This is a genomic window from Erythrobacter sp. SDW2, assembly GCF_021431965.1.
Taxonomy (GTDB): Bacteria; Pseudomonadota; Alphaproteobacteria; order Sphingomonadales; family Sphingomonadaceae; genus Parerythrobacter.
In genome coordinates, this window is the sequence record NZ_CP090370.1 from 343,489 (window position 1) to 399,871 (window position 56,383).

At 65.1% G+C, this 56,383-nt stretch carries 54 protein-coding genes and 1 pseudogene (2 of these 55 running past the window's edge); 22 read left to right on the forward strand and 33 right to left on the reverse strand.

The features are described from left to right. From LY632_RS01675 to LY632_RS01725, 11 genes are all read left to right on the forward strand, one after another. On the forward strand, window positions 1-322 hold the 3' portion of the coding sequence (locus LY632_RS01675; RefSeq protein ID WP_234092084.1) for a phage major tail protein, TP901-1 family. It extends 86 nt beyond the left edge of the window; the window shows 322 of its 408 coding nt (coding positions 87-408); its start codon lies off the left edge, out of view; its stop codon occupies window positions 320-322. Next, entirely contained in the window at window positions 319-660 is a 342-nt protein-coding gene (locus LY632_RS01680; RefSeq protein WP_234092085.1) for a gene transfer agent family protein, read from the forward strand. The genes LY632_RS01675 and LY632_RS01680 overlap by 4 nt, the downstream gene beginning before the upstream one ends. Further along, window positions 657-845, forward strand: a complete 189-nt coding sequence (locus tag LY632_RS01685) for a phage tail assembly chaperone (protein WP_234092086.1) — start codon at window positions 657-659, stop codon at window positions 843-845. The genes LY632_RS01680 and LY632_RS01685 overlap by 4 nt, the downstream gene beginning before the upstream one ends. Beyond that, the gene (locus LY632_RS01690) at window positions 838-1,413 is read left to right on the forward strand and encodes a tail tape measure protein (RefSeq protein WP_234092087.1); all 576 of its coding nucleotides are present in this window, start codon (window positions 838-840) and stop codon (window positions 1,411-1,413) included. The genes LY632_RS01685 and LY632_RS01690 overlap by 8 nt, the downstream gene beginning before the upstream one ends. A gap of 140 nt (window positions 1,414-1,553) precedes the next feature. Beyond that, complete coding sequence (locus tag LY632_RS01695) at window positions 1,554-3,878, forward strand: DUF2460 domain-containing protein (RefSeq protein ID WP_234092088.1); 2,325 nt, start codon at window positions 1,554-1,556, stop codon at window positions 3,876-3,878. Next, complete coding sequence (locus tag LY632_RS01700) at window positions 3,875-4,690, forward strand: DUF2163 domain-containing protein (RefSeq protein ID WP_234092089.1); 816 nt, start codon at window positions 3,875-3,877, stop codon at window positions 4,688-4,690. The genes LY632_RS01695 and LY632_RS01700 overlap by 4 nt, the downstream gene beginning before the upstream one ends. A gap of 17 nt (window positions 4,691-4,707) precedes the next feature. Further along, the gene (locus LY632_RS01705) at window positions 4,708-5,091 is read left to right on the forward strand and encodes a peptidoglycan endopeptidase (RefSeq protein ID WP_234092090.1); all 384 of its coding nucleotides are present in this window, start codon (window positions 4,708-4,710) and stop codon (window positions 5,089-5,091) included. A 13-nt stretch (window positions 5,092-5,104) separates the two neighbouring features. Next, window positions 5,105-7,285 carry a phage tail protein gene (locus LY632_RS01710; protein ID WP_234092091.1) on the forward strand — a complete coding sequence of 727 codons (2,181 nt, stop codon included), beginning with the start codon at window positions 5,105-5,107 and terminating at the stop codon, window positions 7,283-7,285. A 20-nt stretch (window positions 7,286-7,305) separates the two neighbouring features. Beyond that, window positions 7,306-7,761: a DUF2793 domain-containing protein gene (locus LY632_RS01715; protein ID WP_234092092.1), complete on the forward strand. Its 456-nt coding sequence runs from the start codon at window positions 7,306-7,308 to the stop codon at window positions 7,759-7,761. Window positions 7,762-7,954: 193 nt separating this feature from the next. Then, a complete protein-coding gene (locus LY632_RS01720; protein ID WP_234092093.1) occupies window positions 7,955-9,085 on the forward strand; it encodes an OmpA family protein in 1,131 nt (376 codons plus the stop codon). 97 nt (window positions 9,086-9,182) lie between these two features. Next, window positions 9,183-9,707: a superoxide dismutase family protein gene (locus LY632_RS01725; RefSeq protein WP_234092094.1), complete on the forward strand. Its 525-nt coding sequence runs from the start codon at window positions 9,183-9,185 to the stop codon at window positions 9,705-9,707. A gap of 31 nt (window positions 9,708-9,738) precedes the next feature. On the opposite strand, the gene LY632_RS01730 is transcribed toward LY632_RS01725, so the two are convergent. From LY632_RS01730 to LY632_RS14335, 7 genes are all read right to left on the reverse strand, one after another. Then, window positions 9,739-11,343: an MFS transporter gene (locus LY632_RS01730; protein WP_234092095.1), complete on the reverse strand. Its 1,605-nt coding sequence runs from the start codon at window positions 11,341-11,343 to the stop codon at window positions 9,739-9,741. A gap of 22 nt (window positions 11,344-11,365) precedes the next feature. Further along, window positions 11,366-12,070, reverse strand: a complete 705-nt coding sequence (queC, locus tag LY632_RS01735) for a 7-cyano-7-deazaguanine synthase QueC (RefSeq protein WP_234092096.1) — start codon at window positions 12,068-12,070, stop codon at window positions 11,366-11,368. Between the two features lie 56 nt (window positions 12,071-12,126). Continuing rightward, window positions 12,127-12,537 carry a hypothetical protein gene (locus LY632_RS01740; RefSeq protein WP_234092097.1) on the reverse strand — a complete coding sequence of 137 codons (411 nt, stop codon included), beginning with the start codon at window positions 12,535-12,537 and terminating at the stop codon, window positions 12,127-12,129. 77 nt (window positions 12,538-12,614) lie between these two features. Then, window positions 12,615-13,520 carry an Hsp33 family molecular chaperone HslO gene (locus LY632_RS01745; RefSeq protein ID WP_234092098.1) on the reverse strand — a complete coding sequence of 302 codons (906 nt, stop codon included), beginning with the start codon at window positions 13,518-13,520 and terminating at the stop codon, window positions 12,615-12,617. A 49-nt stretch (window positions 13,521-13,569) separates the two neighbouring features. Next, complete coding sequence (gene argF / locus LY632_RS01750) at window positions 13,570-14,499, reverse strand: ornithine carbamoyltransferase (protein ID WP_234092099.1); 930 nt, start codon at window positions 14,497-14,499, stop codon at window positions 13,570-13,572. Next, entirely contained in the window at window positions 14,499-15,689 is a 1,191-nt protein-coding gene (locus LY632_RS01755) for an aspartate aminotransferase family protein (RefSeq protein ID WP_234092100.1), read from the reverse strand. Before LY632_RS01755 ends, argF begins: the two co-directional genes overlap by 1 nt. Before the next feature lie 126 nt (window positions 15,690-15,815). After that, window positions 15,816-16,604: a cold-shock protein gene (locus LY632_RS14335; protein WP_305040821.1), complete on the reverse strand. Its 789-nt coding sequence runs from the start codon at window positions 16,602-16,604 to the stop codon at window positions 15,816-15,818. 274 nt (window positions 16,605-16,878) lie between these two features. Here LY632_RS14335 and LY632_RS01770 point away from each other — a divergent pair, with 274 nt between their 5' ends. After that, a complete protein-coding gene (locus LY632_RS01770; RefSeq protein ID WP_234092101.1) occupies window positions 16,879-17,319 on the forward strand; it encodes a TIGR01244 family sulfur transferase in 441 nt (146 codons plus the stop codon). 3 nt (window positions 17,320-17,322) lie between these two features. On the opposite strand, the gene LY632_RS01775 is transcribed toward LY632_RS01770, so the two are convergent. Beyond that, complete coding sequence (locus LY632_RS01775; RefSeq protein WP_234092102.1) at window positions 17,323-18,741, reverse strand: amidohydrolase; 1,419 nt, start codon at window positions 18,739-18,741, stop codon at window positions 17,323-17,325. Window positions 18,742-18,836: 95 nt separating this feature from the next. Here LY632_RS01775 and LY632_RS01780 point away from each other — a divergent pair, with 95 nt between their 5' ends. The 4 genes and pseudogenes from LY632_RS01780 to LY632_RS14350 all read left to right on the forward strand — a co-directional run. Beyond that, window positions 18,837-19,241: a hypothetical protein gene (locus LY632_RS01780; RefSeq protein WP_234092103.1), complete on the forward strand. Its 405-nt coding sequence runs from the start codon at window positions 18,837-18,839 to the stop codon at window positions 19,239-19,241. Then, a complete protein-coding gene (locus LY632_RS01785) occupies window positions 19,234-20,166 on the forward strand; it encodes a sterol desaturase family protein (protein ID WP_234092104.1) in 933 nt (310 codons plus the stop codon). The genes LY632_RS01780 and LY632_RS01785 overlap by 8 nt, the downstream gene beginning before the upstream one ends. Window positions 20,167-20,191: 25 nt before the next feature. Next, window positions 20,192-21,790, forward strand: coding sequence for a GMC family oxidoreductase (locus LY632_RS01790; RefSeq protein WP_234092105.1), 1,599 nt, complete (start codon window positions 20,192-20,194; stop codon window positions 21,788-21,790). Between the two features lie 56 nt (window positions 21,791-21,846). Further along, window positions 21,847-22,000 (forward strand): annotated as a pseudogene (locus tag LY632_RS14350) (DUF1232 domain-containing protein); the annotation flags it as partial. 212 nt (window positions 22,001-22,212) lie between these two features. On the opposite strand, the gene LY632_RS01800 reads toward LY632_RS14350, so the two are convergent. From LY632_RS01800 to LY632_RS01870, 15 genes are all read right to left on the reverse strand, one after another. Beyond that, window positions 22,213-24,612 carry a TonB-dependent receptor gene (locus tag LY632_RS01800; protein ID WP_234092107.1) on the reverse strand — a complete coding sequence of 800 codons (2,400 nt, stop codon included), beginning with the start codon at window positions 24,610-24,612 and terminating at the stop codon, window positions 22,213-22,215. 255 nt (window positions 24,613-24,867) lie between these two features. Then, window positions 24,868-26,217: an ammonium transporter gene (locus LY632_RS01805; RefSeq protein WP_234092108.1), complete on the reverse strand. Its 1,350-nt coding sequence runs from the start codon at window positions 26,215-26,217 to the stop codon at window positions 24,868-24,870. A gap of 17 nt (window positions 26,218-26,234) precedes the next feature. Then, window positions 26,235-26,573, reverse strand: a complete 339-nt coding sequence (locus LY632_RS01810; protein WP_234092109.1) for a P-II family nitrogen regulator — start codon at window positions 26,571-26,573, stop codon at window positions 26,235-26,237. Window positions 26,574-26,713: 140 nt separating this feature from the next. Further along, a complete protein-coding gene (locus tag LY632_RS01815; protein WP_234092110.1) occupies window positions 26,714-27,421 on the reverse strand; it encodes an endonuclease/exonuclease/phosphatase family protein in 708 nt (235 codons plus the stop codon). Further along, the gene (locus LY632_RS01820) at window positions 27,418-27,993 is read right to left on the reverse strand and encodes a pyridoxamine 5'-phosphate oxidase family protein (RefSeq protein ID WP_234092111.1); all 576 of its coding nucleotides are present in this window, start codon (window positions 27,991-27,993) and stop codon (window positions 27,418-27,420) included. Before LY632_RS01820 ends, LY632_RS01815 begins: the two co-directional genes overlap by 4 nt. A 197-nt stretch (window positions 27,994-28,190) precedes the next feature. Continuing rightward, the gene (locus LY632_RS01825) at window positions 28,191-29,723 is read right to left on the reverse strand and encodes a peptide chain release factor 3 (protein ID WP_234092112.1); all 1,533 of its coding nucleotides are present in this window, start codon (window positions 29,721-29,723) and stop codon (window positions 28,191-28,193) included. A 21-nt stretch (window positions 29,724-29,744) separates the two neighbouring features. Next, on the reverse strand, window positions 29,745-32,243 hold the full coding sequence (gene pheT / locus LY632_RS01830) for a phenylalanine--tRNA ligase subunit beta (RefSeq protein ID WP_234092113.1): 2,499 nt from the start codon (window positions 32,241-32,243) through the stop codon (window positions 29,745-29,747). Next, complete coding sequence (pheS, locus tag LY632_RS01835) at window positions 32,240-33,376, reverse strand: phenylalanine--tRNA ligase subunit alpha (RefSeq protein ID WP_234092114.1); 1,137 nt, start codon at window positions 33,374-33,376, stop codon at window positions 32,240-32,242. Before pheS ends, pheT begins: the two co-directional genes overlap by 4 nt. Window positions 33,377-33,429: 53 nt before the next feature. Further along, complete coding sequence (locus LY632_RS01840) at window positions 33,430-34,359, reverse strand: AraC family transcriptional regulator (RefSeq protein ID WP_234092115.1); 930 nt, start codon at window positions 34,357-34,359, stop codon at window positions 33,430-33,432. 121 nt (window positions 34,360-34,480) lie between these two features. Continuing rightward, the gene (locus tag LY632_RS01845) at window positions 34,481-35,470 is read right to left on the reverse strand and encodes a glycosyltransferase family 2 protein (protein WP_234092116.1); all 990 of its coding nucleotides are present in this window, start codon (window positions 35,468-35,470) and stop codon (window positions 34,481-34,483) included. Window positions 35,471-35,502: 32 nt separating this feature from the next. Continuing rightward, entirely contained in the window at window positions 35,503-36,966 is a 1,464-nt protein-coding gene (locus LY632_RS01850; protein ID WP_234092117.1) for an SGNH/GDSL hydrolase family protein, read from the reverse strand. Further along, the gene (locus LY632_RS01855; RefSeq protein ID WP_234092118.1) at window positions 36,966-37,316 is read right to left on the reverse strand and encodes a hypothetical protein; all 351 of its coding nucleotides are present in this window, start codon (window positions 37,314-37,316) and stop codon (window positions 36,966-36,968) included. Before LY632_RS01855 ends, LY632_RS01850 begins: the two co-directional genes overlap by 1 nt. Window positions 37,317-37,372: 56 nt before the next feature. After that, window positions 37,373-38,536, reverse strand: a complete 1,164-nt coding sequence (locus LY632_RS01860; protein WP_234092119.1) for a glycosyltransferase — start codon at window positions 38,534-38,536, stop codon at window positions 37,373-37,375. Continuing rightward, window positions 38,533-39,822, reverse strand: a complete 1,290-nt coding sequence (locus LY632_RS01865; protein ID WP_234092120.1) for a hypothetical protein — start codon at window positions 39,820-39,822, stop codon at window positions 38,533-38,535. The genes LY632_RS01860 and LY632_RS01865 overlap by 4 nt, the downstream gene beginning before the upstream one ends. 86 nt (window positions 39,823-39,908) lie before the next feature. Beyond that, a complete protein-coding gene (locus LY632_RS01870; RefSeq protein ID WP_234092121.1) occupies window positions 39,909-41,138 on the reverse strand; it encodes a WcaI family glycosyltransferase in 1,230 nt (409 codons plus the stop codon). 157 nt (window positions 41,139-41,295) lie between these two features. Here LY632_RS01870 and LY632_RS01875 point away from each other — a divergent pair, with 157 nt between their 5' ends. Then, complete coding sequence (locus tag LY632_RS01875; protein WP_234092122.1) at window positions 41,296-41,529, forward strand: hypothetical protein; 234 nt, start codon at window positions 41,296-41,298, stop codon at window positions 41,527-41,529. 81 nt (window positions 41,530-41,610) lie between these two features. Here the strand turns inward: LY632_RS01875 and LY632_RS01880 are convergent, their stop codons facing one another. The 5 genes from LY632_RS01880 to LY632_RS01900 form a co-directional block, all read right to left on the reverse strand. Next, window positions 41,611-43,017, reverse strand: a complete 1,407-nt coding sequence (locus tag LY632_RS01880) for an exopolysaccharide biosynthesis polyprenyl glycosylphosphotransferase (protein WP_234092123.1) — start codon at window positions 43,015-43,017, stop codon at window positions 41,611-41,613. A gap of 92 nt (window positions 43,018-43,109) precedes the next feature. Then, window positions 43,110-44,147, reverse strand: a complete 1,038-nt coding sequence (locus tag LY632_RS01885; protein ID WP_234092124.1) for a DNA polymerase III subunit delta — start codon at window positions 44,145-44,147, stop codon at window positions 43,110-43,112. Continuing rightward, a complete protein-coding gene (gene lptE / locus LY632_RS01890; protein WP_234092125.1) occupies window positions 44,144-44,635 on the reverse strand; it encodes an LPS assembly lipoprotein LptE in 492 nt (163 codons plus the stop codon). The genes LY632_RS01885 and lptE overlap by 4 nt, the downstream gene beginning before the upstream one ends. Beyond that, window positions 44,635-47,166 carry a leucine--tRNA ligase gene (gene leuS, locus LY632_RS01895; protein WP_234092126.1) on the reverse strand — a complete coding sequence of 844 codons (2,532 nt, stop codon included), beginning with the start codon at window positions 47,164-47,166 and terminating at the stop codon, window positions 44,635-44,637. Before leuS ends, lptE begins: the two co-directional genes overlap by 1 nt. A gap of 64 nt (window positions 47,167-47,230) precedes the next feature. Then, on the reverse strand, window positions 47,231-47,683 hold the full coding sequence (locus LY632_RS01900; RefSeq protein WP_234092127.1) for a DUF3576 domain-containing protein: 453 nt from the start codon (window positions 47,681-47,683) through the stop codon (window positions 47,231-47,233). A 322-nt stretch (window positions 47,684-48,005) separates the two neighbouring features. Here LY632_RS01900 and LY632_RS01905 point away from each other — a divergent pair, with 322 nt between their 5' ends. From LY632_RS01905 to LY632_RS01915, 3 genes are all read left to right on the forward strand, one after another. Next, complete coding sequence (locus LY632_RS01905) at window positions 48,006-48,752, forward strand: hypothetical protein (RefSeq protein WP_234092128.1); 747 nt, start codon at window positions 48,006-48,008, stop codon at window positions 48,750-48,752. A gap of 287 nt (window positions 48,753-49,039) precedes the next feature. Continuing rightward, the gene (phbB, locus tag LY632_RS01910) at window positions 49,040-49,762 is read left to right on the forward strand and encodes an acetoacetyl-CoA reductase (protein ID WP_234092129.1); all 723 of its coding nucleotides are present in this window, start codon (window positions 49,040-49,042) and stop codon (window positions 49,760-49,762) included. Between the two features lie 89 nt (window positions 49,763-49,851). Then, on the forward strand, window positions 49,852-50,697 hold the full coding sequence (locus LY632_RS01915; protein ID WP_234092130.1) for a hypothetical protein: 846 nt from the start codon (window positions 49,852-49,854) through the stop codon (window positions 50,695-50,697). 25 nt (window positions 50,698-50,722) lie between these two features. Here LY632_RS01915 and LY632_RS01920 read toward each other — a convergent pair whose 3' ends face one another. Further along, window positions 50,723-51,487: a DUF4019 domain-containing protein gene (locus LY632_RS01920; RefSeq protein ID WP_234092131.1), complete on the reverse strand. Its 765-nt coding sequence runs from the start codon at window positions 51,485-51,487 to the stop codon at window positions 50,723-50,725. A gap of 83 nt (window positions 51,488-51,570) precedes the next feature. Between LY632_RS01920 and LY632_RS01925 the strand changes: the two genes are divergently transcribed. Next, entirely contained in the window at window positions 51,571-51,807 is a 237-nt protein-coding gene (locus LY632_RS01925) for a ribbon-helix-helix domain-containing protein (RefSeq protein ID WP_234092132.1), read from the forward strand. On the opposite strand, the gene LY632_RS01930 is transcribed toward LY632_RS01925, so the two are convergent. Together LY632_RS01930 and murA are read right to left on the reverse strand one after the other, a co-directional pair. After that, entirely contained in the window at window positions 51,801-52,028 is a 228-nt protein-coding gene (locus LY632_RS01930; protein ID WP_234092133.1) for a hypothetical protein, read from the reverse strand. The genes LY632_RS01925 and LY632_RS01930 overlap by 7 nt on opposite strands. Window positions 52,029-52,088: 60 nt before the next feature. Next, entirely contained in the window at window positions 52,089-53,372 is a 1,284-nt protein-coding gene (gene murA / locus LY632_RS01935) for a UDP-N-acetylglucosamine 1-carboxyvinyltransferase (protein ID WP_234092134.1), read from the reverse strand. A 258-nt stretch (window positions 53,373-53,630) separates the two neighbouring features. Here murA and LY632_RS01940 point away from each other — a divergent pair, with 258 nt between their 5' ends. Beyond that, on the forward strand, window positions 53,631-54,530 hold the full coding sequence (locus LY632_RS01940) for a UTP--glucose-1-phosphate uridylyltransferase (protein WP_234092135.1): 900 nt from the start codon (window positions 53,631-53,633) through the stop codon (window positions 54,528-54,530). 69 nt (window positions 54,531-54,599) lie between these two features. On the opposite strand, the gene LY632_RS01945 is transcribed toward LY632_RS01940, so the two are convergent. Together LY632_RS01945 and LY632_RS01950 are read right to left on the reverse strand one after the other, a co-directional pair. Next, the gene (locus tag LY632_RS01945) at window positions 54,600-55,547 is read right to left on the reverse strand and encodes a BsuBI/PstI family type II restriction endonuclease (protein WP_234092136.1); all 948 of its coding nucleotides are present in this window, start codon (window positions 55,545-55,547) and stop codon (window positions 54,600-54,602) included. Beyond that, window positions 55,544-56,383 carry the 3' portion of an Eco57I restriction-modification methylase domain-containing protein gene (locus LY632_RS01950; RefSeq protein ID WP_234092137.1) on the reverse strand. 810 nt of this gene lie beyond the right edge of the window, so only the last 840 of its 1,650 coding nucleotides appear in the window; the start codon falls outside the window, past its right edge; it ends in the stop codon at window positions 55,544-55,546. The genes LY632_RS01945 and LY632_RS01950 overlap by 4 nt, the downstream gene beginning before the upstream one ends.

Consider the following 56,383-nt stretch of genomic DNA (forward strand, 5'->3'; position numbering starts at 1 on the left):
CACCACGCAGCTGTCGATCAACGGCGATTCCGTGGTCGTCACACACAAGGACAGCGGCGGCTGGCGCGAGCTGCTCTCCGGCGCCGGCACCCGCTCGGTCAGCGTCAGCGCGGCGGGAATCTTTCTCGGCAGCACCGCCGAAGCGCGGGTGCAGGCCCATGCGCTGGCGGGAACCATCGACGACTACGAGTTGTCGTTCGAGGACGGCGCGAAGCTGCGCGGGCGGTTCCTGGTCCAGCGGCTCGACTATGCCGGCGATTTCAACGGCGAGCGCAATTACACCATGCAGCTGGAGAGTTCCGGCGCGGTGGTGCCGCAATGAACAGCCTCCACGCTCAAGCAGCCGAAGGCGGTAGCGCAAACAAGATGCGAGACGAAGCCGGGCTGTCGATAAGCGGCAAACACCATGTCCTGCGTCCGACCTTCGCCGCGCTGATCGCCGCCGAGGACGAGATCGGCCCGCTGTTCGCACTGGTCGACCGGGCCGGAGCAGGGCAATTGCGTCTGTCGGAGATCACCGCGCTGTTCTGGCATTGCCTGGTCAACCGCGACGGCCTGACCCGCGAGGAGGTCGGAGAGGCCATTGCCACCCAAGGTCTTGCCGCCTGTGCCGCGCCCTTGCGCGCGCTGCTCGGGGCGATCCTGAAAGGGAGCGGGTGACATTTGCCGAGGCGGTCCCCCGCCTTTTCGCCATCGCCGCCCAGCGGCTCGGCTGGACGCCCGAGACCTTCTGGCATGCCACCCCGGCCGACCTGCTGCTGGCACTCGGACCGACCGATACCGTTTCCGCCCCGCTGACCCGCAGCGATCTCGCCCGCATGATGGAGGATGACGCCCATGGATGACACCATCGACCGACTGCTGATCGACGTGCGCGCCAGCACGCAGGGTTTCAGCGAGGATATCGCGCAGATGCGCAGCCAGTTCGACGGCACGCTGCTCGACGGTTTCGCCAGGGCCGGCGACGTGCTGGAACGCGGGTTGCTGAGCGCGATCCGCAAGGGCTCGCTCGGCTTCGAAGACTTGCAGCGCCTCGCCGGGCGGGTGCTCGACCAGATCGCGGCGCAGGCGCTGCAATTGGGGCTCGACCGGATTTTCGGCGGTGCAGGGGGCGAGGGGGGACTCGGTAGCCTGTTCGGCGGGCTGCTCGGCACCGTCTTCGGCCTGCCCGGGCGCGCCACCGGCGGGCCTGTCGCGCCCGGACGCGGCTATCTCGTCGGCGAGCGCGGCCCCGAGTTGTTCGTGCCGACCAGTGCGGGCCGGGTCGAACCGTCAATGCAAGGCAGCGGTGGCCGCACCGTCAATGTCGCCATCCGCCTCGCCGCCCCGCGCGGCACCGACGCCCCCCGCGCCATGCAGCGCTCCAGCCGCCAGCTGGCGAGCGCTGTTCACCGAAGCCTGCTGCAAACCTAGCCTTCGTCGTCATCCCCGGCCCACGAGCCGGGGTCCCGCTGCACTTGAGCCTTGCCGCACAGCCCGAAGAACAGCGGGACCCCGGGTCGAGCCCGGAGTGACGGTTGCAGGGTGGCACATTGGCCGAAACGGAGAACCCCATGAGCTTCTGGCTGGCCCGCACCCGCAACGGGCAATTCCACGACTATATCCAGCGCTTCGATCCGTGCTTCTGGACCGTCAACTTTCCGCGACCGATGATGGCGAGCGTGGTGACGACCGGTCCGGATTCCCTGCGGGCCGAGTGCGAATTCCACCATGCGGGCGAGTTGGCCGGACTGATCTGGGACAGCGTCGACAGCCTCGACCATCCGCTCTGCGCCTATGTCACCGATCGCAATTACGAACACACCGTGCTGCGGTTTCGCTGGCGCTCGTCCGGTCTTGTCCCGCTCGATGCGGCGAATGGCCCGACGCTGACGATCGAAGGTTTCGACACATTGGACCAGCCGCGCAGCTGGTATGTGCGGCTGTGGAACTACGCCGAGGGCACGCCCGAGGATGCGCAGATCACCTTGCCGTTCTCGGTGCTCGAAAGCGGCTTCACCCTGCCGGGCGAGCCGGTCGCGGTGACGCGGATCGAGCGGATGTTCATTTCGCTGGTCCCGCCCGGCTATGCCCCGGGCAGCACCGCCCGCCTGCCGGCGCGCGCCAATGGCTGGGTCGAACTGAGCGGGATCGCCTGCGAGGGCGAGCGGGCCATGCTGGAGATCGGCGATGTCCTGCTGCCCCCGCATGGCGAGCAGATCGCCACCGCCTATGACGACAGCTTCAACCAGACCCCGGCCCGGCTGCTGCGGCAGGCGCGCGCGCTCGGCTATCGCGGGCGGGTGCTGCATTACCTGGGGATGAGTCACTTCTTCCGGCTGGAAGACGGCGGCGGCGAACTGGTGGCGAGCCCGGCTGGCACACTCTGCACGCCGGCCGAGGCGTGGCACGCCGCCTTCTTGGCTTCCGCCGAAGCGATGGGCTACGCAGTGATCGCGTCGCTTTCCTACGAGCTCTTCGCTGCCCATTGCCCAGAGCACTGGCAGCAGCGCGCCCACGATGGCACGCCGGCGCGCACCGGGTGGGAGCCGCCTTCGGCACTGCTCTCGCCCGCCCAACCGCAAGCGATGGCGTGGTTGCAGGCAGTCGCAGCACGCTTTGTCGCCTTGCAGGAAGCAGCGGGCTTGCCAGCTTTGTTCCAGATCGGCGAACCGTGGTGGTGGGTCATCCCTGCCAGCCGGGCGCCGTGCCTCTATGATGACGCTGCGCTGACCGTGCTGGGTGGATCAGCGCCAGCCATAACCGATCTGCGCGAAGCCATGACGGCATCGCAGCTCGACCTGCTCGATGCGGCGGGAGCCTTGCTTGCCCAATCGACCGCTGCCTTGACGCAGGCGGTCCGTGATGCGGCGAGTGGCCCGGCCGAAGTGCTGCTACTGGCCTTCACGCCGACAATCCTCGACCCGGAAATGCCGGAATTGAAGCGCGCCAACCTGCCGCTCGGCTGGGCGCATCCGGCCTTCGACCGGCTCCAGCTGGAGGACTACGACTGGCTGACATCGGGTGCGCAGGCGCTCAGGCGGGCAGCCTATGCCGAGGTCGATAGCCGGCTCGGCTATCCGCGCGAGCGGCAGGATTACCTCTCGGGCTTCGTGCTGCTGGCCGAGGATGCCGACGCGCGCTGGCCGCTGATCGATGCCGGGCTCGACGAGGCGGCAGCGCGCGGCGTGACCCAACGGTTCGTCTGGGCCCAGCCGCAGATCGCCCGCGATGGCTACACCCGCCTCGCCGCCCATCAGGAGACCGACGTGCAAGCTTTCGACGATGTGCTCTATCCGCTGGCACTGGGACGGGACACCGGGGTGAGCCCCGAATTCTCGACCACTGTCGCAGTGACCGCCTCCGGACATGAACGGCGCAATTCCCTGTGGTCCGATGCCCGGCTTCACTTCGACGTGGGGCCGGGGGTCCGCTCCGAGCATGAGCTCGGGACGCTGATCGCCTTCTTCCGTGCCCGGCGCGGGGCCGCGCGCGGGTTCCGCCTGGGCGATCCGTTCGATTTCAGTTCCAACGGGATGACCGGCACCCCGACCATGTCCGACCAGGCCATCGGGCGTGGCGACGGGCTGACCGCCGAATTCGCGCTGGTGAAGCGTTACGGCGCGGGCGACGAGGCCCAGCTTCGCCCGATCACCCGGCCGCGCGCCGGCTCGATCCTGGTGGCTGTCAATGACGAGCCCGCTTCCGATTGGACCCTCGCCGAGGGTGGTAAGGTCGTGTTCGAAACCGCTCCACCACAGGGCGCATGGGTGACCGCGGGCTTCCTGTTCGACGTTCCGGTCCGTTTTGCGGAGGACCGGCTCGACATCAGCGCCGCAACCTTTGCGGCGGGTGAGGCACCCTCCGTGCCGCTGATCGAAATCCGCGAGGCCGTATGACGCGGGTATTCTTTGCTTCCGAACTCGAAGGCGTCGCGACCTGGTGGCGGATCGAGCGCCGCGACGGCATCACCCTCGGCTTCACCAGCCATGACCGCGATATGATGTTCGATGGCGTGCTGCACCGCGCCGCGCCGGGCGTGCTGCCAAGCGCGATCCGCAAGACCTCGGCCCTCGATGGCGACAGCGCCGAGATGCAGGGGCCGCTGTCGCATGACAGCATTGCCGCCAGCGATCTCGCGCAGGGGCGGTTCGACGGGGCGCGGGTTCGGATCGGCGCGGTCGATTGGGAGACGCTCGAGCGGATCCAGCTTTACGCCGGGTCGATCGGCACGGTCAGCGAGGAAGCGGGCGGTTTCAGCGCCGACTTGCTGTCCGCCAAGGAGCAACTGGCCGCCGATCCGGTCCCCCGCACCAGCCCGACCTGCCGCGCCAGCTTCTGTGGGCCGGGCTGCACGCTGTCGGCAGCGCGCTTCACCAGCGAGGCGGCGGTCAGCGCGGTCGATCAGGACCGCAATGCCGTGACTTTCGCCGGGATAGATCCGCAGCTTCACACCTTCGGATCCATCCGCTGGCTCGACGGGCCACAGATCGGGCTGACGATGGAAGTCGTGGCGGTCGAGGGTGATGAGCTGCTGCTCGATACCCCGCTCGATAGCGGCACTGTCCCGGGGATGCGGGCCATCCTGCGCCAAGGCTGCGACCACACGCTTGCCACATGCCATGCGCGCTTCGCCAATGCCGCCAACTTCCGGGGCGAGCCATTCCTGCCGGGCAATGACCTGCTCGCCCGCTATCCGAGCGCGCAATGAGCGAGGTCGGCGAGTGCATGGCAGCACATGCTCGAACTCTGATCGGCTCCCGCTTCCGCCTGCACGGACGCGACCCGGCGACAGGGCTCGATTGCGTCGGGGTGGTGGCGGCCTGCCTGAAGGCCGCTGGCCGACCGATCCGCGTGCCCCCCGTGTATGGTCTGCGAAACACGGACATCGCCCCGCTGCTGGGACTGAGCGAGCGCGCGGATGCGAAGAGCGGGGCGCTGCCCTGCCAGAGCGGCGACATCCTGCTGGTGTGGCCCGGCCCGGCCCAGCATCACTTGCTGCTGGCTGCAGGCCCGCACAGCTTCATCCACGCCCATGCCACGCTCAGGCGCGTGGTCGAGACACCTTTCCCCGCGCCATGGCCGATCGAGCGCCATTGGCGGCTGACCTGAATGAGGAAGCATCATGGCAACCCTGGTCCTTTCTGCTGTCGGCACGCTGGTCGGCGGCCCCATTGGCGGCGCGGTCGGCGCGCTGATCGGGCGGCAGGTCGATGCGAAGATCGTCGGCAGCCCGACCCGCGAAGGTCCGCGCCTGACCGAGCTCGCCGTCTCGACCTCCAGCTACGGCCAGCCGGTCCCGCAGATCCATGGCACCATGCGCGTGGGCGGTTCGATCATCTGGGCGACCGACCTCAGCGAAAGCCGCAGCACCAGCAGCGGCAAGGGTCAGACCAAAACTACCACCTACAGCTACACGACTTCCTTTGCGGTCGCGCTTTCCAGCAGGCCGATCAAGCGTGTCGGGCGCATCTGGGCCGACGGCAATTTGCTGCGCGGCGCGGCGGGCGACCTCAAGGTGGCTGGCTCGCTCCGCGTCCACAGCGGGCACGGCGACCAGCCGCTCGACCCTTTGATAGCGTCGGCGGAAAGCGGCGCCTGCCCGGCCTTTCGCGGTTGTGCCTATGCCGTGTTCGAAGACCTCGACCTGACAGACTTCGGCAATCGCATCCCGGCACTGTCGTTCGAGGTGAGTGCGGACGATGGAGAGGTAACGCTGCCTGCGCTGCTGGCAATGAACGCCAACGCAGCGCGGGGGCTCGCCGGTCTGGGGGGTTTCGCCCTCGATGGCGGCGCGCTGGCAAGCAACCTCGGGATTATCGATACTGTTTACCCGCTCGCATGCGAGGCGAGCGATGCCCAGCTGCGTTTCTCCGATCCCGAAAGCGCGACCGCTGCAGTTGCTCTCCCACAGGCGATCGCGGCGTGGGATGAGGACGACTTCGGTGGCCCATCCGGCGTGCGTGCGGCGCGCCGGACGCAATCCGATGAAGCCCCGCGAGCCTTGCGCTATTACGATCCGGTACGCGACTACCAGCCCGGAATCCAGCGCGCGGTCGGTCCGACCCCGACTTCGGGCCAGCCCGTGATCGAGTTTCCCGGCGTCCTCGCTGCGGAAAATGCCAAGACCCTGACCGAGAGCGCCAGCCAGAGGGCCAGATGGAGCCGCGAACGCATGGCCTGGCGCATGGCCGAGCTCGATCCCGCAATCCAGCCTGGCACCCTGGTCGCTGTTCCTGGCAGGCCGGGAGAATGGCTGGTGACGGCGTGGGAATGGCGGGAAAGGGGCATCGAGCTCGAACTGTTGCGCCGTCGACCCGTCGCTGCCCGGGTGGGAGGCGAAGCAAGCGGGTCGGCCAACCTTCCACCCGACATTGCGTACGCCCCCACGCTGCTCGATTATTTCGAGCTGCCGTGGGACGGCAGCGGAAACCCGGTGCAGCGGCAAGCATGGGCGGCAGTCGCGACGAGCGGGGCAGCCCGTGGCGCCACGCTCTTCACGACCGATGGCGGAACGCTCGAACCTGTTGTTGCAGTGCCACGGGCCGACGCCCTCGTCGGCGAACTGGCCGCCCCTCTCGGCCCTTCTCCGGCTCTCATGCTCGAGCGGCACTCGTCAGCGGAGGTGATTTTCTCCAGCTCCGAACCCGATTTCGCGAACAAAAGTGCCGAAGCGCTGGCAAGCGGGGCCAATCGCTTGCTGGTCGGCGACGAAGTTGTCCAGTTCGCTTCCGCAACACCCATGGAACCCAGCCGCTGGCGACTAAAGGGCCTCTTGCGCGGACGGGGCGGCAGCGAGGCGGCGGCCCGACTAGGCCATCCGCCGGGCACGCGAGTTGTGGTGCTGGATGATCGGCTGGCGGCAATTCCGCTCGGCCCAGCCTTGCCGGTGCCGCCAACGAGGCTGGCCGCCATCGGGCTGGGAGACATCGAGCCAGCCTACGCGACCTTGCGCAACCCGTTGGCCAGCGTCACGCCGCTTTGTCCCGTCCATCCCGCTGCTGCAGAAACGCACGACGGCGGCCGGTGCTGGCGCTGGATCCGGCGCAGCCGCGGACAATGGATCTGGCCTGAGAGCGTCGAGGTCCCGCTGGTCGAGCAATCCGAAAGCTGGCTGGTCGGCGTCGGTGCGGTCGATAGCCCGGTTCGCAGCTGGCAGTTGGGCGAGCCCACCATGACACTCGATGCGGCTGCGTATGCCGGTCTGCTGCACGTCGCGGGCGGCCTGCCGATGTGGGTCCGCCAGCGCGGCAGCGTGGCCCTTTCCCGGGCGCTGCTGCTCGAACACTTGCCACCTTCCACCTGATGCAACGACAGGATTCCGCGATGACAGATCCCCTTTCCTACCAATCCGATTCCGCGCGGCATAATCTGCCGCTGTTGTTTGCAGCGCAGGTCCAGAAGGAAATCGTCCTCAACGAAGCGCTCATGCGGATCGACAGCCTGCTACACCTGTCAGTCGAGGATCGTCTGGCCGCCCCCCCTGTTGCGCCCGAGGAAGGCCAGTGCTGGCTGGTCGCTGCCGGGGCTGGCGGAACGTGGGCGGGCCACGAGGACCAGATCGCCGCGTTCAGTGGCGCAGACTGGCTCTTTTCGGCACCGCGCGAAGGGATGCGCTGTTGGTTGCAATCGACAGGACAATGGCTCAGGTTCGGTGCAGGATGGGTCGCACCGGAGAAGCCGGTGCTGGCGAGTGGCGGGGCAACCGTGGACGCCGAATCCCGCACTGCAATCGAGGCGCTGATCAACGCATTGACAGAGGCCGGGATTTTCTCGACATGAGCCCGGAACCAGAGTTCTACTTGACCGTTTGGCTGGGTATCGGAGTGTAAATTGGGGCGAGAAATCGCACCAGTTGCTGGGAATGCGGCATTCTTGCAACAGATTGACGTGTTTGTCAGCTTGCCACTGCTCTGGGGAAAAGTTAGATGGGAGTCTCTTGGTGGCTCCAATTCGCTAAAAGGGGAATACTATAATGAGGAAACTCGTCATCGGAATGGCGATGGCCTCCACGGCCCTTGCATCGCCGGCGCTCGCTCGTGACGATGCTTGGTATGTCGAGGTCGACGGCGGCGTCATGATCGTCCAGGATCTGGAATTCGACATCAATGGCGCGGCTGACGATCTGACTTTCGACGCTGAGGAAGGCTACGACTTCGGCGGTATCGTCGGTTACGACTTCGGTCCGTTCCGTCTCGAAGCAGAAGCCAGCTATCGCGAAGCGGACATCGACAATGTGACCGTCGGCCTCGGCGGCTTCCCGAATGGTACTGCCGGAACCTTGGCCCGCTCCGGTGACTATGCGGCTCGTGGTTCCGCCAGCGCGCTGAGCTTCATGGTCAACGGCTTGTTCGACTTCGGTCCGGATGACGGCCTGCAGGGCTTTGTGGGTGGTGGTGTCGGCGTTGCCCGCACTGCAATCGATGCCCGTATCACCGAATCGGGTGCCCCCGGCCTCGACGATTCGGACAGCGGCTTCGCCTGGCAGATCCTCGGCGGTGTTCGCGCTCCGCTGAACGATCGCTGGGACGTTGGTCTGAAGTATCGCCTGTTCAACGCCAGCGGCGTCGGGCTGGTCGACCGTGCCGGCCGCGATCTGGACACCAAGTTCCGTTCGCATTCGATCCTCGGCACCCTCACCTATAACTTCGGTGAGCCGCCTGCGCCGCCGGTTGAGGTTGTCACTCCTCCGCCGCCGCCGGTTGTCGTGACGCCGCCGCCGCCGCGCCCGGTCACGCCGCCGCCGCCGCCGCCGTGCAACACCGGTCCGTACATCGTCTTCTTCGAGTGGGACAAGTCGGACATCACTCCGGAAGCTGCGAACATCCTGAACAACGCGGTGGCAGCATACGCCAACTGCGGTACCGCGTCGGTGATGCTCGCCGGTCACGCTGACCGTTCGGGTTCGGCCACGTACAACGTCGGCCTGTCGGAGCGTCGCAACGCCGAGGTCCGCAAGTACCTCGCCGGTCGCGGCATTCCCGATGCGCGGATCTCGACGGAAGCCTTCGGCGAAACCAGGAACCGTGTCCCGACCGCCGACGGCGTGCGCGAACTGCAGAACCGCCGCGTGGAGATCTCTTACGGTCCGGGTTCGGGCATGTAAGTTCGCTCCTGGCGACAGAAAATCGAAAGGGGCCGGAGCAATCCGGCCCCTTTTTCGTTATGGTGTTGGAACACACCACAACCGGAAAGTCGCCGACATGAAAGCCCCGCTCGCACTCTTAGCTTCAGCCACGCTCCTTGCTGGTTGCCAATCAGTTGGAGAACTTCCGACCGAGCAGCTTGGCAGCGCAAACTTCACATTATCCAATGGCGTTCCTGCCGGTACCGCACGGTTGCTCGGCAGTGGCGACACCGTCTCGCTGGCGATCGCCGTTGCCGGACTGACGCCAGGGGCGCATGGCTTCCACCTTCACACCACCGGAGACTGCACGCGCCCCGAGTTCACTTCGGCAGGGGGACACCTCAACCCTTACGGCAAGGGTCACGGGATCATGGACAGCGACGGCGCACATATGGGCGACTTGCCCAATTTGACGGTGTCCGCACAAGGCACGGCGACGGCCACTTTCGACCTTCGTGGCAATCGTGCCGAGCTACTGTCGGCCCTGTTTGATAGCGATGGCACTGCCATCGTCATTCACGCCGATCCGGACGATGGCACCAGCGAACCGGCCGGCAACGCCGGCAAACGCGTCGCCTGCGCGGTTCTCAAGCAGAGCTAGATCGAAATTTCCGAGGCGGCCCGAGGAACGTTCAGCCCGCGACCGCCTCGCCCGATCGTTCGATCAGCGTGGCCTCGGCCGCCGGAACCGAGCGGTAGGCATAGACCAGCAAGGCGACCGCCACCGGCACGACCGCCAGCAGGGAGAGTATCCCTGTCCGCAGGTCGCCCACCAGCTTGCCGTTCACAACCGTGCCGGTCAGGTCCGAGATCTGACCGACCATATAGGGTCCGAAACACAATCCGACGAGCGTGGTCCCCAGGAAGAAGGATGCCGTCGCCGTCCCGCGCATGCGCGGCAATACGAGATCCTGTGTCGTCGCTGCGGCGGCCCCCAGCGCGGCCGCGCCGAACATGCCGGCGACGAAATTCATCACATAAAACAGCGTTGCATTCTCGGTGGAATAGCCGATCCAGATCGGGATCACCGGTGCGACAACGCCGAACAGGATGACCAGCACCCGGCCTGCCGGGTTGCGCGCACGCCACGCGTCGGCCAGCCGCCCGCCGAGGATAACGCCGACGAATCCGCTGACTGCGCCATTCGCCCCCAGCACGAATGCGAGTTCCTTCTTCGGCAGACCTAGCACGACTTCAGCGTAGGGCGCCGACCAGAACGCCAGCGCATAGGCGGTCAAAGCGACCATGCCATAGCCGAGCGTGGTGCAGATGAATGCCGGCGTGCCCCAGATCAGGCGGAAAGTCGGTGCGTCCTTTTCGCGCAGGACACAGGCCCAGGAGAACACTGCATAATATCCCAAAGCGACTGCCGACCACTGCGGAAGATTGCCCGTCAACTGGATCATGATCCAGGCAAAGGCCGAGAGCAGGGCCGCAACCAGCACATTGATCGCAAATGCTGCCGGGCCGCGCTTCCACGCGCCGATCAAGGTGAAGGGGGGCACGATAGTGGAAAGATCGGCCAGAAAATCGGCGAAGGGGCGAGCCGAGCCATGGCTCGCAACCCCGTCCATCGCTCCGCGCGCCGGTTCACGCAGGGTGGCCACCCACAAGGCAACCAACAGGCCCGGGACACCGACGGCAAGGAAGGCCGCCTGCCAGCCGACCAGCCCCAGCGGTCCGCCGCCAGGATAGGCCACATTCCATGATTCGACGATGGCAGCGCCTATGAACAGGGATATGCCACCGCCGATGTAGAGGCCGGAGGAATAGATCGCGATCGCGGTGGCCCGCTGCCGCTTGGGGAAATAATCCGAAATAAGCGAATAGGCGGTCGGGCTGGCCGTCGCTTCGCCGATGCCGACCCCCATGCGAGCAAAGGTCAGGGTAATCTGGTCGCGGGCGAAGCCCGAAAGAGCCGTCATGGTCGACCACAGCGCGAGGCCGATGCTGAGCAGCCTCACCCGGTTCCAATTGTCGGCCAACCTGCCGAGCGGGATGCCGAACAGCGCATAGAACACCGCAAACGCCGCACCGCCCAGGAAGCCCATGTCGCTGTCGGTGAGCTGCAGATCGCGTTTGATATCGACCGCAAGGATCGAGATGATCTGGCGATCAACGAAGTTGAGGATATAGACCACCACCAGAACGCCGAGCACATACCAGCTATAGCTGGAAGCCTGCTTTTCAGGTTCGGGCGTCACCGGCTGTTGCGCCGGATCGCTTACGTCGCTCAAACTCTCTCTCCCCAAGGTACACTCAGACTGGCGGCGCGCCCGCCGGATATTCCAGGCCGTCGACCAGACCGGCCTCGGCAAATCCCTTACGCCGCAATCGGCAACTGTCACAAGCACCGCAAGGCTTTCCGCCGGGCAGCGGGTCATAGCATGACCAGCTCCACGCCGGATCGAGAGCCAAACGCGCCGCTTCTTTGGCGATGTCGGCCTTGCTCAGATGCTGCAGCGGGGCATGGATGCGGAACGGAGCTCCCTCTTCCACGCCTGCCTTGGTCGCAAGGTTGGCGGTGGCGGCGAAGCTCTCGATGAATTCGGGGCGACAATCGGGATAACCGGAATAGTCGAGCGCATTCACGCCGATGAATATATCGCGTGCGCCCGAAGCCTCCGCAAAGGCCGTGGTCAGCGACAGGAATACCAGGTTGCGAGCCGGGACGTAGGTGACGGGAATATCGCCGCCGACTCCGCCCTTCGGCACCTCTATATCGTCGGTAAGCGCCGAACCGCCCAGCGCGCGCAGGTCAGCCTTGATCTCGACATGGCGCTCTGCCCCGAGTTTCTTCGCGATCATGCGCGCGGATTGCAATTCGATGCTGTGACGCTGGCCATAATCGATCGTCAGCGCATGCAAGGCGTAGCCCTGCTCGCGCGCAATCCCTGCGGTAACCATGGAGTCGAGGCCGCCCGACAGGAGGATCGCGGCGGCCTTGCGTGTCGCTGAACTCATGCCAGATGGGCTAGCGCAAGAGTACGACAGTCCCAAGCGCAATCTGCTTCACACGATCAGGGACAAGCCCGCATCCGGCGACCCTCGGCAGTAAAGGAGAACGGCCGGCCACCCTGTATCCCTTGGGATTCGAGCTGCACCAGTACGTTGCTCTCGCGCCGGATATTGGTCCGCCCATAGCCGTCGCCAGGGCAGGTGTACTGGACCGTGACTTCGGTTTCGCCATCTTCGACGACGAAGCGGTTGCACCCCGCTTGGCGATGGCGCAACTGGATGAGGTCACGCCCGTTGCGCACACAGATACGCTGCACCGGCGTGCTGTCGCGGTAGCGAATTTCCCATTCGCCACTCTGCAACTTGTCGAGCATGGCCAGCGACGGCGCCTGGGCCACCGTGGGAACTGCCAGAAAAATCAAACCAAGTCCCAGTGCGATGGCCCACGATCGCATCCGGGCGTAAGAACGCATTACCATTCCTGTCCCTCCTTCAGCGTCCATGTGTGGTTTTGCGGACAGATACATCGTTAAGCGCGGTCTGAATAGGATCAGAGCGCAATCGCGAACTGCCGGGAGCAGAACGCGCAATCGACAAGGATATTTCCGCTTTCGTCGCGCATCTCGGCCCGCTCGTCCTCGGGAAAGCGGCTGAGGACGTTTTCGTAGTGTTCCGCTGAACAACGGCATCCTCGCGTCAACATCGCGCCGCGTTCAATCCTCACCTCATCTTCTTCGTGGAACAGCCGCCAGACAAGGGTTTCCATGGTCAGCGCTTCATCGAGCAGTTCTTCGTAGCGAATACTCCCGGCCATCACTGCGACATGTTCCCACTCGGGGTGCTCCATGCGGACATGCAGGCGCTCGCGGCCTTCCTCGCCATCAGGCAAGTGCTGGACCAACAGGCCGGCTGCTTCGCAGCCATCAGCGCCGGACTTCACCGCTACGCGTATCAGTGTCGGTACCTGTTCGGACTGGGCGAAATAGGTTTCGCAAGCCTGCGCCAGGCTATCGCCTTCCAAGGGCACGACGCCCTGGTAACGCCCCTCGCCGGTCTGCATGTCGAAAGTGACGGCCAGATAGCCTTCGCCGAACAAGGCGGAAAGCGATGGATTGGCTCCGACACTCGCGAGCCGCTCCCGGTCGAAATCGACATAGCCGCGCACCGCGCCAGCCTTGAAGTCGCACACCAGCAGGTTGACGATCCCGCCCTTGGTCTGGGCCTGCATCGTCATCTGGCCATCGCCATCCTTGATCAGGCTACCAATGAGCGTTGCCACCACCAGCGCTTCGGCGAGCAGGTGGGTAATCGCAGGCGGGTAGTCATGCGCACCCAGAATCTCGCGCAGCACGGGGCCAAGACGGACGACCCGGCCGCGGGTATTACGGCCAGGGATGGTAAAGGTCAGCAGGCGATCCTCATGGGTCTCGCCATCATCGATCAGATAGTCGCTCATCGGCGGCAATATGGGCGATGGTTGCCGTGAAAGTAAGGGGTCGCCCCGTTCAGAGCTTGTCGAAGCACCACAGCAGGACGGACTTCTGCGCGTGGATGCGGTTCTCGGCCTCGTCGAACACGACCGATTGCGGGCCTACGATGACGCTCTCGGTCACTTCTTCGCCAACATGCGCGGGCAGGCAGTGGAGAAAGATCGCATCGGGCTTGGCCAGCGCCATCAACGCATCGTTGACCTGGAACGGTGCCATCGCCGCCAGCTTGTCCGCCGCATGCTCCTGCCCCATCGAGACCCAGGTGTCGGTCACAATCACATCGGCGCCGCGTGCCGCTTCGGCGGCGTCCTGCGACAGCGTGATGGATGCCCCGCCGGCGCGTGCCAGATCGACGAAGCGCTGTTCCGGCTCGTAACCTTGCGGTGTGCCGACGCGGACGTTGAACTTCATCAGCCCCGCAGCCTCGAGGATCGAGTGCAGCACATTGTTCCCATCACCCAGCCAGGCGAGCTCCAGCCCGGGCAAAGCCTTGCGCTGCTCGATCACGGTCAGCAGGTCGGCGACGATCTGGCACGGATGCGAAGCATCCGTCAGGCCATTGATGACCGGCACGGTGGCGTGGCGGGCCATTTCCTCGATCTTGGCGTGGTCGTCGGTGCGGATCATGATCGCATCGACCATGCGGCTGAGTACGCGCGCGGTATCGGCGATGCTCTCGCCGCGCCCGAGCTGCATCGAGCCGGCTTCCATCACCATCGCGCTGCCGCCAAGCTGGCGGATCGCAATGTCGAAGCTGGCGCGGGTGCGGGTGCTGCTCTTCTCGAAAATCATCGCCAACACGCGATCCTTGAGCGGTGCGTCGGCATCGGCCTTGCCCTTGGGCCAGCCCAGACGCGCCGCCTTGCGGTCGATCGCATCGTTGATCATTGCCGCAATCGCGTCGCCGCCTGCATCAGACAGGTCGAGGAAGTGGCGAATCGTCATTACGCGGCCTCAGGCTCGAAGCTCGCCGCTCCGGCGGAAAGCTTGTCGAAGAACTCCTCGATTTCCGCGTCACCGATCACCAGCGGCGGCAGGATGCGCAGCGTGTTGTCGCCGGCAGCCACGGTCAACAGTTGGTGGTTGTCGCGCAGGTGAACGAAGAAGGGGCGGCTTTCGACCTTCATTTTGAGGCCGAGCATCAGCCCCTTGCCGCGGACCAGTTCGAACAGGTCGGGATAGTTGCCGATGAACTGTTCCAGCCGGGCGCGGATCCGCTCGCCCTTTTCGGTAACTTCGGCGAGAAACTCGTCGTTCGCCACTGCATCCATCACTGCATTGCCAGCCGCCATGGCCAGCGGATTGCCGCCGTAGGTCGAGCCATGCGTCCCGAACACCATGCCGCGCGCTGCCTTCTCGGTGGCGAGGCAGGCACCGAGCGGGAAACCGCCGCCGATACCCTTGGCGGTGGCCAGAATGTCCGGCTCGATGCCATAATGCTCATAGGCATACATCGCGCCGGTGCGGGCGACGCCGCACTGCACTTCGTCGAGCACCAGCATCAGGTCATGCTCGTCGCAGATCGCGCGCAGCCCCTGCATGAATTCGTCCGAAGCGGGCCGGATACCGCCTTCGCCCTGGATCGGCTCGACCAGGAAGCCAGCCGTCTTGGGGCCGACCATCTTCCTCGCCATCTCGAGATTGTCGAATTCGCAGTATTGGAAGCCTTCAAGCAGGGGCAGGAAGCCCTTGTGCATCTTCTCCTGGCTGGAGGCGCTGATGGTCGCCATCGTCCGGCCGTGGAAGGCGTTGTGGAAGGTGATCAGTTCGGTCCGGTCCGGATTGCCGCCTTCGCTCTGGTGATAGGCGCGCGCGGTCTTGATCGCGCATTCGACGGCCTCTGCCCCGGAATTGGTGAAGAACACCGTATCGGCAAAGGTCTTGTCGACCAGCCGCTGCGCCAGTTCCTCTCCCTGAGGGCTGCCGTAGAGGTTGGAGACATGCATCAGCGTCGCCGCCTGGCGCTGGATTGCGCCGATCAGCCCTTCATGGCTGTGGCCGAGCAGATTGACCGCGATGCCGCTGGCGAAATCAAGATAGCGCGTGCCGTCTTCGTCGATCAGGTGGCAGTGCTCGCCCTTGACGGGGCGGACGCCGCAACGGGGATAGACGGGCATCAGGGCGGGAATGGTCATCGCAGGGTTTCCTCGGAGGCAATTCGGTTCGTCAAACGAGAAATGGCGACCCCACTGGAGCCGCCATTTCCGTGTTCTTTATGCGCCTTGGCCGGGCCGGTCAAACCTGCCTTGCCTTGGTCGGGGTCATTCGCTCACGGGAACGAGATTGACCGCCGAATGCTTGCCTCGTCGATCGACCTCGAGGTCGAATTCGTAGCGCTCGCCTTCGTTGAGTTCGCGCAGGCCCGAGCGTTCCACTGCACTGATGTGCACGAAAGCGTCGGGCTGGCCGTCATCGCGCACAAGGAAGCCGAAGCCCTTCATCGAGTTGAAGAACTTGACTGTGCCGGTGGCCTTTTCGCCGGTCAGTTCGCGCCGCGGTGCCGCAGGCTCGCGCGCTGCAACCGCGATCACGTCACCAACGACCTGCAGGTCCTGCGCCGAAACTTTCCCGCCGCGATCGACGAGGTTGTATTCGAGTTCCTGACCCTCGGCCAAACCTTCGAGGCCCGCGCGTTCGACCGCGCTGATGTGAACGAAAACGTCCTCACCGCCACCATCCTGCTGGATGAAGCCGAAACCCTTCTGGCTGTTGAAGAACTTTACCGTGCCCTTGCCGGTGCCGACCACCTGCGGGGGCATGCGGTCGAAGCCGCCACCGCCTCCACGCGGGCCACCGCCGCCGCCGCGCGGGCCGCCACCGAAGCCGCCGCGACCACCGCCGCCGCCACTCCGGTCGCCGCCGCCGAAGCCGCCCCGGTCGCGATCGCCGCCACCGAAGCCACCGCGATCGCCGCCGCCGAATCCACCGCCAAAGCGATCGGGCGGAGGTCCGCCAAAGTCGCCGCCGCCACCAAAGGGATCAAAACCCTCTTCGCCGAAACCGTCCCGCTTGTCGCGTCCGCGACCGCGACGCCCTCTGTCGTAACCCATAGTCCAGTCAGTACCTTACCACGCGCGCCCACATATTCGCACGAACAGGAGGCCGGACGGCAAGGCGCCCCTGTCCATCAGAATGCGAGCCGCCAGGGTCGATTGTCCCGGAAGTCCCACCCTCATTCCTTCACACCATAGCCGACAAAGCGACGCTATGCGAATGATTTAACATCGCAGGTTCTATCGCATGAGATTGTGACAATGTGACAACTTGCGCTGCGGGCTGAGCTTGGGCATCAAATGGCGCGAAAATACGCCAGAAAGGCCCGCAATGACCGACTTCCGCCGCCTCTCCGAGACCATGTTCGCCAGCCCGCAGATCACCCCTGCCGATGTGGCGGCAGCAAAGGAGTTGGGAATAACTCTGATCGTCAACAACCGCCCGGATGGCGAATCGGGTGATCAACCTGCGGGCGCGGAGATCGAGGCGGCCGCCCGCGAGGCGGGCATTGCCTATGTTACCATCCCGGTGACCGCTGCCGGTTTCAGCCAGCCCCAGGTCGAAGCCATGCGAGAGGCGCTGGCTGCGAACGATGGGCCGGTGCTGGGCTTCTGCCGCTCGGGCACCCGCTCCACGCTGCTGTGGTCGCTGGCGCAGGCGAGCATGGGCGCGGAACCGGACGAGGTTGCCACCGCCGCGGCAGAGGCAGGCTACGACGTCAGCCCGGTGCGCCCGGCCATGGAAATGCTGGCCACGCAGTCGCGAGAGTAGCCGTTATTGGCGATAGTCGAGCGGCGGGTCGCGATCGCCCAGCAGCGACTTGTATTCGTAGTCCTCGCCCCTCGCCGCGTCGAACTCCTCCCTCGCTGCCTCGCGCAGTTCGGGATTGGTGAAGAGCTCGACCGCCATCAGCGTCATCGCCTTCGCGGCCACCAGCGCACCCTTGGCGCCGATCGAATTGCCGCTCGCGGCGACCGCCTGCCAGCTATGCGAGCTGGTGCCCGGGACCCAGGTCGCGGTGCGCACGCCGACGGTGGGCGTGGCCCATGACACATCGCCGACATCGGTCGAGCCATAGCCGAGCGATTTGTCATAGGGCTGGATCTCCGCCGCCGATTCGATCGGACGGGCCGCATCGCCCAGCGTCTTGCTGATTTCCTCGGCCCAGGCGCGTTCCTCTGGCGTGTATTCCACCCCGCCGACCTGGCGCAGCTTCGCGTCCATCACCCGTGCCAGAGTCTCGTTGACCAGCAACGGGTTGTTGCCGTGGATGATTTCCCACTCGACTTGCGTTTCCGTCCCCATCGCTGCGCCCTTGGCCGCCAGCTCGAGCCGGTCCCACAGCGCCAGCACTTCCTCGGCATTCGAGTGGCGGACGTAATAGAACACTTCGGCGAAATCAGGCACGACATTCGGGGCGGAGCCGCCCTCGGTAATGACGTAATGGATGCGGCTGTCCATGCCGGTGTGTTCGCGCATCATGTTGACCATCATGTTCATCGCCTCGACCCCGTCGAGTGCGCTGCGCCCGCGTTCGGGTGCACCGGCTGCATGTGACGAAATTCCTTTGAAGCGGAACTTGGCCGAGCGGTTGGCGAGGCTGGTGCGCGCGGCCGCACTGTTGCGATCGTCCGCGTGCCAGTGGATCGCAATATCGACATCGTCGAACAGGCCCTCGCGGGTCATGTAGACCTTGCCCGAGCCGCCTTCCTCTGCCGGGGTGCCGTAGAGCCGGATCCGGCCCGGCGTGCCGGTCTGCTCAAGCCATTTCTTGGTCGCAATGGCCGCAGTCAGCGAACCGGCCGCAAACAGATTGTGGCCGCAGGCATGCCCGGCGAGCTTCTCCGCCACCACGTCTCGTGTCGCTGAAGTCGACTGGCTGATGCCCGGCAGCGCGTCATATTCGGCGAGGATGGCGATGATCGGGCCGCCGGTCCCCCATTCAGCGATGAAGGCGGTGGGAATGCCCGCGACCCCTTCCTCGATGGCGAAGCCCTCGCCGCGCAATTCGTCCTTGAGCAGGTTGCTCGAGCGCAGCTCGAGATAGCCAACTTCGGCGAAGTCCCAGATCTGCTTGGCGACGCGCTCGGTCCGCTCGGCTTCGGCCTCGACCGTCGCGATGGGATCCACCTCCTGCGCAGCAAGCGGGGCAGCCAGCAAGGCCAGAGCAGGGGCAAGCAAAAGGGTTCTCATCGAGTTCTCTCCTTGGGTCCTTCCTTGCCGCCTCTGCTCACCGATGGGAAGCCACCGCTCGACAGATTTCGCGCAGCGTGGCAATCGCGCCACCCATGGATCCGCTGCTGTTTCTCGGCTCGCTTGCCGCCATTCTCGCGCTGGCGGGCGTTGCTCGCTGGTTGGGGCTGGGGCGCGCACCCAGGCTCGCAAACGAAGCCGAAGCGAGAGCGGCGGCCAACGAAGCAGTGGACGGATTCGAACCGGTGCGCATCGCCCTGGATCGCGAGGGAGCGGGCGCCATTATGGAAGCCCCCGACGGGCGCCTTCTGCTGCTCAAACCGCATGGCAATTTCTTTGCTGCAAGGACGGGTGCGCGGATCTGGACCGTTGTGCAAAACGGGCAACGCCTGACTATCGACAGCGGAGAACGACGTTTCGGTAAGGTTTCGCTGCTGCTCGACGAGCCCGCCTATTGGGTCGCCGCGATCGAGCGGCTAAAGGCAGGCGGCAATGCCTGATTTCTCTCCCACCGAATATGCAGTCCCGGGCTTCGTCGCGCTGGTGCTGATCGAGATGCTGTGGGCGTGGAAGAAGCGGCCCGAGGCATACGAGCCGAAGGACACGCTGGTCAGCCTTGCTTTCGGCCTCGGCAGCACGGTGGCGGGCGCGCTGCTCGGCGGACTTGCCTTGTGGATATTCCTGCAGGCCTACGAATCCCGCCTGTTCGACATCGGCTGGCAATGGTGGGCATGGGCGCTGTGCTTCGTGCTCGACGACCTGGCCTATTATTGGGTCCACCGCGCCGGGCACCGCATCCGCTGGTTCTGGGCCAGTCACGTGAACCACCACTCCAGCCAGCACTACAACCTCTCGACCGCGCTAAGGCAAAGCTGGACCGGCGCCTTCACGCTCGGCTTCGTCTTCACCCTTCCGCTGGTGCTGCTCGGTTTCCCGGTGGCGATGATCCTGGTCTGCAAGGGTTTCAACCTGATCTACCAGTTCTGGATCCATACCGAGGCGATCCGCCGGATGCCGCGCTGGTTCGAGGCGGTGATGAACACCCCGAGCCACCACCGTGTCCACCACGCCACCAACCCTCGCTATCTCGACCGCAACTATGCCGGCGTGTTCATCGTGTGGGACAAGATGTTCGGCACCTTCGAGCCGGAGGTCGATGACGAACCGATCCGCTATGGCATCGTCAGGCAACTCGGCAGTTTCAACCTGCTATGGGCGGTGTTCCACGAATGGATCGGGATCGCACAGGACTTGTGGCGCGCACCATGGGGGAGCAAGCTGGGCTACCTGCTGCGCGAACCCGGCTGGACCCATGACGGCAGCCGCGACACGTCCGATACCATCCGCGCGCGGTGGCTGGCGCGACAGGGTACCCAAGCGGATACCGCCCAAAAGCCGATTGAACGGGCGGGCGAGGCTGCGTAACACTCCCTCCACAAGGGAGAGCTCGATGAACCAATACGATTACATCGTCATTGGCGGCGGCAGCGCGGGCAGCGCCGTCGCCGGGCGACTGGCGGTGGATGGCAAGCGGCAGGTCTGCCTGCTCGAAGCCGGTGGGCGCAACGACAACATGCTGGTCAAGACGCCCGGCTTCATGCCGTTCCTGCTCAAGAACACCAATTACCGTTATGAAACCGTGCCGCAGAAGGGGCTTAACGGCCGGATCGGCTACCAGCCGCGCGGCAAGGGGCTGGGCGGGTCGAGCGCGATCAACGCCATGGTCTATATCCGCGGCAACCGCTGGGACTACGACAACTGGGCGGCAATGGGCTGTGACGGCTGGTCCTATGACGATGTGCTGCCATGGTTCATCAAGGCCGAGGCCAATGTCCGCGGGGCCGACCGGTACCACGGCGAAGGCGGGCCGCTGTTCGTCTCCGACCAGACCGCTGCCAACCCTACCAGCCATGCCTTCGTCGAAGCGGCGGCTCAGCTGCAACTGCCGCGCAATGGCGACTTCAACGGCGAGAAACAGGAAGGCTTCGGCCTGTACCAGGTGACCCAGCGCAAGGGCGAACGCTGGTCCGCCGCCCGCGCCTATGTCGAGCCGCTACGGGGCACGCCCAACCTCGATATCCGCACCAGGACACTGGTCGAGCGGTTGATCATCGACAGCGGCAAGGTCACCGGCGTTGCGATCCGTACCGGCGGCTTCGGGGGCAAGCGCGAGATCCTGACCGCGCGCAAGGGCGTGATCCTGTCGGCCGGTGCATTCAATTCGCCGCAGATCCTGATGCTGTCGGGCATCGGCCCGGCCGAACACCTCAAATCGCATGGTATCGCCGTGAAGCTCGACAAGCCGGCGGTCGGCAGCGAGCTGCAGGATCATATCGACTATGTCTCGGGCTGGGAGACTGAGAGCAAGGTGCCGATCGGCGACTCGCTCGAAGGCACCGCTCGCATGGCCAAGGCGATCATCGAGCATCGCCGCAAACGGACCGGGATCATGACCACGCCCTATGCCGAGGCGGGCGGCTTCTGGAAGGTCATGGCGGATAGCCCCGCGCCCGATGTCCAGTGGCACTTCGTCCCGGCCGTGCTGGAGGATCATGGCCGCGAGAAGGTGAAGGGCCATGGCTTCTCGCTTCACGCCTGCGTGCTGCGACCGGAAAGCCGCGGGACGGTGCGGCTGGCCTCGCCGGACCCCGCAGCCCCGCCGCTGATCGATCCGAACTTCCTCGACGACGAGCGCGACATCGCCGTCATGCGCGAAGGCGTGCGGCTGTCGCACCGGATCGTCGACGGCCCGGCGCTGCGCGAGTACGAGCCGACCGATCGCCATCCGGTCGACCTCGACGACGATGCGCAGCTCGACGAGCTGATCCGCAACCGGGCCGACACGGTCTATCACCCGGTCGGCACCTGCCGGATGGGCGCGGACGAGGATGCGGTGGTCGATACGAAGCTCAAGGCGCGCGGCGTCGAGGGGCTGTGGATCGCTGACGCCTCGATCATGCCCAAGATCGTCAGCGGCAACACCAATGCGCCTTCGATCATGATCGGCGAGCGCTGCGCCGATTTCCTTATCGCGGCGGAGAAGGGCTGATCGCCAATCGGGGCTGGCGCAACCGGCTGCTGGCGCTCAGGCGCGAGGCGCTGGTGGTCTGGCTGGCCGGGCGCGATTCGCGCACGCCATGGCTGTGCCGGCTCGTGGCGCTGGCGGTCGCGGCCTACGCGTTCAGTCCGATCGACCTGATCCCCGACTTCATTCCCGTCCTGGGCCTGCTCGACGATCTGTTGCTGGTGCCTGCGGGTGTGTGGCTGGCGCTGCAACTGGCGCCCGCAGTGCTGGTGGAAGAATGGCGCAGCCAGGCGGCGCGGCTGGCCGAAAAGCCCGTATCGAGGGCGGGCCTGGCGCTGGTCGTCGCCCTGTGGCTCGGACTCGCGCTGGGGGCATGGTGCAGCTTGAGCTGATACAACAAGGCCGAGGGCATCGCCCCCGGCCTCGTCAGTACTAACGCGCGGGGATCAGAATTCCTTGCGGGCAGTGAAGCCGATCGTCCGGGGTTGGCCGACGTTGTAGCCAAGACGGGCACGCCCGCCACGCTCGCGGTCGAAGCTCAGCTGGACGTTCTCATCGAGCAGGTTGTTGGCGTAGAGCGTGAAGCTGTAGCCGCTGTCGAACTCCAGCCCGACGCTGAGATTGACCAGCTGGTAGCTGTCGAGCAGCAGGTCGACCGTGGTCGAGGCATTCGCCGGAGCCCCGCCGAAGGGCAAGCCATGGACGAAGGTGCGCGGGTTGTTCTCCTGGTCGGCGGGCTGCGTATAGCGCGAGCCGACATGGGTCACCGAAGCGGCGATATAGGCCTGCGCGCTATCGCCCACCGGCCATTCATAGCTGCCGCTCGCCGCCAGCTGGAACTTCGGCACCGATGGCAGGCGGTTGCCTTCGCGGATACCCGTGGCTGCAGCCAGCGCACCCGGAAGGGTGGTATCGAACTCCGCCTCGATATAGCTGCCCGACAGGTTGAAGTTGAGGCCGTCGAGCGGGGAGTAGCCGAATTCCGCCTCGACCCCGGCGGTGTGCGCATCGGGCACGTTGAAGACGATGCGCGACGAGCAGCTACCGGCATCGAGCGTGACCTGGAGGTTGCTGATATCGTTGTAGAACCCGGCGGCATTGAAAGTGAAGCCGTTGCCCTGGGTCTTGATGCCGAGTTCGTAGTTCCACAGCTTCTCGTCGTCATAGTCCTGGAAGCCGCCGAACAGCGCCAGGTCCTGTGCGTTGCACAGCGGTGTGTTGAGCGGATCGTTGACGCCGCCGAGCCGGAAGCCCTGCGAAGCCTGCGCATTGACGGTGACATTGGGGCTGACTTCGTAGCTGAGCAGCAGTCGCGGGGTGAAGCCGCTTGAGGCCGTTTCATCCACCACCCCGGAATCGCCATTGGCGAACAGGCCGCCGGTGGTGATGATGCGGGTTTCGTCGAAGTCGTAATAGCGACCACCCGCCGTCAGCGTCAGCGCATCGGTCAGCTCGTAACTGGCTTCGCCAAAGACAGCGAACTGCTTGATGTCGTAGGGCAAATCCGAATTGAACGGCGAGTCTGCCGGAAAGCCATTGGCCACTGCCGCCGATGTCCCGGCACCGAGCACCGCATCGGTGAACGCGTCGTATCCGGGCGTCGGCAGGCGCTGGGCATAGACCCGGTCGACTTCCGAATAGAATGCGCCGACCAACCACTGCAGCGGACCGGTGCTGTTCGACGACAACCGCAATTCCTGCGTCAGCGTCTCGAGCTTGGTCGTGTCACGCAGATTGGAAGGCAGCAGTACGGCAATATCGGGATATCCCAGATCGACGGAGACCGAACCGGTCAGGGCGCTGGCATCGCGGCTGACCAGGATATCGCGGTTGATGTAGGAGCTGACCGATGTCAGCGTGACCGGGCCGAGATCGGCCTCGGCGGTGATATCGAACAGCAGCGTTTCGTCCTCGAATGCTTCGCGCAGACGCAGATGCTGCTCGCGCTCGCCCAATTGGACCGGCGGCCGGGTGGTGGTGTCGGGATTGGCGTAGAGGTTCCAGATTTCCTGGCGGTTGAAGCCGTCGGCCTTGACCTTCTGGTACACCAGCCGCGGCGTCAGGGTGAAACCGGTGCCGCTGTCGATGGTGAAGGCGATGCGTCCGCCGTAGCGCTCGCCGTCGTTGACGTTCTCGCCGCCCGCCGGGCCCTGGGCGTCGATGAAGCCGGCATATTTGGTGTAGTATCCGACCACGCGCGCCGCGATGATATCGGTAACCGGGAAGTTGAAAGCGCCTTTGAGGTGGCCGCCCCAGTCATCTTCATCGACGGCGTTGAAATTGGCCTCGAAGGTGCCTTCGGTCACGCCGATGGTCGGCTGGTTGGTGATGTAGCGGATGGTGCCGCCGACCGAGCCCGAGCCGAACAGCGTGCCTTGCGGGCCGCGCAGGGTCTCCACACGGTTGAGGTCGAACAGGTCGAGATCAGGGGTGAAGAGAGAGAGCGAGATCACGCTTTCGTCGAGATAGACCCCGACCTGTTCCTTCACGCCCGGCTGGTCGCGCACGACCTGGCCGGCGGAGACGCCGCGGACCGAAACCTGGCTCTGCCCCGGCCCCAGGTTCTGCACGGACAGACCCGCGACATTGCGCGAAAGGTCTTCCAGCGTGACGGCACCCGATTTTTGGATGTCTTCGGCGGTCTGGGCGTTGATCGAGAACGGCACGTCCTGGATGGTCGAATCGCGCTTGGTCGCGGTTACGACGATCACATTGCCGCTGCCCCCTTCGGCAGCAGGCTCCTCGGCCTCCTGCGCATAGGCGGGGGCGGCGACGAACGTCAGCGCGCAACCGGCCAGCAAGGCGTGGCGGATGCGCAGCGAAGAACGGGTGGTTGCAAGGCTCATCGTTTGTCTCCTGCATGGACGGGTCTTCTGCCCGATGATGCAGGACTGCATACGAATGTAATCGATGGCAATGGCGCGCCGATGACCGATGTCGGAATGGAGGGAAAGTGTGACAGGCGAGTCACATAGATCAAGACCGCAAAAAAGGGGCCGGAGCGCTTTGCTCCGGCCCGTTCAAGGCGTTGTTCGCAGGAGGAACATGGTTTGGCGGGGGCGTCTGGGAGAGGAGAGGGCGCCCCCGCCAATTCGGTCGGATCAGTTGTAGGCGCGCTCTCCGTGTTCGGAGATGTCTAGCCCGTTGACTTCGGTCTCTTCGTCGACCCGCAGACCCACGGTCAGTTTGACGAGGTAACCGGCGATGAGGGTGCCGATGCCGGCCCAGGCGATCGTGACGACCACGCTGAAGACCTGCACGCCGAGTTGCGCGCCGAGAGCGGTCGAACCGTCGCCAGGGCCGCCGAGGAACGGCTGGTACACCACTGCAGTGCCGATGGCACCGACAATGCCGCCCACGCCGTGGATGCCGAAGGCGTCCAGCGAGTCGTCATAGCCGAACCTGGCCTTGGCCTTGGCCACCGCGAGGTAGCAGACTGCCGAAGCGACGATGCCGAGCAGGATCGCGCCGAACGGGCCGCTGTTGCCGGCTGCCGGCGTTACCGCGACGAGCCCGGCGATGACGCCCGAACAGAAGCCGAGAGCCGAACCCTTGTGACCGGCCATCCGCTCGATCACCATCCAGGTCAGCGCACCCGCAGCAGTCGCGACGAAGGTGTTGATCATGGCGAGACCGGCAGAACCGTCAGCCTCGAGCGCCGAGCCGGCGTTGAAGCCGAACCAGCCCACCCACAGCAGGCCAGTGCCGACCATGGTCATGGTCAGGCTGTGCGGCATCATCGGCTCGGCCGGGTAGCCGCGACGCTTGCCGAGCAGGTAGGCGAGCACCAGGCCGGAGATACCGGCATTGATGTGGACCACGGTACCCCCGGCGAAGTCGAGAGCGCCGTCTTCGAACAGCAGGCCGCCGCCCGCCCACACCATGTGCGCGATCGGGAAATAGACGATCGTCAGCCAGATCGGCACGAAGGCCATCACGGCGCTGAACTTCATGCGTTCTGCCGTCGCGCCGAGAATGAGCGCAGCGGTGATCGCAGCGAAGGTCATCTGGAAGCTGACGAAGACATACTTGCTGATGACTTCATCGGTGAAGGTCGCTGCCGTGCTGGAAGCGTCCATGCCCATGAGGAAGTAGCTGCCGCCGCTGACGAACAGGCCGAGCGTGCCCTCGTAAGTGGTATCGCCGAAGGCCAGCGAGTAGCCCCACATCACCCAAATCAGCATGGCGAGAGCCGCAGTGGCCCCGATCTGCGTCATGGTGCTGAGCATGTTCTTGCTGCGGGTCAGGCCGCCATAGAACAGCGCGAGGCCCGGCAGGATCATCAGCAGGACCAGGACCGTCGAGGTCATCATCCAGGCGTTGTTGCCTGGATTGGGAACGGCAGGGGCCGCTTCGGCGGCTGCCTGGGCGAAGGCAGCGGTGGTGGCGAGGCCGGTGAGGGCCCCCGAAATCGCAAGCGCGCCCGCGCTGCGAAGGAACGTGCGGATCATGGTTATTTCCCCCCGGATCACAGTGCGGTTTCGCCCGTCTCGCCGGTGCGGATGCGGGTCGCACTGGCAAGGTCGAGCACGAAAATCTTGCCGTCGCCGATAGCGTCGGTGGCGGCGGTGGCCTGGATGGTTTCGACGATCTTCGGTGCCAGATCGTCGCTGGCAGCGATCTCGATCTTCACCTTGGGCAACATGTTGGTCGAGTATTCGGCCCCGCGATAAATCTCGGTCTGGCCCTTCTGGCGGCCGAACCCCTTGACCTCGGTTACGGTCATGCCGGCGACGCCGATCCCGCCGAGCGCTTCGCGCACCTCGTCGAGCTTGAATGGTTTAATGACGGCGATGATGAACTTCATCGAGTCCCCCCTATGCGAATACAGTTGTCACGCCGGGCCGATCCCCGGTCTTCGCAATTGCAGCAAGAGGCGTGCCAAACTAGATTCCGGTTGGAATCGGTCAGGCAACACGACAATTGCGCAATAATAGTGGCTTAAATTTAGGCAGTGCCCATGAATTGGGCATCGAGCCATATCGGCAAGTGATCGGACGCCTGCGCTGCCAGCGCGCTATGATGCACCCCGTGGCCCCTGACCTTCCAGCCGGGCGAAACGGCAAACCGGTCGAACCGGGCCACCGGCCGCCTGCTCGGGAAGCTCGGTCCGGGAGCAATGACGTCCCAGTCGCCGAAATGCCGGATCGCTCCGCTCTTCGCCGTCCACTGGTTGAAGTCGCCCAACAGGATCGCAGGGCAATCGGCGTGATGATCCTGGCAGTGCCCGAGGATGGCGCGCACTTGGTCCGACCGGCGCAGCCCCGACAGGTCGAGATGCGTGCCGATGATGCGAAAAGTCGCTCCGCCGTGCTCCAGCAGGGCGCACACTGCGCCGCGCGGTTCCAGCGTCGGCAGTTCCAGGGGCTGGCTCTCGACCACGTCGATATCCCGCCGCACCAGCAGCGCGTTGCCGTGCCAGCCGATCGAACGTGGGCGACGCGCCACCGGGACGACCTTCCAGTGCGTGTCGTCAAGTGCGGCGCGGGGCAGCACACTCTCGCGATCGCCGAAACGGCGGTCTGCTTCCTGCAGCGCAACCACGTCGGCATCGATTTCGCGCAGCACCGTGATGATCCGCGCAGGGTCGCGCACGCCGTCGAGCCCGACCGCCTTGTGAATATTGTAGCTGGCAAACCTCAGTACGGATTTCACTCTGGGCGCGTCCCCGGTGCGCCTTCGATATAGCGATCGGTAGCGCGGGCCGGCAAACCGTCGATGCTGGCTATGCGGGTGCTCATCTTCGCTTCCCACTCTGCCGGGTCCGACTGCGCATGGGCCTTGAGCAACGTCTTGCGCTCGGCCTCCATGGCCATCAGCGGGACGCCCCAGCCGCAACTGGTCTGGACGCTCTCGACATCGATGACGAAGATCTGGCGCGTGCCCGGCATCAGCGTGAAATGCGCCGCCAGGGCGTCCCATTGCTCGTCCTGCGGCAACACTGCGCGGCCCCGACCATAGATCCGCAGGATCAGCGCCGGCTGCTGGAAATTGCAGAACATCAGCGTGATCCGGCCGTCGGCCCGCAAATGGGCATGCGTCTCGTTGCCCGACCCGCCCAGATCGAGGTAAGCCACTACGGTCGGCGTCAGCACCCGGAAGGCATCATAGCCCTTGGGGCTGAGGTTGATCCGTGCGTCCGGCGCTGCGGTGGCGACGAAGAACACCGGCTGCTGGGCGATCATGGCGACATGCTTGTCGCTCAGCGCGTCGAAGAAATCTGCCATCGGCTGAGTCTACGCTGACGGTGTGCTTGGGGCAAGCGATGTGCCCTTTGGTTTCGCGCCAAGATACCAAGGCGCGAAGAAGTTGGGCTGGCAGCAGGCCTCTCAAGCCAATCTATCATCCCGCTCTTGAAAGAGGCCGTTTGCCGCTTCGCGGCGACGTGCACTGTCTCCGCGCCTTGGCGTCTTGGCGCGAACCTTTATCGCTCCTTGGTGGCGGAGAACGTCAGCTCGGGGTTTTTCTCCGCCTGGTAATTCACGTCCCACGGGCTCTTGGCCAGGAACACCAGGTCGCCGTCGCGGTCGCGGGCGAGGTTGGCGCGGTTGAAGCTTTCGAATTCGGCAACGGGCTTGCCGTCGCCCTTGACCCAGCGGGCGGTGGCGAAGGGCGAGGCTTCGAGAAAGGCATCGACCTTGTACTCGGCCTCGAGCCGAGAAATCAGCACTTCGAGCTGGAGCTGGCCCACGACGCCGACGATCCACTGCGCGCCGATCTCGGGATAGAACACCTGGATTACGCCCTCTTCGGAAAGGTCATCCAGCGCCTTGCGCAATTGTTTGGTCTTGGTCGGATCGCGCAGCACAACTCGGCGCAGGATCTCCGGGGCGAAGTTCGGCAGCCCGGTGAAGCGGACCTGGTTCTTCTCGCTCAGCGTGTCGCCGACCCGCAACGTGCCGTGATTGGGGATACCGATGATGTCGCCTGCCTCGGCGGTGTCGGCCAGTTCGCGGTCCTGCGCGAAGAACAGGATCGGCGAATGGATCGCAATCGGCTTGCCGAGGCCCGACGGCGTCAATTTCATGCCGCGTTTGAAGGTGCCCGAAACCTGCCGCATGAAAGCGATCCGGTCACGGTGGTTGGGGTCCATATTGGCCTGCACCTTGAAGATGAAGCCGGTCACTTCACTGTGATCGGGGCTGATCGTTTCCTCACCAGCGGGCTGCGGGCGCGGCGGCGGGGCATAGCGGGCGATGGCGTCGATCAGTTGCTCGACTCCGAAGTTCTTGAGCGCCGAGCCGAAGAAAACCGGCGTCAGGTCGCCATTGCGATAGGCCTCGAGGTCGAACTCGGGATAGCCGCCGCGCGCCAGCTCCAGCTCCTCGGCGAATTGTGCGGGGATCGGTGCGCCCATATCGACCTTGCCGAGAAACTCGCGCGAGCCGCCTTCGGGCCGGGCGATGCCGCCGGTGGCGAAATCGAGGATGCCCTCGAACTGGCCGCCCATGCCGATCGGCCAGCTTTGCGGGCTGACGTCGAGGGCCAATTGGTCGGCCACTTCGTCGAGCAGCTCGAAGCCCTCGCGGCCCTCGCGGTCGACCTTGTTGACGAAGGTGATGATCGGCACGCTGCGCAGGCGGCACACCTCGAACAGCTTGAGCGTCTGCGGCTCGATCCCCTTGGCCGCATCGATCACCATGATCGCCGAATCGACCGCGGTCAGCGTGCGATAGGTGTCTTCGGAGAAGTCCTCGTGCCCCGGCGTATCGAGCAGGTTGAAGGTTATCGTTTCACCCTCGTATTCCTTCTCGAAGGTCATCACGCTTGAGGTGACCGAGATGCCGCGCTGCTGCTCGATCTTCATCCAGTCAGAGCGGGCGCGGCGAGCTTCGCCGCGCGCCTTGACTGCGCCGGCCTGATGGATCGCGCCGCCTTGCAGCAGCAGCTTTTCCGTCAGCGTGGTCTTGCCAGCGTCAGGGTGCGAAATGATCGCGAAGGTGCGGCGATTGGACATAGTACTTCCGGCGCGCCAGGGTTACCCGCGCAGCTCCGCCCCCAATTTCGCAGCCGATGCAACCACCGCGTCGGAGATCGCCTTGATCTCGGCATCGGTAAAGGTCTTCTCGCCCGGTTGCAGCGTGACTTCGATCGCGACCGACTTCTTGCCTTCGGGCACGCCCTGCCCGGCGAAGACGTCGAAGATGCGTGCGTCCGTGATCGCCACCTTGTCGGCCCCGCGCACCGCGCGCACCAGCTCGCCGGCCGCGAGATCTGCGGGAACGAGGAAAGCGAAGTCGCGGGTGACCGATTGCAGCGCCGGCGGGGCATAGGCCTCGCGCGCGAAACCGGCGGACTTCTTGGGCGGGATGGCGTCGAGGAAGATCTCGACCGCGACCACCTGCCCGTCGATATCGAAGGCCTTGAGCGTGGCCGGATGCAGCGCACCGAAACGGGCCAGGACATTCTTGGGTCCGAGCCGCAGCGTGGCCGACTGGCCCGGGTGGAACTGGTCGCCCGCTTCGCCCATCACCATCAGCTTGTCCACGGGTGCGCCAGCCGCTGTGAGCAGCGCCTCGGCCTCGGCCTTGGCATCGTAGGCATCGAAGCCCTGCGCCTTGCCATTGGACCAGCCGCGCGGCGTCTTCTCGCCCACCAGCACCACGCCCAGGGTCGGTTTTTCGTCGCTCGAACCATCGGCACTGCGGAAATAGCGCCGTCCGATTTCGAACAGCCGCGAGCCGTCGGCCCCGCGATCGGCGTTGCGCTTGGCGGCAGCGAGCAGGCCGGGAATGAGCGAGGGGCGCATCGCCTTCATGTCCTCGCTGATCGGGTTTTCCAGCACCCACAGCGGCGCGCCGTCGGCGAAATGCTCGGCATCGGGCACAGGCAGGAACGACCACGTCACCGCCTCATGCATCCCGCGCGCGGCGGCAGTGCGGCGCAGCTTGCGCTCGAGCGCCTGCTGCGGGGTCGCCGTGGGCCGCGCCACGCCATCGGCGCGCGGCAAGGCTGCGCTTTCGACATTGTCGAGCCCGACGATGCGGACGACTTCCTCGACAAGGTCGGCCGGACCTTCGATATCGTGGCGGCGCAGCGGACAGGTGACCTGCCAAAGCCCCTCCCCTTCAGGGGAGGGGTTGGGGTGGGGCCTGTCATGTGATGACCCAGTGACATCCCCCACACCCTCCGCCCCTTCGGGGCTCCTCCCTCTCCCCTGAAGGGGAGAGGGCGTGACCTCGAAGCCCAGCGAAGCAAGAATGCGCTTCTGCTCGTCTTCCGCGACATCGATCCCGCCGAGGCGCTTTGTCAGGGCCGGGTCAAACGTGACCATCAGCGGCTCGCTCGGAGCAGCACCGGCACGGACCACTTCCGAGGCTTGCCCACCGGCCAGCTCGACGATCAAGCCGGTCAGCAGGTCGAGCCCGTCATCGAGGAACGCCGGATCGACTCCGCGCTCGAACCGCGTACGGGCATCGGACGAGAGGCCCAGCTTGCGCCCTGTCACACCGATCCTCTCGGGGTTGAAATAGGCGATTTCGAGCAGGAGATCGGTGGTGTCGTCGCCGACCCCCGAGTGCTCGCCGCCCATGATCCCGGCGATGTCGTGCACACCGCGCTCGTCGGCGATCACCGTCATGCTGCTGTCGAGCGTGTAGGTCTTCTCGTTGAGCGCCAGTACCTGCTCGCCCTCCTTGGCCCGCCGCGCGACGACCGCACCGTTCAGCTTGGCGAGGTCATAGGCATGCGCCGGGCGGCCGTAGCCGAGCATCAGATAGTTGGTCAGATCGACGAGCAGCGAGATCGGCCGCTGTCCGGCGCTGATCAGCCGCTGCTGCAACCACTCGGGCGAGGAGCCGTTGGTCACGCCCTTGATCACCCGGCCATAGAACGCCGGACACCCTTCGGTATCGTCGGTGCGAATTGCGACCGGGCAGGCACCCCCCGCCTCGAACGAGGGAATCGCGATCGGCTTGAGCGTCCCCAGCCCCGCCGCCGCCAGATCGCGGGCGATGCCATAAACCCCCATGCAATCGGGCCGGTTGGGCGTGATCGCCACTTCGATCACCGGCGAGGCGCCGTGATATTCGGCGAAGCTGGTGCCGACCGGCGCATCGGCGGGCAGTTCGATGATGCCGCTATGCTCGTCGCCGAGCTCGAGCTCGCGCACCGAGCACATCATGCCGTTCGATTCGACCCCGCGGATCGCACTCTTGCGCAGCTCCATGCCATTGGCCGGCACGACCGCACCGGGCAGGCCCAGCACGCCCTTCATTCCGGCGTGCGCATTGGGCGCGCCGCAGACGACCTGCAACGGATCGCCCTCACCGGTCGAAACAGTCAGCACCTGCAGCTTGTCGGCATCGGGATGCGGGGCGGCGGTGAGCACTTCGGCGACACGGAAGCCGGCGAGCTTTTCCGCCGGGTCCTCAACCCCTTCGACCTCATGGCCGATGCGGTTCAAGGCCTCGACGATCTCCGTCAGGCTCGCCGTGGTTTCGAGATGATCCTTGAGCCAGGCCAGCGAGAACTTCATGCCCGTGCTCCTACCCCGGCGCTGAGCGTCGGCTGGTCGAACGGGCTGAAGCCATAATGGCCGAGCCAGCGCGGATCGCCGTCGAAGAAGGCGCGCAGATCATCCATCCCGTATTTCAGCATCGCGAGCCGGTCTACGCCGACGCCGAAGGCGAAGCCCTGCCACTGGTCGGGATCGAGCCCGGCCATTTCGATCACCCGGCGGTTGACCATACCTGATCCGAGCAGCTCCATCCAACCGTGCCCCGGCGCATTGCCGTCCCCGCCGAGCACGCGGCGCCCACCGATGACTTCGAAGCCGACATCGACCTCCACCGAAGGTTCGGTGAAGGGGAAATAGCTTGGGCGCAGCCGCAGGATGATATCCTCGCGCTCGAAGAAGGCCTTGAGGAAGGTCTCCAGCGTCCACTTCAAATGGCCCAGATGGATGTCGCGGTCGATCACCAGCCCTTCGATCTGGTGGAACATCGGGGTATGCGTCGCGTCGCTGTCAGAGCGATAGACCCGGCCCGGCGCGATAATGCGGATCGGCGCACCCTGCGCGACCATCGAGCGAATTTGAACCGGGCTGGTATGCGTGCGCAGCAGCATGCGTCCTTGTTGGCCTACCGCTTCGCTGCTTGAGGCCGGTTGCCCCTCCGCGTCCACATGCGGAAAATAGAACGTGTCGTGCATCGCGCGCGCCGGATGCGTCTCGGCCATGTTGAGCGCGGTGAAATTGTGCCAGTCGTCCTCGATCTCCGGTCCGGTGGCGACGGAGAAGCCGAGATCGGCGAAGATTTCCGCCAACTCGTCCATCACCTGGCTGACCGGGTGGACCGAACCGAGCGGGGCGGCAGGCGCAGGCAGGGTCAGGTCGAGCGTCTCGCTCGCCAGCTGCGCTTCGAGCGCGGCGCTCTCCATCGCGTCCTTCTTCGCCGCCAGCGCATCGGCCACCGCCGCGCGCAGACCCTGGACCTTGGGGGCCTCGGTCTGGCGCTCTTCGGGGCTCATGGTGCCCAGCGTTTTCATCAGGCCGGAGATCGAACCCTGCTTGCCGAGAAATTCGACCCGCAACGCTTCGAGCTCGGCAGCATTGCCCGCCGCTTCGATCCGCGCCAGCGCGTCATCCCTCAGAAGTAGCAAATCGGTCATTCCATCCTCGGCTTCAGTCTCGCGCGGTGCCTCTAGCGGCATGTGCGCCAATGCTAAAGCCCAGTTTCGGACTCTCTGCGGCGTTCCGGATGGAACAGTGCCTGCATGGCAACCCCGCTGCCGGCGTTTGTCACTGACACCGCGGCGGTGACGATGGGATGCGGCAAGGCGGCGTATTCGCCGGGCGTCATCTGCATGATGGCGCGGAAGTCGCGGATGAATTGCGCCTGGTCGCAGTAGTGGGGATCGAGCGAATTGATCCAGCGCAGCGAAGGATCGAGCATGTACTTGCCCAGGCTGCGCAGGAAGCGCTGGCGGCGCAGCAGGACGCCGGGCGCGAAGCCGAAATGCCGCTTGCAGAACCGTACGAAAGTACGCTCGGTCATTCCGGCCCGTTCGGCCAGTTCCGCGATCGAGAAAGAAAGCGCCTCGTCCGAGACAATGCTGAGATGGATCGCCCGGATCGGGCGCTCCCGCGCAGGCTGGTGGGCCACCATCGGGCGAAAGGTCCGAGCGATGAGAGCGGCGGCCTCGGCCATGTCATCGATTTCATGGCGCAGAGTATCGAGCATCCGCACCAATGACGGGTTCAGCTGGCATTCTTCCACGCCGGCAAACCGGTCGGCCATGCCGTCGGCGGGTCGGCCGATGAAGCGGGCCCAGCCGGCCGGCGTCAGTCCGATGCCCCAGAACCGCCCGCCGCCGATCCGGAGCTGGGTGACCCGGTTCGTCGGCCCTGAAAGGACCGCCACCGGTGCCCGCCCGAGCGGGGCGGACCCGATGGCGGCATCGTAAACGTCGGCAATGCCGGTCCGCAGATTGCCCTCTTCAGGCGGCAACCAGTCTTCGGCGATGACGCCCGTATCGACCTCGGTCCGGTAATAGGCGGAAATGAACGGGGCGAGATCCGGCGGAGGCGATGCGACACGCAGACGCAACCCCGCATGCGCGAATTCTGCTGTCGGTAGAGTGATTTCTGACACGCGCCCTGTTCCTGCGGCTCTCTGTATGAAGCTTTGCAAGGACGATGCAAGCGCTTGATTGGAAACCGCGTCCAAAACCTTGGCGAGAGGAAAACTCGCAGCGGCGCCTGGTGGAGAACCTTCAGCGAAGAGGCAGTGGCTGCTCTCCCTCGACTTCGGAAACGGCCTTCGGGGATGCCCGGTGGAATCCACGCAGGTCATGTCCGGTCGCAGCAGAGAGCGCATCGATCCGCGCCTCTTTGTCCGGTGCGTGCGCAATGGCCTGCTCCAGCTCGACCCGCTTGGCATCGACCAGGAAGCGGTACCAGAAGCCTTGCAGCACATGGTAGATCATCCCTGCGCGCCCATCGAGGAACCCGAGCTGGATAAAATAGCGATAAAGGAAATAGAGCAGCGGCCCCAGTCCGGTCGGCAAGCGGTTGTACCAGCCGGTCTTGTGCACCCGCGCACGCTGCGCCTGGGCCGTGCTGGCGAGGCCGGCATCCTCGGGCACGTCGAACAGGCCGTAATTCCCGATCAGCGCATCGAGCGCCTCGCGGGTGGCATAGCCGTTGTGCTTGGCAGTGAAATAGCCGAGGCCATGCTCGTTCTGATCGACGAAAGTGCCCGGCACATGGCGCAGCGCGCCGTGCTCGACCACGATATGCTCGTCCATCCAGCGCTGCTCGATCCGGCCCATGCCGGTGCGCCAGATACGCAGCAGGGCCAGCGGCCAGCGCCCACCATGCCGAATCCATCTGCCCATGAAGTGATGCTGGCGATCTAGGCTGATAGCGGTGGTGTCAGGGCCGAGCGTCGGTAACAGCGCCAGGAGGGCGGTGACCAGGTCCGCTCCAAGCCACTCATCGGCATCGAGCCGCATGGTCCAGTCCGTGTCGATCCCGCAGTGATCGAGCGCCCATTGGAACTGGTCGGCATAGTTCAGCCACCGGCGCTCGAAGAGCTCGGCACCCATCCCACGCGCAACCTCGCGGGTCCCGTCGCTCGAACCGGAATCGACCACCACCACGCGGCTTGCCAATGGTTTGATCGAAGCCAGCGCGCGGCCGATGTGGCGTTCCTCGTCGCGGGTCAGGATCACCACGGTCAACGAGAGGGGGGCGGCGGCCATGCGTGTGCTTTAGCCGCCGCTCCCCCCTTGCGCTAGAGCAGCGGACGGCCTCGCAGGTGATGGCGCAGCAACGCTGCGTTGACTGCGCCCAATGCGCGGTTGCCCTCGGCGTTGTAGTGGAAGCCGTCCCAGCCGATGAAGCGATCGGCGCTGCCCCAGCCGCGCGGGTTGACGCTCGTTCCTTGCCCGGTGACAAAGCATGGGCCGACTTCGCGCACCGGCGTGCCGGCTGGGTGGGCATAGCGCATGGTACCATCGAAGCCGTAGACCAGTCGCCCGTTGACATAGCCGGTGCAGGTGATCGCTACCCGCTCGCGCGTGGCCCCGGTGCCGATCTCGACCACCGAGCCGACCCGCAAATTGGCCAGCGGAGTGTTGGTGGCAGTGGCGCAGGTAAAGCCGTTGGGATAGCTGACACTGGCCGGTGTGCCGTCGTTGCCGGCCTGCCCGGCGCTGACCGCGTAGAACAGGGTCGCGTTGGCCCCGACCGGTGTCCCGCCGAAGGCCAGCGGCAGCTCGACCGGCGAAAGCCATGCCGCGCCCGCGCTTTCAAGCCCGGCGCGGATCGCCGCGAGCACGTCGAGTGCCTGCGCATCCCATGCCTCGATCCCGAACGCCGTGTCGGCTCCGCCGACCACCAGTGTTTCGGGCAGATGCTGCTTGATCCGTTTGCCGGTCAGCGCCGCCGCGGCTTCCACGTCGGCCGCCGGTTTGCTCAGGTCGTTGAGGCCGGCATGGATGAACACGACCTCGGCGCGGTAGGGGACCACGTCCGACATCACCCGGTCGGGCAAAGCGACGGAGGAACCATAGCCGTCGGCGACGAAGCCCGTGCCGCCGACCCCGCTCGGCCAGACGTCGTCCCAGCCCATGGCATGGCCGAACCACACCGGCCAGCACACCGGATCGGGCGTGGTGAAGCTGTCGCTGAAGATGATGGTGCGCGGGCCGCGCAGGTCGGCGGCGAAGATGCAATCGGTCGTCCCGGTGAAGACCCCGCCGAAGCCGAGCTGCCACGAGATGATATCGATCCGCCGCCTCCCATGGCTGCCGAAGTCGAGCGAGACCATGACCGGGCCGCTCGTCTGGTAAGGGTCGAGCGAGACAAAGCGGTTGTCGATGCGGATCAGGAAACCGAACTGGTTGTTGCGGATTTCCAGTTCGATACGGCTTCCTTCGTGGATGAAAGACCATTGCTGGCCGAGCGCCGAGCGGGTGCCGCTGCTGGAGAAGGTCGCGACCTTTTCTTCGCTGAAGTTGATGGTGGCAGGGGCGGATCCCGGCAGGCCCCGGCAGAAACTGAACACGCCGCCCTGCGCAGCAGAGGCCGTCTGGTAGAACGGCGAACCACTCGAGCTGGGCCAGTATCGCGGCAAGCTCGCGCTGGCAGTCTGGGTTATGATCGGGGCCGGGCTGGCAAGTTCGAGCTTTGCCAGTTCCGGCGGCAGGGTGGCGAAGCGACGCGGCGCCGGTCGCGGGGCGTGCAGCGCCAGCATCAGTCGAGCACCCAGGCGGTGAGATCGGCGGTGAGGTCGGCCCCGGCGAGCCCCACGACTGCCATGGGCAGCATGGTCAGGCCGGGCGAGAGCGTGAGAGTCAGCGTCGACCCGCCGGCAAGGGTGAAGCTGGCGAGCCCTGCGCTGCTGCAATCGACCAGCATGGCACTGCCCGGTGCCACCGGTACATCCGGCGCCAGTTCGCGCACGTCGGTGAAGGGCTGGTCCCGGCAGGGCAATGGATGCGCCGCGCTGACGGGCATGGCGGGCGCACCGACCTCGCCTGTGGCAAGAGCGGACAGCGGGACAAAACGGGCAGGGAGGCGGATCGGGGGAAGCGGTTCGGGCATGACGACTCCTTTCGGATTGCCGCGCTAACCGATTTGGTTATTTGTAGGAAAGTGGTTTATCCATTTTCCGGATTATCGGCAAAAACCGCCAGCACGCGCTGTGCCACCTTCTCCATGGCGAAAACGCTCTCGAACAGCGCTCTCCCATTCGTGCCGACGGCTTTGCGTTGAACTGGCGGCATAGCGCACAGGTCTGATAGGGCCGCCGCGACCGACGGGGGGCGGGTTTCGCAAACGAGGCCGGCACCTGCCCCGGATATTTCGAGATGGACCGCGACCTGGTCGGAAACGATGACAGGGCGGCGACAGGCGCAAGCCTCGGCCACGACGACCCCGAAGTTCTCCTGATACGACGTCAGCGCCATCGCCTCGCAGCCGTAGAGCGCCCCCCATTTGGCCGCGCCTGTCAGCATGCCGGGCCAATGCACCTGCGATGCGATGCCCAACCGCGCCGCGCGATCGCGCAATGAAGCGACAAAACCGGCTTCACCCGGCCCGGCAATCACCAGCTGCCATTCGCCTCTGCCGCAAGCTTCGGCAAAGCCTTCGAGCAGGATTCCGATCCCCTTCTTGGGATGGATGCGACTGAGGAACAGGACATAGGGCGAATTCTCCACCGCAGGGACTTTCCCGCCGAAAGCAGCGTGCATCGCGTCACTCTCCGGCGGCGGCTCGCCTGTCCCGAATCCGACCACCTGTTCCCGCATCCCGGTCCAGCCGGGCCAGCTCTGCGCCGCCAGCATGCGTTCGCTCTCGGCGGTGAACAGCACGGCCCGCGCGCCGCGCAACAGGGGGCCCTCATTGATCCGGAACAGCTGGCGTTTGACCCATTCCTTGGTCGGCTGGAGTTCGCGAAACCACGGATCGAGCATCCCGTGGGGAAAGACCGCATAGGGCACGCCCGAACCGGGCAGGACCTGCCGCGCAGCCAGCGTTGCCGCATTCCACAATCCATCCACCACGATCCCGTCATAGTCGCCCGCGTGTTGCCGCAACCACGCGATCGCGCGGGCGGGATAGAACCGTTTGGCGTCGCTTGCCCGGCCCATGGCGAAGACCGGCGAGGGACAGTCGGCGACCCATCGATCTTCCGGAGCATCAAGCGTCAGCAGATGCTGCTCATGGCCGCAAGAACGATAGGCATCGCCCAGTCTCAGAACGCCTTCGATGACCCCGCCCTTGGCCGGGTCGGCGTCGGCCACGACATGGAGAATTCTCACTCGTGCGCCTTGGCGCGGCGACGGGCCATCGCCTTGCGCAACGGGGCAAACAAGGTGATGGATCGCCCCCCGGCCCGCATGGTCCAGGCCAGCAAGGTGAGCTGGAACGCCACGAAGATCCGCTCGCTCGAACCGAACGGGCTGAACAGCACCGACCACAACAGCGCCACCGCGCAATAGGCGATCAAGGGAGCCAGCAATTCGTTGCGCTTGAGCAAGCTGTAGAGCGCGACAAACGGGATCGTCAGCACCCATAGCCAGAACAGGCCGCCAGCCAGGCCGGCCTCGACCCACGCCCCGAACAGATGGCTATGCGTCGGGATCAGCTGGACTTTGCCGCGTTCGGCTTGCAACACGGGCAGACCGTAGCGCACCTTCATCGCATGGTAGAGCCCTACGTAATAGGGGTCCTTGGCCCAACTTCCGTGCCCTATGACAGGCGAGTCGACAATCGCCTGGATGGAAACCAGGCTCTCCGCCCGTCCCCCCAGGATCAGCGGCACTTCGCCCGACGTCTGGTCGCGATATTTGACAAACGCATCGCGGCCCAGGAGCCCGTCTTCAACCGCTATCCCATAGATGGTCGTTGCCCCGGTCGCGACCAGTATGCCGCCGACCAGCATGAAGACAAAGGTCCCCGGACTAAGGCGCCGCCGGAAGGCAGCGATGCGTGGGATGAGCAAGGCGGCCACCAGCACCACCGCGGCGATGAACAGGGTGCCGAAGGCCGATCGGGCCGCCTGGAGCAACAGGAACAGCGACAGCGCAAGGAACAGCGCCGGGCCGAGATAGCGGAGTTTCGGGAATCCGAGCGTGGCGATGATCAGCACCCCGATGCTGACGAAAATCAGCGCGCGATCACGCCCGAACTTCCATTCGTAACCGATGAATTCCTCCGGCACGCTGAAATAGGCCGCGATGCCCAGCCCCAGGGCGAAAGCAATGAAGTATGCCCGGCGGCGCGGCAGCCAGAGCCACAACACCACCAGCTGGAGACCGAAGAAGCCGATCCTGGCCCAGCCACGCAGATAGTCGGCAGGCACCGAGCCGCGAATGAGGTCGGTCGCCACCTGGCCCGCCAGCCACAATGCCAGCAGGGCAAGGATCGGCCAGATCCGCTGCAACCTTTCCGCCGCGCCGGGCAAGGTCAGCAGCAGGACCAGCAACGGGGCCGCGAGCAGGTCCATCAGGAAAAGCTGCCCGACAAAGTCGAACACCACCAGTTGGCTGAGCGGGTAGAGGAACGCGAGGAAGAGCCACGGATCGAGCGTAACGACACGTTGCACACCGGTTCGGGCGGGGCCAACGGGGACCGGGATTCTCGGCCCTGAGCTCGGCAAGGTGACCGGACCGGCTGATTTGCGCGCAAGACTCATGCACAGCGCTCCGCCAGGGCTTGTTCGATCGCTGCCGTGCATTGCGCCAGCAGGGCATCTTTCGACCAATGTTCGAGCGCGCGCGCGCGCGCGGCGCGGCCCAGGGCTGTGCGCCTCGCCGCGTCGCCAGCCAGCACCGCAATGGATGCGGCAAGTCCCGCGCTGTCGCCGGCCGGGACCACAATCCCGCAGCCCGCGACTTCGGCAGCAAGCGATGTCCCTGCATCGGCCGTCGCCACCACCGGTCGCCCCGACGCCAGCATGTTGGCCAGTTTGGAGGGGAGGACCAGGTCGGCCGCCCCGGCGATCTGGGGCAGCAGGTGGATGTCGGCCATGTCGAGCAGATCGGGCAAGGCTTCGCGCGGCTGCAGCGGACGATAATGCAGGTTGGCGACCCCTGCGGCAGTATCTCTCACTTCGGCCACTGCCGGTCCTTCGCCACAAATGACGAAGTGCAGGTCCGTCATGTCCGCCATGGCCCGTGCCGTATCCAGAATGATCCCGATCCCCTGCTTGCGTGCAAGATTGCCCGAATAGAGCGCGATGGTTCCCGGGGGCAAGCCAAGACTCTGTCGCATCCGCGCCCCGTTGGCCGCACCGGTACCAACTGACGGCTCGGCCCAGTTACGCAACTCGTGAAGGCCCCGATCATGGCCGCGCTTCTCGGCCAGCTTGCGCATCATGCCGGGAGCTATCGAGCTCACCCGGTCGAAACGTCGCAGCATGGACCGCTCGAAGCGCGTCCCGAACCCGGTGGCCCAGCCTGGAAGCAAGCCGGTCGCAAGTGCCGCTTCAACTTCGAAATCCTGCACATGCAGCCACGACAGGGCACCGCAACGTCGAGCCAGCCTGGTCGCCACGGGTGAGGCCAGCAGTGCAGGTGCAACCGCGATCACCGCATCGGGCCGTACGTCACTCACGGCTTTGGCAATTCCCCGCGCGGCATTGACGGAGAAGCTGGCATAATGGACCAGCCGCTTCAGCCCTCCCGGGTCCGCCGGAACGTAATGCGGCACGCGCAGCACCCTTACGCCATTCTCGACCGACAACCGGAAACCGTCGCCGAACCCGTCGAACCGCTGCCACTGCGGATAGTAAGGCACCCCGCAGACGACCTGCACCCGATGCCCGCGCGCGGCCAGCGCCTCCGCCCAGCCCTGGGTGTAAGGCCCGATGCCGATCGGTTCCGGCGCGTAGTTGAGCCCGACGAGGCAGATGGAAGCCATGGCGTGCTATCCTTTGCGTGAGGGGGAAAATCCAGCCCCTACCGCATCTCGCGAGCCTTTATGCGCAGCGGATCAATTCTTGCAGGCGAAGGGAATTCTTGACCATTGTCCAATATAGGATAAGGTTAAACACCTATCCCAATCTGGAGAGCGGGCAATGAAGACGCTTCTGACTGCTGCCACCGCCGCTGCAATGGTGCTCAGCGCTACGGCTGCGCAGGCCGCGACACGGCCTGAAGCCACGCGGCTGGCCCCGCCCGTCTCGCAAGCGAACGACCTTGCCAACGAAACCGAAGAGGAGATTCCGCTGGGCCTCATCCTCGCCGGTCTGGGCGGGTTGATCGCAGTGCTGGTCTTTGCCGCCAGCAGCAACGGCAACAGCCCGCGCTGAGCGGGCCGAGCTGTCGAGAATGGCCGCTCCTTCGGGGGCGGCTTTCTTGTTTTCAGGGTCTGTGAAATCCGGTCCCGACTGTCAGAAAGCGCGGTCATGACGAAGCACCAGCACCGTCCGCAAAACTATGCCGAGGTCGCCCCACAGGCTCCAGTTGACGAGATACTCCAAGTCCGCCTGCAGGCGCTCTGACAGATCGCGTTCCTCATCGGTCGCCCCACGCAGGCCGCGCACCTGTGCCAGCCCCGTCAAGCCGGGCTTCAACGCATGGCGGTGCCAATAGCGCGAATCGACCTGCCAGAATGCCTTGTCTCCTGCGAGGCTCCCGGCCGCATGCGGGCGCGGACCCACGATGCTCATCTCGCCGCGCAGCACATTCACCAGCTGAGGCAGTTCGTCGATGCTGGTGCGACGCAGGAGCCCGCCGATCCGGGTCAACCGATCGTCGTCACGCCCGGTGGATCGGCAGCCGTCGGCATCCGTCTGTTGCACCTTCATCGAGCGGAATTTCAGCATCGGGAAGAAACGGTTGCCACGCCCGGTGCGCTGCTGCACGAACAGCACCGAACCGCGATCCTCGAGCCAGACCAGCATGGCCACGAGCAGCAGCAAGGGCGACAGCAGCAGCAATCCCCCCAGCGCCAGCGCGATATCGAACGCGCGCTTCATCGCCCGCGACCGCAGACCCAGGGGGCCGGCGCTGACAACCAGCGTTGTCACGTCCGCCATGTCATACCGGCGCACACCGAGCGCGCCGAGATCATGCGCCATCTCGCTGACAATCTCCCCACGCACACCGCTCGCCTTGAGTGCCCAGGCCCAGTGCTCGCGCCTTTGCGACGGACAGCTTACCACGACTTCATCCTGATGGAGCAGCGCGTGCCCCAGACGGTCGAGCGCATGCGGATCCTCGGCGGTCGGATCGAGCCCGAGGCTTGCCGCATCGATGATGCGATTGGCTCCGATCTCGAGTTTTGGCCCGCCGTCGAGCACCAGCAGGCGATTGCGGACGAACCCCTGCCAGCGCCGCCGGACCATCGCTACAGCCAGCGCCCGCACGGCCACCATCATCCCGGCGGAAAGCGCGAGTCCGAGCGTCAGCGTGACGCGCGAGAAGGTCGCGCTGGTCTTGAGGTAGAAGGCCACGAAGGCCAACAGGGCCGCCGAGATCGCCAGTGCCAGCAACACGCGCACAGTGGCATAACGCCATTCGAGCAGGGTCCTGATCGAGTACGTGCCCTGGTACATGGCTATGGTCAGGAATATCGGCAACAACAGGTAGGCCTGGCGCATCGCCTGCGGGTCGGGCAGACGGCCGAGATACAGCTGGCCCGCCAGCAGGAACCCGGCAAGGATCAGCACCACATCGACCGCCACCAGCATGAGATAGGCCCGCAGCCGGCGACGCTCGAGCGAAGGCGCGGGGGCGATCGCCAGAGTCGGCGCGGCTTTCGCGGTGCCATGCTCGGCTTTGGCGGGCGCATTCACGGTCGGTCTGGTTCCTGTATCCGGGACTAGAACCGGACACTCCCTAGGTAGAACAACCTAACCGTTATGTAAAAGATTGGTCAATCAATCCTTCAACGTGTCCCGACCAAGGACGCATGGCTGGCTATTTCGGCCAGCTCCTGTGCCAGCAGCATTTCGGCGGACTGGCTGTTGCCCAGAAGGTTGCGATGCAGCGCGGTGACCCGGGCAACCAGCCGGTCGAGCCGCTTGCCGCGCCATATCTTCAATTGCTCGCGCAGGTCTCGCTCGTCTTTCCAGAAAATTCGCCGCGCCGCCTTTTCCGAATCGATCAGTCCGCCGATGTCGCTGCTCCGCCCCAGCCTTGCTGCCAGTTGTGCCAATTGTGCGGTCCGTCGTTCCACTGCGAGCGCGACGGCCACGGCGTTGATGCCAAGCTCGCGCATTCGGGCGAGTTCGGCGGGGAGCCGCTTGACCTGCCCCGAGAGGGCCGCGTTGACGATCGGCATGAAGCCGTCTTCCTCGGTGGCAGCGCCAATCTCGTTCCAGGCGGCAGGATCTGCGGTCTTGGGCGCTTCGGGAGAGGCATCGAGATAGAGCGCGAGCTTGGTCACTTCGGACAGCGCCAGCCGCTGGTCGAGGGCCGATGCACGGGCGATCCTTTCCGCGAGGTCGCCGCTCAGTCGCACGCCTGCCGCATCGGCGAGATCGCGCACCGTGCCGGTCATGCTGCGCAGGTCGGGAGGATAGAACATCGCCACCAATGCGTCGGGCCGCTTCTCCAGCAGCTTGGCGGTACGCGACTTGTCGGTTGCGCCCGAAGCGACAATCAGGACCGGGCAGGCTTCGCCCGAGCCAAGGAAGAAATTGCCCACCGCGTCGAGCAGTTCGTCTCCCGACGCTCGCACGAAGATGTGGCGGGCATCGCCGAACAGCGAAGTCGAGCGCGCCTCGTCCCCCAACAGCACGGGATCGCGTTTGAGCTCGGCCCCGGCGAGTTCCACTCGCTCACCGGCGTCGGGGAGCGCGGCACACACCGCATCCGCCGCGGCGGCCGCTCCCGATTCGTCGGGGCCGCAGAAGAAAAAGATCGAGCATTGCCGGGCGAACTTGCTCGCCGCCCCGGGAAAGTCACGCTGGGTTGCCTTCATTGCCCGTTGCGCAGGGTGAGCGAGATCCGGGTCACGATCTGGTCGGCCACTTCACCCGCCAGCCGCTCGAGGGCCGTCTGCTCGGCAGCGATCGTGGCGTACTCGCTGGACACAACGTCGATCCCTGCGTCAGAACCGGCGGTCGCGTCGAGCACGATCGAGCCGGTCGAAAGGTCGACCAGCTGGTAGCGTGCCCGCAGCGTACGCCGCTCACGCCCGATGGTGTCGTCGTTGAGCAGGCCGAGGCCCTCGAGATTGTCGTCGAGACGCACATCGAGGCGGTAACGCGGCGTTGCATTGCCCGCCGCCGAGAGCCGATCATTGAGGGCGTTGGCCATGAGCCACCCGGCGCGGCCCGGCATCGGTGCGACTTCAATGGCAGCGAGACCCTGGACGGCGGCATTGCCGTTTACCCCACCGGCATAGATCGGCTGCAATCCGCAACCGCCCAGCGCCAGCAATGCGACCAAGAGCATCAGGGCGCGCATCAGGTAACGATATTGACCAGCCGGTCGGGCACGACGATCACCTTGCGAACAGTGGCTCCATCGATCGAACGCTGAACCTTCTCGCTGGCGAGCGCAAGGGCTTCGAGGTTTTCCCGGGGGCTTCCCTTGGGCGCGGTCAGCGTGTCGCGCAGCTTGCCCATATGCTGGACGGCGATGGTCACTTCATCCTCCACCAGCAGCGCCGGATCGACCTGGGGCCAGGTCGCTTCGGCGAGCAAGCCTGTGCCGCCAATCTTCGCCCAGGCCTCTTCGGCCAGGTGCGGCATCATCGGCGACAACATGTGCAGCATGCTGCGGATCGCCTCGGAGCGAGACGCCGATGGCGCCGCCTTGTCGATCGCGCTCGCAAGTTCGTAGAGCCGGGCCACCGCCTTGTTGAAACTCAGCGCCTCGATATCATCGGCGACCGCCGCGATGGTTTGATGCGTCTTGCGCGCGAGCGCCTTGTCCTCGCCCCCGGCCCCGGCATCGTGCTGGTCGCTGAGACGCCAGACTCGCTGGACGAAGCGCCAGCAGCCCTCGATCCCGGCTTCGGACCACGGCAGGTCGCGTTCGGGCGGGCTGTCGCTGAGCATGAACCAGCGCACCGCGTCGGCACCATAGCGATCCACCATCGTATCCGGGTCGACGACGTTCTTCTTCGACTTGGACATCTTGATGACCCGGCCGATCTCGACCGGCGCCCCGCCATCCTTGAGGCTCGCGCCTTCGCCGGTGCGGTTCACCTCCTCGGGCGAATAGAACACTTCGCGACCATCCTCGCGGCGCGAATAGGTCTCGTGCGTCACCATCCCTTGCGTGAACAGCGAGGCGAAGGGCTCCCGGACATCGATCAGGCCGATATGGGCCAGCGCCCGGGTCCAGAAGCGGGCGTAGAGCAGGTGCAGGATCGCATGCTCGATGCCGCCGATATACTGCTCGACCGGCAGCCATCTGGCGACCTCGTCCTTGTCGAACGGCTTGTCTGCCGGCTGGCTGGCGAAGCGCAGGAAGTACCAGCTCGAATCGACGAAAGTGTCGAGCGTGTCGGTTTCTCGGACAGCCGCCGCACCGCAATCGGGACAGGTGGTGTGCTTCCACGTCGGGTGCCGCAGCAGCGGGTTGCCCGGGGTCCGGAAATCGACATCGTCGGGCAGGGTGACGGGCAGTTGTTCCTTGGGCACCGGCACCACGCCGCAGCCGCCATTTTCTTCTGGGCAATGGACGAAGGGGATCGGCGTGCCCCAGTAACGTTGGCGGCTGACCCCCCAGTCGCGCAGGCGCCAGACCGTCTTGCCCTGGCCGCGACCCTCGACCTCGATCCGCTTGATGATCTCGGCCTTGGCGTCCTCGACGCTCATGCCGTCGAGGAAGTCCGAATTGACGATCACCCCGTCGCCCGCCTCGGCCTGGCCAGAGAAGGGCTTGCCCGCTTCTTCGACGCTGGCCGCGACGACGCGCGGGATCGGCAGGCCGTATTTGGTGGCGAAATCGAAGTCGCGCTGGTCGTGCCCCGGCACCGCCATGATCGCGCCGGTGCCGTAATCCATCAGCACGAAGTTGGCGATGAAGACCGGCAGATAAGCGCCGGTGAAGGGATGTTTCGCCCCGATGCCGGTGTCGAAACCCAGCTTCTCCGCCGTCTCCAGTTCGGCTGCGGTGGTGCCGCCCTTCTTGCACAGCTCGATGAACCTGGCGGCGTCGCAATTCTGCGCCGCCACGCCCTGCGCCACCGGATGGTCGGGCGCGACCGCGACGAAGCTCGTCCCGAAGATCGTATCGGGCCGCGTGGTATAGACTGGCAGCGCGTCGCCATTGGACAGGTCGAAGCTGAACTCCAGCCCTTGCGACTTGCCGATCCAGTTTTCCTGCATCAGGCGGACCTTGTCGGGCCAGTTGTCGAGGCTGCCGAGCCCTTCGAGCAGGTCTTCGGCAAAGTCGGTGATCTTGAGAAACCACTGCGCCAGCTTGCGCTTCTCGACCTCGGCGCCGCTGCGCCAGCCCTTGCCGTCGATCACCTGCTCGTTGGCGAGCACGGTCATGTCGACCGGGTCCCAGTTGACCTCGCTTTCCTTGCGGTAGACGAGGCCGGCCTTGTACAGATCGATGAACAGCGCCTGCTCGTGGCCGTAATAGTCCGGCTCGCAGGTCGCCAGCTCGCGGCTCCAGTCGAGCGCGAAGCCGAGGCGCTTGAGCTGCGATTTCATGTGTTCGATATTGGCGCGGGTCCAGCCGCCGGGGTGGACGCCCTTTTCCATCGCGGCATTTTCCGCCGGCATGCCGAAGGCGTCCCAGCCCATCGGGTGGAGGACCTCGAACCCACGCATTTTCTTGTAGCGCGCCAGCACGTCACCCATGGTGTAATTGCGCACGTGGCCGACATGGATCCTTCCCGAAGGATAGGGAAACATCTCCAGCACGAAGCTCTTCGGCTTGTCCGAATTGCTGTCGGCGCGGAAGGCCCGCGCCTCGTCCCAGGCGGATTGCCAGCGCGCGTCGGCCTGGGCCGGATCGAAACGGGTGTCGCTCATGCGGTCCCTCTAGGGAATTTGCGCGATATTGGAAGCGTCGCGCACGCCTTGTTTCTCGAAAGAATCAGCCGGCCACAGCCTGGCGGCGAAGCTCGCGCGCCTTGGTCAGGATGATGTCTTCCAGCTTCTGCACCGTGGCAGCCTGGACCGGCGCATCGACCCAGGCGCCGCCCTGTGCAACCTGGCGACTGGCAGCAACGCGCAGCGCATCGGCCCGCAGATCCTGGTCAAGGATCGAAACCGTCAGCTTGACGCGCTCACCAGGGTTTTGCGGATTGGCGTACCAGTCGGTCACGATCACGCCGCCGGCGCTGTCAGCCTGCAGCAGCGGCGCGAAGCTGACCGTCTCCAGCGCGGCGCGCCACAGGTAGGAATTAACGCCGATGGTGCTGATCCGCGAAGCCGCAAGGTCCGCCTCGGGACGTTCGCCGCCGCCACATGCGGCCAGCGAGGCCAACGCGGCACCTCCCAGGGCAATGCGGGTGACGGTGCGGAGGCGGTTGTGGGATTTGCGCATGGGAAGCTCTGGTGTCCTCGGATCTCTATTGGCAGCCTCTATAGCCACACCTGTGCGGGCGGCAAGAGAGGCTGCACCTGTGTGTGCCGTCTGTGTGGCATGCCTTTGAGCCGTAGAGCGCTGTATCCGAGGTGAATGGCAGCCAATTTCGCTGCGTCACCCAACCCGGCTTTTGTGGGCTGCATGCAACACTTTGGCACAACACGGAGAATGGAATGTGGAAAAGCTGGCATTCGAAGCGAATCGGCGTAACTTCACCTTGGGTTCAGTCGGAATGCGCTTGAGCGATTCTCCGCTGGATTGGGGAAAATAGGCAGTAGTCATGAACGGCAAGACCTCATCGATGTTCAAGCGCGGGCTGGTCCCGGCGCTGATCGGTGGTGCCGTATTGGCAGCCTTGCCGACCGCCGGCATGGCCGTGACCAACGCCGTGTTTGCCCCGATGATCGAAGATGCACCGCGTTTCACGCCGGCCGGAGTCGATCCTGCGCTGGCCGAGCGGGTCAACAACCGCTACGCCGCCGCGCGCAAGGCGATGCGCTTTACGCCCGCTGCCGGCCGCACTCCGGCTGACCGCACTGTTACAGTGGCTGTGCGCGTGGACCAGGAAACCGCCCGGGCGATTTCGGTGCGCTCGGCCATTGCCGGCGACAATGCACCGGGTCGCCGGACCACCCTGTCGGTGGCACCGACCCGCTTCGACCTTGGCATCGCCCGTGGATACCAGAGCTTCGTGAAGCCCGCGGCAGACCTGCCGGTCGGCGTCTCGAAGATCGAAATGCCCGACCTTGCCGAATTCAAGCCACGCCAGGGCACCGTCCCGAGCAAGCCGAGCCGGTTCCAGCCCCGCATCACGCTCGAGAGCGAGCGCGAGCCTGGCCGCGCGCCGCGTACCCTCGAAGGCGGATCCGAGCAGAGCGTCGACCTGGGCGGGGCCTACCGTGTGACCCGCAACCTTGATGTTACTGCCGGCGTCCGCCTGTCGCAGGACCGCTATCGCCTCGCCCCGCTGACCGATGGGGTCGAGGATGATCAGGCCGTCTATGTCGGAACGCAGCTTCGCTTCTAAGGCATATGCCAGCCTACCCCTCCGGTGTTTGAGGCCTCCCGTTGGCCTACCCCTTCGGTGTTTGAGGCCTCCCGTTGGCCTACCCCTTCGGTGTTTGAGGCCTCCCGTTGGCCTACCCCTTCGGTGTTTGAGGCCTCCCGTTGGCCTACCCCTTCGGTGTTTGAGGCCAGGCGTTTCTGCATGAATTCGATTTCACCTACCCCGCTCCGGCGGGGTTTTTCTTTGCCCGCATCCCGCGCTGACGCTACGTCATCGGCAAGAGGCGCAAAGATCGAGAGGATGCAAACATGGCACGCGTAGCAATCGTTACCGGAGGAACCCGCGGCATTGGCGAGGCGATCTGCCAGCGCCTCCAGCGGCAGGGGCACACCGTGATCGCCAACTATGCCGGCAACGATTCGGCCGCGAAGAAGTTCAGCGACGAAACCGGCATTCCCGCGCGCAAATGGGATGTCGGCGATCACGAGGCCTGCCTTGAGGGCTGTGCAGCCGTCGAAGCCGAATTCGGCCCGATCGATATCGTCATCAACAATGCCGGCATCACCCGCGACGGCACGCTGCACAAGATGAGCTTCGACGACTGGAACGACGTCATGCGCGTCAATCTCGGCGGCTGTTTCAACATGGCCAAGGCGACCTTCCCCGGCATGCGCGAGCGCGGCTGGGGCCGGATCGTCAACATCGGCTCGATCAACGGCCAGGCAGGCCAGTACGGCCAGGTCAACTATGCCGCCGCCAAGAGCGGCATCCACGGCTTCACCAAGGCGCTGGCGCAGGAGGGGGCCAAATTCGGTGTCACCGTCAACGCCATCGCGCCCGGCTATATCGACACCGACATGGTCGCCGCTGTCCCGGCCCCGGTGCTGGAGAAGATCGTCGCCAAGATCCCGGTCGGCCGTCTTGGCATGGCCGAGGAAATCGCCCGCGGCGTAGCCTTTCTCACCAGCGAGAACGGCGGCTTCATGACCGGTTCGACCATGAGCATCAACGGCGGCCAGCACATGTACTAGGGAGCGGCCGCCCCTGCAGGACAGCAAGGGGACCAATTCCTTCGTTTCTCATTTCGGCCTATAGAACTGTCACTGCTCGGGGAGGGCGTATGGGGCGGTTCAAGCAATACGGGGCGGAGTTCGGCCTGATCGGTGCGACCTCGGTCATAGGTGCGCTCGGCTTCTGGAATATCTATCTCGGCCCTTCTGCCGACCCCCAGCCGCACCACCATCTGCATATCGCAACCACCTATCTGTGGCTGGGGTTGTTGTTTGCACAACTGGCCCAGCTGGCACGCGGCAACGCAAGTCGGCACCGCCGGCTGGGTCTGGCGGTACTCGCGGCGGGCCCGCTGCTGGTGGCATCCGCTGCCCTGCTGACAGTGCACAGCGCACAGCGGGCGATCGCCTCCGGCGAACCGGATTTCCTCATCGTTCAGAATGTCGTCGGGACGGTCTGGCTGGCGCTGGTCCTCTTTCTGGCGTTCGCACTCAAACGGCGGCGCAAGCTTCACGGGGCATTGCTGATGAGCACGCTGGTCCTGTTTCTCGGCCCTGCGCTGTTCTTTGCCTTGCTCGCCTTTGCGCCGCCGTTCCGGATCGAAGGGCCGGAAACCTTCTACCGGTTCCAGACCGCCGCCATGACCGGGCAGGCGATCATCGCGGTCGTTGTGCTGGCCATGCTCCTGCGCGACCGGCGGAACAACTGGCCCTACCTGCTGGCCGGGGGTTCCTATCTCGTGGCCGAAGCTGCCAAGGCGTGGTTGACGCACCTGGAGCTGATCGATCCGCTGACCCGGCTGGTCGCGACACCCGGCAAGGCGGCGGCCTTTCTCGTCGCGCTCGCCCTGGTTGCCGTACTGCTCGCGGCGTCGGTTTGGCCGAGGGGGAACGGCAGGCATCCGTCCCGCCCCGTCGCGGTCGCGGCCGACGTCGCCGGCGACAGGGCAGTCTGATGGATGCCCGGGTCCACGGGCAGACTCACTCGAAGACGATGCCGACGACCTTCCAGGCCCCCTCTTCCCAGGAGAGCGACAAGGTCTCGACCTGTCTGGTGCCATTGGCATAGCTGCTGGCGAATTTGACCATCCGGTAGCCTTGGGGCGGCGCCGGGACGAATTCGTTCGCTACCAGGTCCCGGGTATGCATTTCGCCCAGCGGCGGACGGACCTTTTCCGATACTTCGGTCCAGCGCTCGAGCGTGTTGAGTTCGCGGAACTGCGCGCCGGTGGCGGCGTAACTTTCCGCCCATTGGCCGTCATCGATCAGTTCGAGAAAATCCTCGGCGGCGCGGGCGGCAGCCTCGGCACTGGCTTCGTCCGATGCTTCGGCGCTGGCGGAGATGCTGGCAGGCAGCATCGAAAGGGGCGAGGCAGGCAAGAGCAACGCCGCGAAAATCAGGGACATGGCAAGAACTCCGGAAGCGAAAAGAGCGAAGCGGGGCCTCGCCCACCACTCGGCATGAGTGGATGCCGGCTGGCCTGCCATGACTTGCGCACCCCCGGCTTCCCCCAAAAACGCGTCCCCAAGCGATTCGGGGTCGTGCGCTTCGGCCGCCAGCAAGTGCCGCGCTGCCTCGCGGCTGCTGGAAACCGAGAGCTTGCGCCGCGCATCGCGGAGCCGTTCGTTGACAGTGTGAACCGACAGTCCCAGCTCGCGCGCAGTCGATTTGGCATCGTGCCCGCGCACGATCAGGCGGAGCGTTTCCTTTTCCTTGTCGGTCAGGTCGTCGATGCCGGTGCGCATGGTGCCGGGCTAAGCGCTGGAACCCCTGCCTGCCACCCCAAAAAATTGATGGCTCGGCGGAAAGCGCGGGCTAGGCTGGTGACATGAACATTCCCTACCACCCCCCGGTCAAACGCTCTGTCGAAATCGCCGGGCACAAGACCTCGATCAGCATGGAGCCGCTGTTTTGGGATATGCTGCGTAATGCAGCCGAGGCAGAGGGCGTGCCGATCAATGCGCTGGTGGCCAGGATCGACGAGCAACGCATCAAGGCACCGACGCCGCCCGGACTCGCCAGCGCGATCCGGGTGTGGCTTGTGGCAAGTGCCGCCGGTCAGTAGTTAGCGGGCGGATCGCTGGCCGGGAAGCTTTGGTCGCTTTCCTCGTCGGTCTTGCTCCACTTCCGCGCCGGTTTGTCGCGCATGGACCCGGGGCCCGAATCGCGGATCAGCGCATCGCCCTGATTGCCCGCGAACGCGGCGTGCGGGCCTTTCTGGTTCTTCTCGTAATATTTGTATCCGGCGTAGCCGAGCGCGCCGAGTGCGAGTGCCTTGAGCAGCATGGGGTGTCTCCTTCTATCCGATCAACGGTGGAGAAGAAGATTGGGTCCGGCGCGACTGTCTCAGTCGTCGCCGACCCGTTCGATATCTGCGCCCACCAGCTGGAGCTTCTCTTCCAGCCGCTCATAACCGCGATCCAGGTGGTAGATCCGGCGCACCTGGCTTTCGCCCTCTGCGGCGAGTGCGGCGATGATGAGGCTCATCGAAGCGCGCAGGTCCGTCGCCATGACCTCGGCCCCGGTCAGCTTGCCGACGCCCTTGACGATGGCAGTGCGGCCCTCGGTCTCGATATCGGCGCCCATGCGGGCGAGTTCGGGCACATGCATGAAGCGGTTTTCGAAGATGGTTTCCTTGAGCACACTGGTGCCCTCGGCAAGGCACAGCAGGCTCATCAGCTGCGCCTGCATGTCGGTGGCGAGGCCGGGATAGGGTGCGGTGGTGAGGTTGGTCGCCTTGAGCGGGCCATTGGCGGCCACCCGCACACCTGCCTTCGAGCCTTCCACCTCGCAACCGATCGCCTGTAGCGCATGAAGCGTCGCCAGCATCTCGTGCTCGCGCGCGCCCTCCAGCATCACATCGCCGCCGGTAATGGCAGCGGCGCAGGCGTAGGAGCCGGCCTCGATCCGGTCGGGCATGACGCGGTAGGTCGCACCGTGCAGCCGCTTGACCCCGTGGATGACGAGATCGGACTGGCCGATATTCTCGATCTCCGCCCCCATCGCCACCAGCAGATTGCACAGGTCGACGATCTCGGGCTCGCGCGCGGCATTGAACAGGCGGCTGGTGCCGTTCGCCAGCACCGCCGCCATCAGCGCGTTCTCGGTCGCGCCGACCGATACCACCGGGAAATCGAAGTCGCCGCCGGGAAGCCCGCCATCGGGGGCAACCGCCTTGACATAGCCCGCCGCCAGCTCGATCCGCGCGCCGAAAGCCTCCAGCGCCTTGAGGTGCAGGTCGATCGGACGGTTGCCGATGGCGCAGCCGCCGGGCAGCGAGACGGTTGCCTCGCCCATCCGCGCCAGCATCGGGCCAAGCACGAGGATCGAGGCGCGCATTTTGCGCACCAGATCATATGGCGCGACGGTGGAGGTGATCCGGGTCGCTTCCATGCTCATCACCCGGCCGAAATCCTCGGGTCGGCTGCCCTGGATGACCGTGGTCACCCCGAACTGGTTGATCAGGTGCTGGAAGCCGTCGATATCGGCCAGCCGCGGCAGATTGCGCAGGGTAACCGGCTCCTCGGTCAGCAGGGCGCAGGGGATCAGCGTCAGCGCCGAATTCTTCGCGCCCGAAATGGGGATGGTGCCGGAAAGGCGATTGCCGCCGCGAATAACGAGTTTGTCCATCCCTCGAGCGTTTAGCCGGAAACGGGGCGCGGGCAAGGCTGGGCAATCGATTTGTTTCGCGCCAAGACGCTAAGCCGCCAAGATGAAGAGCCCGTGGCGAAGCCACACTCAAACCGCGACCTTTGCGAAGCCCGCAAGCTCTCGGTGCGTTGGTAGGCCTGCGGCCGGGTGCAACCTCTTGGCGGCTTAGCGTCTTGGCGCGAAACCACTCAGCACAACGGTTGACGCTGTCACGATCCCCTGCGATTCCCGTGCGCCATGAGCAGCCCGAAACCGATCAAGAAAGCCGTCTTCCCCGTCGCGGGGCTCGGCACCCGGTTCCTGCCGGCGACCAAGGCGATTCCCAAGGAACTGCTGCCGATCGTCGACCGCCCGCTGATCCAGTATGCGGTGGACGAGGCGCGCGAGGCGGGGATCGAGCAGATGATTTTCGTCACCGGACGCGGCAAGACCGCCATCGTCGAGCATTTCGACGTCGCCTACGAGCTCGAGACAACCATGGCCGAGCGCGGCAAGTCACTCGATGTCCTGGAACCGACCCGTTTCACCCCGGGCGCCATCATCACCGTCCGCCAGCAGGTGCCGCTGGGGCTCGGCCACGCGATCTGGTGCGCTCGCGCCATTGTCGGCGACGAGCCTTTCGCGATCTTCCTGCCCGACGAGCTGATGATCCCGCACAGGCTGGGCGACGGCGCCGTCGGCACAGGCTGCATGAAGCAGATGGTCGAGGCCTACGGGCAAACCGGCGGCAATCTCATCAGCGTACTGGAAGTGCCGCGGGAAGAGGTTTCCAGCTACGGCGTGATCGATCCGGGCGCGCGGGTCTCGGACACGCTGACCGAAGTGCGCGGGCTGGTCGAGAAGCCGCCGGTGAGCGAGGCGCCGTCGAACAAGATCGTCTCGGGCCGCTATATCCTCCAGCCCGAAGTGATGCGGGTGCTGGAGGACCAGGGCAAGGGCGCCGGCGGCGAGATCCAGCTGACCGATGCCATGGCGCGGATGATCGGCACCCAGCCGTTCCACGCCGTCACCTTCGACGGCCGCCGCTACGACTGCGGCAGCAAGCTGGGCTTCGTCGAGGCGACCCTGGCCCTGGCGCTGGAGCGCGAGGACATGGGCGCGGAAGTGCGGGCGATGGCGGAGAGATTGTTGTGGTAAGTCTGTGAATTCCTGCCCAAACCCCTTCGGGTTGATGCAGTCAAACGTCGCCCTCAGTTTTATGACTGTCTATTCTAGATGAGGGCCAAGAAATCGGTCGCCATTGAAGTGGATCATATGGGTTGGCGCTTCGGCAACCCAAACTTCGGACTCCCAAGCAATGTTTGCTAGGTAACGGGCCATAACTGCGCGTGTCGGGAAAGCCGTGACATAGACCAGTCCGGCGCTCGAGCCCGCAAAAAGCGCGGCAAGCTCGTGATGGCGCTTACCATCAACAGGGCCATGGCTGGTGACGGATTCGATCAACAGAAGCCAGTTCCGCTTTTTATCGTGGAGCACGACATCGGGCATCTTGCCGTGGTCATTGACGGTGACGCCCAGCGCCGCCAACCGCTCGCGGTCGAAATAGCCCATCTTGCTTCCGGTATCACCCGCATAGATCAATGCACTTCCCGGCGCGAAGCGGGGAGCGAACTCGTCGATGATATCGCGGATCAGCGCGCTATGCTCGCCGGGGCTGAGGCGAATTTCGATGCCATCGGCGAGTTGAACGGGAATGCGCTCCATCTCGCGCTCGCGAGCGAAGCGATCAGCCAAAGATTGCACGTCGCGGCGATAATCCGCCAGCCGCTTAGTCCAGCCTCGCTTGCCCCAGGTCTTGAAAAGCGAAAGCGCATGGGGCGAAACTTGATAGACAGCGGCGGGGCTGTTGACCGGTCGGGCGGGATCGTCGGGGTTGTAGAGAGCGATGCCCGCCAACACAAACTGATGCATTGTCTGCCGCCGCACAGTCTCGCGAGTGTTCGGTTTATAGTTCTTACCATATTGCTCGCGCATCCAATCCATGATCGGCGTGATGCCGATCAGCGGTGCTGCGGCTCGTTTCCATTCGCGACCGGGCCGCAAATCGAGCAAGGCCAAGAGCGTCAAAGCCGAGCGCTCGTTCTGCTGAGCGGGCGGCAAGCCGAGGTCGCCCAGTATCTGCAGGGCGGCGGCAATGTGAGGGTGGTCGATCAAAGGGCGTCCACCCGTTCGTCGATCTCCTCCTGCGAGATGCTGGCGCGGCCCTTCGCCCATTTGCCGAGCACGAAGAGCGCCTCACGGCTGGGATAGCGCATGGCGCGAAGGTCGGTCGCATTGACCTGTGTGTGGCCGTTGAAGCGCCGGAAATAGGTATCGACGGCGGTCGCGGCTAGATAGGTGGCCAGCCCGTGCGCTAGCTCTTCGGGGATGGGTTGGCGCTTGACGTGGAAGACATTGAGGTGGTTCTCAATCCCGATCATTTGGGCGGGGAGCCGCGTGGGATCGATAACATTGGCAACAATCCTTCGCCGCTCCTCCTTCGACGAGAAGCGCCGCACAACGGTATAGAAGCCATTGGGATAAAGCCATTTGCGCGTTGTCATCGTGTCGCGGATGGCGTTTGGCTTCTTAAATCCCGGCTTCGGCCATTGCACGCCAGTGCCGTTGAAATGGCCGGGATAGAGTAAGGGCACAGTGCCGCGCTCAGGATCGGCCCGCAAGTCTTCGCGCAGCCGGAAATCTACCACTGGGCCGGTCGAGACGGAAAGCCCTAGGTCGGCGAGGCTATGGCCGAAACTGGCACGCTCGAGGATCTGGTCGTCGTCACCGGTTGGGATGTGGATGAAGGCGTCGGCATCATGGGGGAAGACGATCCGCGCGAAGTCGTGCCGCTTCTCGGAATAGTCGGCAAAGCTGTCGTCGGTCGATGCCGAAACGGTGACGGTGCTTTGTGCCGCGCCACGCACCAGCTTGATGATGATGTTTTCCTGCAGCACGCCATCGTCCTTAAACGCCTTGTTGCGGGCATCGAACAGGTGGATGTGGCGGAT

Bases quoted from the DNA above. Each gene is read 5' to 3' on its own strand.
- LY632_RS01680 (WP_234092085.1), top strand. From the start codon at position 319: ATGAACAGCCTCCACGCTCAAGCAGCCGAAGGCGGTAGCGCAAACAAG.
- LY632_RS01690 (WP_234092087.1), top strand. From the start codon at position 838: ATGGATGACACCATCGACCGACTGCTGATCGACGTGCGCGCCAGCACG.
- LY632_RS01695 (WP_234092088.1), top strand. From the start codon at position 1,554: ATGAGCTTCTGGCTGGCCCGCACCCGCAACGGGCAATTCCACGACTAT.
- LY632_RS01700 (WP_234092089.1), top strand. From the start codon at position 3,875: ATGACGCGGGTATTCTTTGCTTCCGAACTCGAAGGCGTCGCGACCTGG.
- LY632_RS01705 (WP_234092090.1), top strand. From the start codon at position 4,708: ATGGCAGCACATGCTCGAACTCTGATCGGCTCCCGCTTCCGCCTGCAC.
- LY632_RS01710 (WP_234092091.1), top strand. From the start codon at position 5,105: ATGGCAACCCTGGTCCTTTCTGCTGTCGGCACGCTGGTCGGCGGCCCC.
- LY632_RS01715 (WP_234092092.1), top strand. From the start codon at position 7,306: ATGACAGATCCCCTTTCCTACCAATCCGATTCCGCGCGGCATAATCTG.
- LY632_RS01720 (WP_234092093.1), top strand. From the start codon at position 7,955: ATGAGGAAACTCGTCATCGGAATGGCGATGGCCTCCACGGCCCTTGCA.
- LY632_RS01725 (WP_234092094.1), top strand. From the start codon at position 9,183: ATGAAAGCCCCGCTCGCACTCTTAGCTTCAGCCACGCTCCTTGCTGGT.
- queC (WP_234092096.1), bottom strand. From the start codon at position 12,070: ATGAGTTCAGCGACACGCAAGGCCGCCGCGATCCTCCTGTCGGGCGGC.
- LY632_RS01740 (WP_234092097.1), bottom strand. From the start codon at position 12,537: ATGCGTTCTTACGCCCGGATGCGATCGTGGGCCATCGCACTGGGACTT.
- LY632_RS01745 (WP_234092098.1), bottom strand. From the start codon at position 13,520: ATGAGCGACTATCTGATCGATGATGGCGAGACCCATGAGGATCGCCTG.
- argF (WP_234092099.1), bottom strand. From the start codon at position 14,499: ATGACGATTCGCCACTTCCTCGACCTGTCTGATGCAGGCGGCGACGCG.
- LY632_RS01755 (WP_234092100.1), bottom strand. From the start codon at position 15,689: ATGACCATTCCCGCCCTGATGCCCGTCTATCCCCGTTGCGGCGTCCGC.
- LY632_RS14335 (WP_305040821.1), bottom strand. From the start codon at position 16,604: ATGGGTTACGACAGAGGGCGTCGCGGTCGCGGACGCGACAAGCGGGAC.
- LY632_RS01770 (WP_234092101.1), top strand. From the start codon at position 16,879: ATGACCGACTTCCGCCGCCTCTCCGAGACCATGTTCGCCAGCCCGCAG.
- LY632_RS01775 (WP_234092102.1), bottom strand. From the start codon at position 18,741: ATGAGAACCCTTTTGCTTGCCCCTGCTCTGGCCTTGCTGGCTGCCCCG.
- LY632_RS01780 (WP_234092103.1), top strand. From the start codon at position 18,837: ATGGATCCGCTGCTGTTTCTCGGCTCGCTTGCCGCCATTCTCGCGCTG.
- LY632_RS01785 (WP_234092104.1), top strand. From the start codon at position 19,234: ATGCCTGATTTCTCTCCCACCGAATATGCAGTCCCGGGCTTCGTCGCG.
- LY632_RS01790 (WP_234092105.1), top strand. From the start codon at position 20,192: ATGAACCAATACGATTACATCGTCATTGGCGGCGGCAGCGCGGGCAGC.
- LY632_RS01800 (WP_234092107.1), bottom strand. From the start codon at position 24,612: ATGAGCCTTGCAACCACCCGTTCTTCGCTGCGCATCCGCCACGCCTTG.
- LY632_RS01805 (WP_234092108.1), bottom strand. From the start codon at position 26,217: ATGATCCGCACGTTCCTTCGCAGCGCGGGCGCGCTTGCGATTTCGGGG.
- LY632_RS01810 (WP_234092109.1), bottom strand. From the start codon at position 26,573: ATGAAGTTCATCATCGCCGTCATTAAACCATTCAAGCTCGACGAGGTG.
- LY632_RS01820 (WP_234092111.1), bottom strand. From the start codon at position 27,993: ATGGCAGATTTCTTCGACGCGCTGAGCGACAAGCATGTCGCCATGATC.
- LY632_RS01825 (WP_234092112.1), bottom strand. From the start codon at position 29,723: ATGTCCAATCGCCGCACCTTCGCGATCATTTCGCACCCTGACGCTGGC.
- pheT (WP_234092113.1), bottom strand. From the start codon at position 32,243: ATGAAGTTCTCGCTGGCCTGGCTCAAGGATCATCTCGAAACCACGGCG.
- pheS (WP_234092114.1), bottom strand. From the start codon at position 33,376: ATGACCGATTTGCTACTTCTGAGGGATGACGCGCTGGCGCGGATCGAA.
- LY632_RS01845 (WP_234092116.1), bottom strand. From the start codon at position 35,470: ATGGCCGCCGCCCCCCTCTCGTTGACCGTGGTGATCCTGACCCGCGAC.
- LY632_RS01850 (WP_234092117.1), bottom strand. From the start codon at position 36,966: ATGCTGGCGCTGCACGCCCCGCGACCGGCGCCGCGTCGCTTCGCCACC.
- LY632_RS01855 (WP_234092118.1), bottom strand. From the start codon at position 37,316: ATGCCCGAACCGCTTCCCCCGATCCGCCTCCCTGCCCGTTTTGTCCCG.
- LY632_RS01870 (WP_234092121.1), bottom strand. From the start codon at position 41,138: ATGGCTTCCATCTGCCTCGTCGGGCTCAACTACGCGCCGGAACCGATC.
- LY632_RS01875 (WP_234092122.1), top strand. From the start codon at position 41,296: ATGAAGACGCTTCTGACTGCTGCCACCGCCGCTGCAATGGTGCTCAGC.
- LY632_RS01885 (WP_234092124.1), bottom strand. From the start codon at position 44,147: ATGAAGGCAACCCAGCGTGACTTTCCCGGGGCGGCGAGCAAGTTCGCC.
- lptE (WP_234092125.1), bottom strand. From the start codon at position 44,635: ATGCGCGCCCTGATGCTCTTGGTCGCATTGCTGGCGCTGGGCGGTTGC.
- leuS (WP_234092126.1), bottom strand. From the start codon at position 47,166: ATGAGCGACACCCGTTTCGATCCGGCCCAGGCCGACGCGCGCTGGCAA.
- LY632_RS01900 (WP_234092127.1), bottom strand. From the start codon at position 47,683: ATGCGCAAATCCCACAACCGCCTCCGCACCGTCACCCGCATTGCCCTG.
- LY632_RS01905 (WP_234092128.1), top strand. From the start codon at position 48,006: ATGAACGGCAAGACCTCATCGATGTTCAAGCGCGGGCTGGTCCCGGCG.
- phbB (WP_234092129.1), top strand. From the start codon at position 49,040: ATGGCACGCGTAGCAATCGTTACCGGAGGAACCCGCGGCATTGGCGAG.
- LY632_RS01915 (WP_234092130.1), top strand. From the start codon at position 49,852: ATGGGGCGGTTCAAGCAATACGGGGCGGAGTTCGGCCTGATCGGTGCG.
- LY632_RS01920 (WP_234092131.1), bottom strand. From the start codon at position 51,487: ATGCGCACCGGCATCGACGACCTGACCGACAAGGAAAAGGAAACGCTC.
- LY632_RS01925 (WP_234092132.1), top strand. From the start codon at position 51,571: ATGAACATTCCCTACCACCCCCCGGTCAAACGCTCTGTCGAAATCGCC.
- LY632_RS01930 (WP_234092133.1), bottom strand. From the start codon at position 52,028: ATGCTGCTCAAGGCACTCGCACTCGGCGCGCTCGGCTACGCCGGATAC.
- murA (WP_234092134.1), bottom strand. From the start codon at position 53,372: ATGGACAAACTCGTTATTCGCGGCGGCAATCGCCTTTCCGGCACCATC.
- LY632_RS01940 (WP_234092135.1), top strand. From the start codon at position 53,631: ATGAGCAGCCCGAAACCGATCAAGAAAGCCGTCTTCCCCGTCGCGGGG.